A 57,671-nucleotide genomic window follows, 5' to 3' on the forward strand; every position below is an offset into this window, starting at 1 on the left:
GATCGCAGCTATGGCCACCTTGGCCTTGAATCCCGCTGCGTGATTCCTCCTCGTCCTTCTCATACTCTCGCTCCTTTGTTTGCCGTTAATTACTCGGCCTGGGTTGAGCAAGATTACCACTTAAAGGACTGTCCGAATTTGCGAGGCCACATCTAATTAAAGCACGCCCAGAAATATTGCGGATGATATTTGCTTATTTTGCATAGGTGAAGCTTGTTCGCCAACAGAAATATGGGTTATGTTTTATGATCCAGCAACAACAAAAGCTGACTGTTTTATTGCTACCAACCCCATAAATTCAGCATTGATAGCTGTGATATCCGCTTCCTTTAGATAAACTACTGACAGCACTACCTTCTTCTGCTACAAAAAGAAATGAATAATGCTCATTGATCGCATCTGAGAACCATGATCATCATTCATCTGCACTGGTTTCTGTAAATCCAACACGGCTAGTACTTTTTGGCCATGCGCTAAATGGAAATGGGCGCAAGTCAGCATTAAATGACAAAAAACTAATTACTTGATGAATATAAGCACTTAAGCTTTGACTGAATCCAAGTAATAATGGATTTGTTTTTCCAGTTACCAGTAGAGTAACAAACTGAAAGAAAACGATACAGATAACTAAGGAATTAGATAAACCATAGATAAAAATAAAGAAAATAACATAAAGACCACGCTGCCAAAAATCTTTCTTTTGCAATCTTTGCTTGATTTCTTCATCCATTTCATTTTCCCACAATATAGTGCAGATTACTTACCAGCGCTCCAAACATAAACAATATATAAGCAGCGATTCCCCCACACGGCTCGTACTAAGATACGGAAAGCTACTAGAAGGAAATTAATACAATTTTATTTCAAATTAGACACGAACGGATTTCCAGTAATTGGATCTCCAATAAACATGGTCAAGCCGTGATATTGTGACACCTTTCTTTTGAGATGCATGTAAGAATTTATTATTCTCCAGATAAATTCCTACGTGATTTGAAGATTTACCAGTTCTGAAAAACACCAGGTCTCCAGCCCTTAAATCATTTCTTCTAACTTCTTGCCCAATTTTTGCTTGCATCCCCGTCGTCCTTGGTAAATTCTTACCGAGCTTTGACTTAAACGTCAAATGCACAAAACCCGAGCAATCTATCCCACGTTGACTCAGTCCACCATATTGATAACGTACGCCCTGCCATTCATTATAGTGAGAATAGAGTATTTTTTTAAGGTAACTGGGATCTAGGGACTTATTGACAACAGAACGATAATCATGCTTGGGAAAAGGTCGTTCTTGAATTGATCCACAGCTAACTAAAAAACTAATACCAACAAAAACAATAAATCGAGAAACAGATCTTTTCATGGATAGTGTACTTTTCACTTTATCCTAAATCAAATACCAGGAAATCAAGCAAGCTAAATACGGTTACGTTGCGACCCCATACTAGATACTTTTGATAGAACACATCTAGCCATATCTTTTAATGAAATAACCTCATTAACTCCACCTGCGGCAATAGCTTCTTTTGGCATCCCAAAAACAACGCAGCTCCCCTCATCTTGAGCAAAATTATATGCCCCCGCTCTGTGCATCTCCAACATTCCTACAGCACCATCTTTCCCCATGCCTGTTAGAATCACACCAATGGCATTTTTGCCTGCACAATTTGCTGCTGAACGAAATAGTACATCAACTGAGGGTCGATGTCGACTCACTGGTTCACCCTGATTTAACTCAGTCAGATAATTTGCACCACTACGTTTAAGCAATAAGTGCGAATGTCCTGGTGCGATAAAAGCATGGCCTGGCAGCACCCTTTCCCCCCCCTGAGCCTCAGCAACTGATATCTTACATAGACCATTCATACGATTAGCAAATGACCTGGTAAATCCTTCTGGCATATGCTGGGTAATAAGTATACCTGGTGAATCATGCGGCATGCGAATCAGAAATTCTTTAATTGCTTCTGTGCCGCCAGTAGAGGCACCTACTATAATTAACTTTTCTGTCGATGAAATACGATTTGATACAGTTGGCAGAACAGCATCTGCAGTAACACTTTTTGTAATTGGCAAAGGTGTATGCCGTCTGGGCCTAGCTGACTTCGCGATACGGATTTTGTCTGCAATTTCGTTACCATATTCCTTTAATCCCGACGCTATATCCATTTTGGGCTTAGACACGAAATCGACCGCACCTAATTCAAGTGCACGAAAAGTTACGTCCGAACCTTTCTCGGTCAGCGTTGAAACCATAACAACAGGCATAGGCCTTAATCGCATTAATTTCTCTAGAAAATCAATTCCATCCATTTTAGGCATTTCGACATCCAAAGTCAGCACATCTGGATTCATTGCACGTATCATTTCGCGTGCCGCCAGAGGATCAGCTGCGGCCCCAACGACTTCCATATCCGGCTGGCTATTAATAATTTCGCTCAATAACTTACGAATAAGTGCTGAATCATCAACGACTAGAACTGAAATTTTTTTCATAATATGAACTCAAGGAAATTCAAGAAGCAAATTCAGCTAAGAAAATAATTCTATTTCTCCACCATTTTCAACCTTGCGCAAGCGTTGACTATAATCTTTCTCACGTTGGGAAATAGTCACGTTACGAATATTCCGTAATTTCTTTACCATTACCTTATTGTTTTTTGGAAAGAAATAGACCTTACGAGGAAATATATCAACTAAATCTTGCGCTACAACTCTTATTTTCTCGGTTTGTAAAAACTTCAAAACAAAATCTGCATTCCTCTGGCCGATATTCGCAACCGTCAACCCATCCAAAACATTACCGCCACCGAATACTTTAGCCTCGAGGTTACACCTGCGAGCGCCCAATTTGAGCAGCTGATTGATCAGTATTTCCATTGCATACGTACCATAACGAGCTGAAGCATTTAACGGACTACCCGCGTCCGCACCACCATCTGGAAGCATAAAATGATTCATACCGCCGATACCGCTATAACAATCACGTATACAAGCTGCAACACATGAGCCAAGCACAGTTACCAAGAGCATGTCCTTATCAGTGACATAGTATTCACCTGGTAACAATTTGACTGCTTGATGGTTAAAGCTTTTGTCAAAATATAAATTGCTCGCAATTTGCTCATCAAGGATCTCAGCCATATTATTACCTCTGCCGATTAGTTAATTCATAAACAGTTTTCTCACGCAACTTAAATAAATCAATAGCATGTTGAAAGCTTTCAGAATGACCAGCAAACAACAATCCGTCAGGGGTTAGCAATGGCACAAATTTCTTCAGAATTTTATATTGTGTCTGTTTATCAAAATAGATCATCACATTACGGCAGAATATTGCATCAAATGGACCTCGAATCGGCCAGTTATCATCGAGCAAATTCAATTGCCGAAACGTAATCATATTTTGCAACTCGGGACAAACCTTTGCTGATCCAGCATGAGAGCCTTTGCCTTTTAAAAAAAACTGTTTAAGTTTTTCCTTAGGTAGCTTTTCTAACTTTTCCATTGAATAAATACCCATTTGGGCTTTCGCCAAAACGTTTGTATCCAAATCCGTCGCCAGAATATGCACGGGAGGAGTATATGATTTAAACGCCTGTACCATTGCCATCGCCATTGAGTATGGCTCTTCGCCAGTAGATGAGGCACTACACCAAAGTTGAATTTTGTTGTGATTTTTTCGCTTCTCTACGTGCCTCTCGAGAATGGGAAAATGATGCTGCTCACGGAAAAAAGCCGTAAGATTCGTTGTCAAAGCATTAGTAAACGCTTCCCACTCTTCCGAGTTTCCACGTTCCAAATAGTCCAAGTATTCATCAAAACTATCAAAGCCCGTCGCACGCAATCTTCTGGCAAGTCGGCTATACACCATGTTCTGCTTACCTGTAGAAAGAGAGATACCCGCATGCTTATATATCAGCTTTCTAACTCGGTCAAAATCACTCTGAGTAAAATTATATTCGCGCGCTTTATTTTCAGGGCTATCTTCGATATCTGTAATCAATCCCATAATTTCCATCCACAAACAAGATAAAGTGCCATTTTGCGATAATCGTTTACAGTATCAATATATCTTCTTCCAATTCCTTCACTTCTTCGTATATCGAACTAATATACTTTTCCTTAATCCCTCGAGATCATAGATACCAAACTGACACATCTACTATGTTCGTTGACAAGCCTGGTACTTGTATCGGTAGAATATAAATAGATTTTTTTCAATTAATAGAATTGGGATCATCCTTAATCTCAAGCGAACAGAAAATCACCTTAAATAACAAAGTTATTGATTAGTCCGATACACTACCTCATCATTCATTCCCAAGCCGACAATGTATTCAGCATCAGTCTCTAAACCCAATCCAGGGTGGAGGCGCAGCTGATCCGCTTCCAAACTAATCACATTACATGTTCTGCTACATTTTAGATACTCAGTAAACTGGCTATAATCAGCTTCTCCCAAACTTCAAGTTTTCCACTGTTCATACCTGCTCTGACATAAAATGCCGATAAGCCGCGCATCACAAATAAGTAATAAATCTCCTACACGAGCTCTTCCTGTGATGCCATTACTAAAACTGCGGTATCAAGAATAAGCGCAACTTTTCCATCACCCATAATAGTCGCACCCGAAGCTCCCTGAACTCTGCGGTAATTACTCTCTAGGCTCTTGATAACAACCTGATGCTGTCCAACCAGGTCATCCACAAATAATGCTGCTTTATGTCCTTCAGCCTCAAGAATGACAAGAATTCCTTTATGAATCTCTGTTACGCTAGGACGCAAATTGAAGAACTCATGCAATGCAATCACTGGGAGATACTCACCTCTTACTTGCACCACGCGCCCTTTCCCACTCACTGTTTTAATATCAGTGGCCATCGGTTGCAATGACTCGGTTATATAATTTAATGGCACAATAAACATTTGATCTCCAACAACCACAGATAAGCCATCAAGTATGGCCAGCGTTAGTGGCAAACGAATGGATATGCGCGTACCAGATCCAAACGTCGATTCAATATCAATACGCCCCCCCATGCTCTGTATATTGCGTTTCACTACATCCATGCCGACACCTCGACCAGACACATCTGTAACTTGGTCTGCTGTTGAGAAACCAGCTTCAAATATCAACAACCATACTTCTTGATCAGTCATTGCATCATGTACAGGTAAGCCACGTTCTTTTGCTTTGGCAAGAATTTTCCCTCTATTTAGTCCTGCGCCATCATCACTAACCTCGATAACAATACTCCCTCCCTGGTGAAAAGCTCGCAGGGTTATGGTGCCCTGTGCTGGCTTGCCAGCAGCTATACGTTTTTCAGCTATTTCTACACCGTGATCCAGGCTATTTCTGACTAAGTGTGTTAAAGGATCAGCAATTTTCTCAATTAACCCTTTATCGAGTTCTGTACTCTCACCAACAGTCCTCAACTCCACACGCTTATTCAGTTTCGCTGCCAAATCACGAACAACTCGCGGATATCGGCTAAATACAAAGCTGATTGGCATCATACGGATTGACATCACAGACTCTTGCAAATCTCGTGTATTTCGCTCTAATTGACTCATTCCGCTGTACAATTTCTCGAACAGTACCGGATCATACTGAGAAGCTGTCTGAGCAAGCATTGCTTGAGTAATGACCAGCTCTCCGACTAAATTAATCATTTGATCAACTTTCTCTATGCTGACTCTGATAGATGAAGTTTCACTAGCCGCCGCTATATTAGCTTTTCCGGAAGATTTATTTGTAGCTTGAGATTCATTTTTGTTACTACCTGTATTCGGCAACTGTACCCGGTCCGAACTGATTTCTGAACCTTCTAAATCCTTCGGTGCAGCGGGCGCCCCGTGGAAAAATCCATAACCTGGAGCAGGTGGCATCCTATGCTTTAGCGCATCTTCTTCCGCTAAAAATTCTGTATTACTAACTGATCCATTAAGGGTCTCAATTTCTGTTGCCTTAACTCGAGTACTATCAAATGCAATTGCTTTAATTTTAAGGCTTGTGGGGTCAACCACAAATACCAAAGTCTCCCAAACATCTTCTTCGCTACTGCTTGTAGTCAATACTAATTTATAGCACTCCTCTGCATCTACAGGCGTAAGATTTTCCAGATCACCCAACCCCTGCAAATTAGCGAGTAAATTCTCAATTGCGGCACTACTCAAATCAGCACTGGAAAATTCGATACTATAACTAAGTCGTGTGACAGCATTTCCTTGAGAAACTTCCTCCGCCATTGACTCTGCATCAGTCTCCTCCGGCACTGATTTGGCTGCAGCGTCATAAACAATTGCTTTTATATCCTCCACCGATACAGTCTCCTGCCCGTTTTCACCTAATTTCTTAAGTTCCTCACACACCGCTTCAGCAGCAACAGGATCAGCTTGTCCCTCTCCACGATGTCCTGCTAATTGTGCTTTGATAACGTCTCCAGCCTTTAGAAAAGCATCGACCATCTCGCTACGTACTTTAAGCTCGCCCTTGCGCAATCTATCAAGCAGTGTTTCCAACATATGCGTCATCTCCGTCATATCTGTAAAACCAAATGTACCCGCTCCACCTTTAATAGAATGAGCAGCACGAAATATAGCGTTTAAGTCTTCCAAATCCGGCGAATTTACATCAAGCCTAAGTAAGCATGCCTCCATATCCGCAAGTAACTCTGAAGATTCTTCAAAAAATATTTCATAAAATTGTTCGAGATCTGTACTCATAGGAAGCCCTATTTCAAGTTGAATTGTTTGGCTTGCGGTATAAAGAAAGAAACTAAGTAATGAAGAAACAACAAAACGCTTACTCTTTGGGATTAAGAATTATTTAAACTTATTAATCCGCTTAAAAAATATTAACTTCTAACTAATAACTTTACCGATAACTTCCAATAATCGTTTGGGATCAAACGGTTTCACAAGCCAGCCAGTTGCCCCTGCCGCTCTACCTTTTGCTTTCATTTCATTGCCAGATTCTGTGGTCAGTATCAAGATAGGAATATTTTTATATTGAGCCAATTTTCGTAGCAACTCAAGTAGCTTTAATCCATCCATACGTGGCATATTGATGTCAGTTAATATTAGATTAACTTGATGATGATTTGCCTTATCGAATGCATCTTGACCATCAACTGCTTCAATGACCTCATAACCTGCACCTTTAAGCGTAAAAGCCACCATCTGCCGAATTGAAGCAGAATCATCCACTGCAAGTATTGTCTTGGCCATTTGCTTAGTTCCTTTACTGATAATATTAATTTGCTTGAAAAAATTGCCTGCCAAGCATTTTGCTAAAAAAGCTCAATATCGCCCATTTTCATTCCTTGCTGCACTACTGGCTTCTTTTTACCCATATTTTTCACCCCATTAACTGCCTTATTAATTTCAGAAGGCATTGATTTAAAGTATCTTTTACGATCTCTTCCTTGCGAGCCACCTTGCCGATCAATACGCCGCAACTCATCGCTTAGAATTTCCACTTGACGCGCGGTATGTTCGAGTAATTGTGCAACTAAATCACCGAATTGTAAGGAGGTGATTACCGCATCTAACTCTTGTTCGATTCGATTAGCAATTACCATTTGTTTTTCCAACAATCCACTAATAGGATGTCTTCCTTCAGGAGGAGCCATTCTTTCAATCGCTAGAACCATCTCATGATGAGATCCTGTTAATTTACTTATATATCTGAAGTTACATACTAAATTATTGACTGCGTCACTAACTAATCTTTCAGCTTGTTTTAAATCTCCCCTAATGCCCATAAGATACTCATTGGCAGCGTTATTGCATATAACCCCATCCTTATCTTCCAGCACCAATTTATCTTCAACTTTATTATCAAGCTTGTCACTAGCTGATTGCAGCTCAGTCATCATCCTTTCCCCGCCACTTGTTTTTTCAGAGCTACTAACGCAATCGCCCGAGACATTAGTCTATTTTTTACCATGCGGATACATAAAATTTACCACTAACTATCGCAAATTCATTAAGTTAACAACATGAGCATGAATATCTTTTTCGCGTCAATATTTTTCTTTAATATAAAGCATTAGCGTCATAACATTTAACAACTTTAATTCCAAGATCACTCCAAGAATCTGGTAGATATATGAAATAAGTGTCATGGAATCGACAGTCATGAATAAACCGAATATCTCAGTAAAGTGCTTTGGAAATTACCAACAACTTCAACAAAATCCCTAGTAACATATATTAATTACATATCAATGCTAAACTTAGAAATATATTTAACTACATGAAAAATACAATTCAATTGGCAACTTCACCGATCCGATTAGTCCATCCAATTGCTTGCATTTCAATATCCGCCAATTCACTCAAACTCAGAAAACCAAGTTCAACCAACATCAATTGAATCACAGCAACCTCCCCTCTCTCATTAGCCTCTATTAACTTCAACTCCTGTCCCAATCGTCCTTCCCGGTTTAATAATGCTTGACTCATATCATCAGGAATTCCCAACTTGTCGACAATCTGTTGCATCTCAATACCAAGTAGCACATTGAGCAAAGATAATATTCCTACCATAAATGCTCTCTCTTGATGATTTTTATCATGAGGACGTTCCGCTGTTGCAATCAATTCCATTAATTTGCCACGTGCAGCAGCAGTTTGCATTAATGCATTAGACATACTCTCATTAGAATGATCTGCTGTATAAAGCAGCAATTGCACCCATCTTTGCAACTGTTTTCGTCCCATTATCATAATCGCATGTTTGATTGAGTTGATTTTCTGTGGCAATCCACTTGCCACAGAATTCACCATGCGCATCAAGTTATAACTGAGTCCAGGCTGATGCTTAAACTCCTTCTCTATTTCTTCAATGTCACCATCACCCATTACTAACGTCAGTAATTTTAATAGTGACAATTTTCCTGGGTCAGCTCGCTTAACTGACAACACCTCAGGTTTTGCAAAATAGAACCCCTGAAACATCTGAAATCCAAGTTGCATGCAATTTCTTTCTTGTTCGCGAGTTTCCACTTTTAGCGCCAAAAGCAATACTGGCCAACGATTCAACTCAGTTACCAGCTTAGAAAGCTCATTTTTCTCAAGCTCAAGTACATTTACCTTGATTACGCTGACCAATGGTAGCAATTGCTCGACTTTCTCATTCATTGCGACCACATTATCTAGTGCAAATTGATATCCTTTCTGTTTTAACTCGCTACATCGCCGCATAAAATCTGCCGTCACAGCTGCGGTCTCTTTTAATTCGAGTACAACATGTTTGCTAGGCAACAGACTAATAATGTCGCTCATAACTAATTCTGGATCCGCATTGATAAAACCTCGTTGCTTGCCTAATACATTCTGAATACCCAATTGACAGTATGCATTGATGATGACATTTGCGGATGCAGATAAGTCATTAGCAATGCTGGCTTTTTCATCAGCCTCTTCTTGCCTAAAAAGTAATTCAAAGGCTACCAAATTTTGATTACGATCTAGAATAGGCTGTCGCCCAAGAAAAAAACCTTCCATTTACTCCCCCACATTAACCAAACGATATAAAGAAACGTTTAAACACATCGGTTCTATTGTTTGTTCCACTAGCTTTATTCATCACTAATAAACGTATTTCACTGGGATTGATATATTAAATTATGATTTGTTCCTCATATACTTCCCAAGTACTCAGTTAGGTCAAGGTAGGAATTGCACGATTTTTCCCAGTTCGTTTTGCCTGATAAAGTGCTTTATCAGCACGGCTTATAACTGAATTTTGATGCTCTCCAAATGAACGCAGTGCAACGCCAGCACTAAAAGTTACTGGCATTGATTGATTATCGATTTGTAAAGAGAAATTTCTTTCCAAATTATTTTGTAACCGCTGAATGATAGTTAATGCATCTTCAAGCTCAACTTCGGGCAATAAAATTACAAATTCCTCTCCGCCAAAACGTGCAACGATATCGGAAGGTCGCAATGTTTCCTTGGCAACAGTGACTAAGTTTATTAGGACACTATCTCCATATTGATGACCAAAATTGTCATTAATTTTCTTAAAATTATCTAGATCAATCAGAACCACTCCCAACGATTGTGCATTTCTGTCGGCACGCGCTGCCTCACGTTTAAAAATTTCATCAAGACCACGACGATTGAATGCGCCCGTCATTTGATCTGTCTGCACAAGTCCCCGCAGTTGTTCCAATTCACCTTTCAATAATTCAATCTTCCGCTCTGCCTGTTTTACCTGCTCCTGCGCAGCAAAAACCTCATCACTAAATTTTAACCCTCGAGTCTCAGATAACACGATATCCAGAATTCGAATGATCTCATCAGCATTACGTGTTTTACGGATTTGGTCAGCGTAACGTTCTACTTGCTTATAATAATCTTCAGAATCAATCATAGGTTTGTGCTCACTTCTAATAGCATTTGTCGATTTAACCAATCTCAACATTCTTTTCTTTTTATGATTAATAGCCTCTTGCATTGCTATCCTCCTCAATTTACAACATCAGATGCAGACAAGCCAGCAGGGGATAATTCGTTGGATTGCGAAGGAGAACCCATCCTGGTATGGACTGCCATGTCTGCAAAGTTAACAGAACTCATCCAGAACGGATTCAAAGAATAAAAAGGGAAATTGGCACTATTTATCCATAAGAATAGCTTATGTGCTAGTTAACCCAGATTTCCCATTAGGGATTTGCCAATGACGAGAAACCAATAGCACAAGCAATCTTAATCAAAATAATTGGGAATAAAGAATTTCAAGCACACGTGGTGGTAATTTATAGAAAATCCATTATATTCAATAGGTTTTCCTAATGGGGAATGGGGAATGGGGAATGGGGAATGGGGAATGGGGAATGGGGAATGGGGAATGGGGAATTAACAATAAGCTAAACAGTTCATTCTGCCTCGAGAATTAGATTCTTACCGCCTTTTTTTGCACGATACAAAGCTTCATCCGCACGCTTAAAGATACTTTCTTGTGATTCTTCTGGCCGGAGCTGGGCAACACCTGCACTAAATGTAATTAGCAAGCGATTATTTTCATGCAGAAAAAATTTCTTAGTTAAATTCCGTCGTATTCTAGATACTATCTGAACCGCTTCCTCCAAGTTAGTATTAGGAAGCAAAATCACAAATTCTTCACCACCATATCGTGACACGATATCTTCTGGACGCGTCGTATCTTTAACAGACTCCACCAAGTATTTCAAGGCATCATCACCAACTTTATGGCCGTGCGTATCATTGAGTTGTTTAAAATTATCGATATCCAGCAGTGCATAACATAATGGATGCTCATGACGTATCGAACGAGAGGCTTCTCGCTCAAAGGCAGTATCCAAGCCACGCCGATTAAGTATCCCGGTCAAATGATCTTCATGAACCTTTTCACCCATCTCAACCAACTTGGTTTCAAGCTGGTCGATTTTATTCTGTGCAAAACTGACCTCTGCACGAGCAGCAAGAAAATCACGACGATAATTTAATGCACTTGTCTGCATCTGCCTAGTTTCTTTCATAATCAATCCAAGCAACTGATTAAGTTCTTTTATATCATCAGCATTACTAATTCTTTGCGAATATTGCTCCAGCTTAACCTGATACTCTCCAGTTGTATCACTCAACTCTTCGATATTTGTAATCAGAGACGTCACCATGAGCTTCAACGTCGTCTTGGCCTCATTCAGGTTATGCCTGATTATTTCCTGCCTTTGCGCTATCTCCTCTATATAATGCTCAGCTTGTTCTATGACCTGAAGATCTAAGGGTCTGGATATAGTATCACGCAGTTTATTAAGCCGCATTCCAACCCATGGATCCTCGACCAACAACTCCCCAGTACTATCCATGAGCATATTGAGTAATTTAAGCAAGCCTGTCTTCAACTTAAATCCATTTTCCCCATATGCATCGAATTTTCTGCAGAAATTCCGAAAATCAACCGCAAATCTTTCCACGTCTGATTTATTTTGAATCTTACGCACTTGGTTTGCCAGTATTTTTACTTCTTCATTTAGAACAATATCTTCAATTTGTCGAGCGACTACATGCTCTAATATTTGAGACATTAACTCCAATAGTTGATCTGCAAAATGACCAAAGGAAAGATTCTGTTCTAAAACGACTTGCGATGCTCGAGAGTCTTGTGGTAATAAATCAACTTGCAACAAAGAGTTCTTTACTTGTACATCCTCGACTGACTCTTGATTAGTGGACGCTAACATTCCCCAAGAATCGATCAATGCCTTCAGCTTGATGTGCAATTGATTTGAATCTTTTGAAAACTTAGTAAGCACTCGATTAACACCTTCTCTTTTTTTCGCAATTGTTAGCCTACCTTGCTTGTTTTCCAAATGTTTCAACAATGCTTCGATCGTGCCTCCCCAAACTGCTGTGGAATCAATTGATTCATTAGCTTGACTCAATTCTTGATTTGTTGATATCGGAATTAAAGGACCGGTGCTAGTTCCTGAATTTCCAGAAATCTGAAGATATAGTTTGTGGTAATTTTCTGGAGTTGGCGGAATTCTTAGCGAGGCGAGCTGCCGCAGCGTTTCGCGAGCAATAGTAATTGGATTAGAATCTTTAAATTGTTTCATATTAATTGGTTAAAATTAAACATAATGAATCAGTAATCCTGGGATTAAAAAACATCGACTCATTCGAAAAAAAATTAAACTAATTGCAGCAACATCTTTAACAATGAAATCAATCAACCAATTTATTCTTTATTGCATAGCGAATTATCTCTGAATTGTTTGTCAATTTGAGTTTCTCCAATAATCGTGCACGATAAACACTCACTGTTTTAGGACTCAGAAACATCTCAGACGATATTTCAGACAAAGTTTTACCGGCTGCAATAAAACACAATGTTTGATACTCTCGATCGGATAAAGTAGCATGAAGAGGTTTATCGATATCAGAGTTAATAATATTTGCAAGTTCTTGTGCGACAAGTGGGCTAACATACTTATCTCCCGCTGCGACTTGCCGAATCGCCACTACCAGCTGCGCAGGTGCGCTTTGTTTATTTAGATAACCCGATGCACCCGCTTTTAATGCACGGATAGCAAACTCGTGTTCATTGTGCATACTAAGCATTAACACTGACAAATTTGGCCTATCTTTCTTTATCTGCTTCAAAATCTCAATACCATTTCTATCGGGTAGAGAGATATCCAACAACATGACATTGAAGTCTTGCTGCCGCGCAATTTTGATTGCTTGAAAACCCGTTTCTGCCTCCCCAGTCACCTTAATATCGTCAGTTTCACTGAGTATCTGTTTCAGACCTTGACGAACAATTGCATGATCATCGGCAATCATTACACAAATCATGTATACCTCCAACTATTTAAAGCCGAGAAATTTGCTTTCTCTTCTTAATGGGCTCTGATTGCGAAAACTCTCTAAACTTATCATTCAAATCATATGCTTGCTCAGAATCATATTCTGGATCCCCGGTCGGTATCAAAATAGTCACCTTAGTTCCTTTTTCTGATTCTCCAGAAATATGAAAATTTCCCTTTAATTGCAGGCATCGTTCACGCATTCCCCGTATTCCAAAAGAATCTTGCTTCTCCATATCAATTTCAGTAATCCCACATCCATTATCGATCACATCAAGTAAAATCAAGCCTTCCAATTCGACAAGCTTTACCTGAATGCGTGATGCATTAGCATGTTTGGAAATATTTGTCAGCGTCTCCTGGAATACCCGAAAAATCGCTATGGCCAAATCCGAATCTAAAGATATTTCATCATTGTCGCATGATACTCTGCAAACAATACCGGTACGGTCACTAAATTCTTTTGCTTGCCATTGCACAGCGGCAACGATCCCACAGTCAAGAATTCCGGGGCGCAAATCTAGCGAAATTCGTCTAGTACTATCGATTACACGATCCACTAGTGATTCAATAGATTTCGCTTTCTGTTGATAAAATTCGAGCTTTCTTGCTGTCTTATCCATACAAGGAAGTAACTCACATTTAATGGCAGTTAATGTCCCACCGATGTCATCGTGAATTTCGCGTGCAATTCGGGCTCGCTCCTGTTCTTTAACTTTCTGCAAATATGAGGATAGCTCGGCCAGTTGTTCACGCGAACGTGCAATTTCGCGCTCAGCCAGTTTATTGCGAGTAATGTTTATCATAATGCCATCCCACAGCATCGCTCCATCAAGCAATCTTCTGGGCGTTGCACGTAAACTAACCCATTTAATATCACTATCTCCTTTTACTTGAATACAACCCTCCCAGTTCCAGGTTGAAAGTTGCTCGGCAGATGTCATCATAAGTTGACGATAAGATTCTTTGTCTTCAGCTAGAATTAATTCCGGGAAAAGTTCTGGGCTGCTCATTAGCTTCTGGGGTGATAGCCCCAGTAGTGTTTCGCTTGCATCACTGACATATGGAAAACCAGCTTGATTATTCTTACCCAACTGAAACTGAAACACGACTCCGGGAAGATTAGATGTAATTGCTTGAAAAAGCGCTTCACTTTTTTGCAGCGCAGCTTGAGCAGTAATAAAGCGCTGATAATTATTTACTTCACGCAAACTACGTCTGATTACCGGCACCAATCTAGCAAGATCGGCCTTCATCATAAAATCATATGCACCTAAAGCCATGATATTTTCAGCCGCTTCTTCACCGATATCACTGGAAACAATGATTAAAGGTATATCAACCCCTTGATTTTTCATCAATTTGATTACGTCGCACGCATTAAGTCGCGGTGAAGCATAATCAGATAGAATCACATTCCAATCCTGGAGCCTCAGAGCCGCTTGCAAATCGTCAGCCGTAGCAACGCACAAATAGTCTGCTTGAAAACCACTGTGTGATAGTATTTTCAGAACCGTCTCAGCATCCTTTGCAGAATACTCAATCAACAATATTTTTAATTTCTCTTGATCGACCATCTCAGTCCCTCAGCGATTGAAGCCGATATAAACTTAAGAATTAGATTACAAAATTAACCATCTGAATTAATTCCATATTCTACAGAGTGATTTCATCTTTAGAAAGTGATTTATATCACGAATAACTGTTGCTAACCAACCAAATAGCTAAAACACAAGAAAGTAAAATTCTAAACTTTCCAAAATCATTTCCGATAACTGCAATCAACGGTGCTTGCCTTTCTTCTTGGATTGCGAGGAAGTCACCACCGTAATTTAAATTAAAGACTTATCCGCCCAAGGTTTTTATGCCTTTCAGGATTGCGGAAAAACCAACTGGCAATAATGCCAAATGTAAATTAGGAGAACCCAAATGTCTCAAGTTATAAATTCAAATATCGCTTCGCTGACTGCACAACGTAACCTTAACTCATCAGCGTCATCACTCAATACATCACTAGAACGTTTATCTTCTGGATTGAGAATAAACAGCGCTAAAGATGATGCTGCGGGCCTGGCTATTTCAGAAAGAATGACTTCACAAATCCGTGGCTTAAACCAAGCTGTACGTAACGCAAACGATGGTATTTCGCTGTCACAAACTGCTGAAGGTGCGCTGAGTGAAATCGGTAACAACCTGCAACGTATACGTGAGTTGGCTGTACAATCTTCCAATGCCACCAACAGCGCCAGTGATCGTACTGCACTACAAGCCGAAGCCTCACAATTGATTTCTGAAATATCTCGCGTTGCCAGCCAAACCCAGTTTAACGGCACGAATTTACTGGATGGTTCTTTTCAGAATCAGAGCTTCCAAGTTGGCGCAAATGCTGGCCAAAGCATCGATATTACAAAAATCAATGATGCGCGTGCTTCTGCACTCGGCAGCCATACCTTAGCCTCTGGCGGCACAGCAATGAATGCCGTTGCTGTCGGCGATATCGCCAGCTTGACCAACGCTGTACTCGCAGAAACCGATCTCACCCTCACCACTGCAGATGGCGGAACAACGAGCGCAATTGCTTATGCTGCGGGTACAGCAGGATCGCTGACCACTACCGGTGGAGCCAGAGAAGTTGCTACTGCAATCAACAGTGCAGCAAGTGGTATCGGAATAACCGCCACCGCAAGTAACAGTACGACCCTAAGTAGCCTGAGTGCGGCTGGTACGGTTTCATTCAGCATCAATGGGCAGGCGATTTCGACAGCGGTTACGGATCAGAATGACCTGAGCAGCGTAGTTTCTGCCATCAACGGTGTTCAGGCCACTAGCGGTGTCACAGCTAGCTTCACCAGCGCCAGTTCGAAATCGAGCATTACCCTCAGCACGACGGATGGGCGCAATATTGTTCTGAGCGGCTTCGCAAACAGCACCGCCGGTAACGATACAGTCAGCTTCGGTGGCTCGACTCTGACGGAAGGCGCTGCTGCTACCATCTCTGCTGTGAAAACTGGTACCGTCTCGCTTTCCAGCGCCAAAGGCGCGATCTCGACAGCCAACGCTAATGCTTCTGCATTTTCAATTGCTGGCGTAAATAACAGCACCTTTTCTTCGATAGCGGCGCTAAGCCTATCGTCTGTGACGGGCTCACAAGCTGCGCTCACCTCAGTGGATGCAGCATTGGCCCAAATCAATTCATCCCGCGCCGACTTAGGTTCATATCAGAATCGTTTCAGCTCAACCGTCGCGAATCTGCAAAGCACTTCTGAGAATCTTTCAGCTTCTCGTAGCCGGATTCAGGATGCCGACTTCGCCGCTGAAACAGCCAACATGACACGTGGTCAGATTTTGCAACAAGCAGGTGTAGCAATTCTTGCACAAGCAAATTCTTTACCCAATAATGTTCTATCACTGTTACGTTAAGCAATCCGTAACAAATGATACAACACATTAAATAAAGCTGATAGTACGCGGGATTATCAAGAAAAACTCCCGCGTACGTTTCAACTTTAAGGAGCTATCTCATGAACATCAATCAATTAAACGGACCGGATGTAATTTTACACCCTGTAGCACCAATGTCGGTTACTCAGAAGAAAATCATGTCTGATACTGACGTTGCTCCATCACCTGTTTCAACTGGACGACCTACAGTAAATAATAAATCAGAGACAGTAGAACAAATCAAACAAGCTGTTCAAGAAATTCAGGAAGCAGCAGATATTCTGGGACATAACTTGCGTTTTTCAATTGATGAAGAAACTGGCAAATCAATCATTAAGGTATTGGATGCCCATACTGATGAGGTTATTCGACAGTTTCCCACAGAAGAGGCCATTGAAATAGCTCGCACCTTAGACAAGATGCAAGGATTGCTACTTAACGATAAGGCATAATTAAAATTCTAATAGAATCAGAATAACAGGACTCAAAAATGCTTTCATCTCCAGGAATTGGATCAGGTTTAGATGTCACCGGTATTGTCAGCCAATTAATGGCATTGGAACGCCGCCCCCTGACATCTCTCGATACCAAAGAGGCTAAACAGCAAACTCAGCTAACTGCATTCGGTAGCCTAAAGGGTGCGTTGTCCTCATTCCAAAGCAGTCTTTCTGCGTTGGCCAATCCGGAAAAATATACCGCTAAAACAGCCACTCTTGCTGATACAACTTTGGCCAATGTGAGCGCTACTTCCACTACTGCAACAGGCAGCTACTCCATGGAAATCCAAACGCTCGCACAATCGCATAAATTAAAATCTGCTAACTTTGCAACTACCGGCACCACAATCGGCAGCGGCACTATAACCATACAGTTCGGCACATACAGTGGCGGCGCATTTACACTTAATCCAGATAAAGCTGCGCAATCAATTTCCATTTCTCCTGACAATTCATCATTGGCTGGCATTCGTGACACTATCAATCTAGCTAACGCAGGAGTAACCGCCAGCATTGTGAATGATGGCACTGGCAATCGTTTAGTGATTGCTTCAACGGATACAGGTTTGAGCAACGCCCTAAAAATAACTACAAATGATACTGATACAAACAATACTGATAATGTAGGCTTATCTCAGCTTAATTACGATGCGTCCACTGGTGGCACGACTAATCTTACTGAAACTGTGGCAGCCAGCAATGCCACATTAGTCATTGACGGCATTCTAATTAACAAAGCATCCAACAAAATTACAGATGCTATTGAAGGTGTCACGTTAGATCTATTGAAAACAAATACTGGCACAACAACAACCTTAAATTTATCTCGAGACACAGCAAGTGCTCAAAGTGCAGTGTCGTCATTTGTTAAAGCTTTTAATGATCTTAATAAAACCATCGTCGATCTCTCAAAATATGATGCCACTACTAAGCGCGCATCTATTCTAACGGGAGATTCAACCGTTCGTTCAATCCAGACACAATTACGCAACACAATCTCCGATCCACTGACTACTGCAGGCGGCGGCCTGAGCATACTAACTGAGGTAGGCGTTTCTTTTCAAGCGAATGGTACTCTTAAATTTGATTCAACTGCTCTATCCCAAGTACTGAATGATCCGACAAAAGACATTTCAACACTGTTTGCCTCCGTTGGAAAAACCAGTGACAGCTTAGTATCATTTATCAGTGCTAAGCCTGATACAAACAATGGCAAGCACTCATTGGACATCAGTCAAATTGCGACACAAGGTACTGCGGCAGGTAGCGCTCCTGCTGCGCTAACTATTAATACTGGAGTCAACGACACACTAAATTTCACTATTAATGGAGTAAGCGCCAGTGTAACTCTTGCAACAGGCACTTACACGGCGACTTCACTGGCAGCTGAGATCCAGTCAAGAATCAATGGTGCGCCAGAAATTTCTGCAGCCGGCATAACAGTAGCGCTAAGCGAGTCTGCAGGAAAATTAACTATCACTTCCGATCAATTCGGTGCTGCATCAACTGTATCAATCACCGGCGGGAATGGTAAACAGGATTTATTTGGCACACCTGTTGAAACCAGTGGTGTAGATGTGGCTGGGGCGATTAATGGCGTCACCGCCACAGGTTCTGGTCAAATCCTAACCGGTGCTGCCGACAGCAGTGGACTCACTCTCAAAATATCCGGTGGCAACACAGGTGCTAGAGGAACTGTCGATTTTGCGCATGGCTTTGCGGCAAAGCTAGGTAAATTAGTAGATGATATGTTGAAATCTAATCTAATTGATAATCGTATTGATGGCATTAATTCATCAATCAAAGATATCGAATCACAGAGAGAAGCATTAAATCAGAGACTCGAGGGAGTAGAGAAGCGTATACGTGCACAGTTTTCTGCATTGGATGCGACAATCGTCAGCATGACCCAAACCAGCAATTTCTTACAACAACAATTGTCCAGATTGCCTGGTGCAAGTAGCTAAAAATAAGCTCCAAGCAGTAAGCTTTTTATAATATAAAAGAGAGTACAAAATGTTTATTACCACGAATAATGCAATATCCGCCTACCAGCGTATTGGTGTTGAAACTGGCGTTGAGTCAGCTGATCCGCACAAACTTATTTTAATGCTATTCGAAGGAGCACAAGAAGCACTGGCAAGAACCAGAATACATATGCAAAATAACGAGATCGCAGAAAAAGGACAAATGATTTCAAAAGCCATCATGATTATTGACCACGGCTTGAAAGCTAGTTTGGATATGAATGCGGGCGGCGATTTGGCCATTAAACTCCAAGCACTTTATGATTATATGACGCACCGATTATTAATGGCTAATATTCAGAATAACATTGAGATACTGAATGAAATAAATAAACTTTTATCTGAACTATATAGTGCCTGGAAAGAAATCGGAGAATCCAATGGAACTCTAACTACAATAAAAGCAATTGCTATCTAAACAAAGATTTCTGTGACAAGAAAAGGGATATGTAAAAGAATGGATAATGCGCATACGATAATAACCTACAATGCTATTTTAGCAACAACTGGTAAAATGCTGACTGCTGCACAAAATAGCGAATGGGATCAATTGGTATCATTAGAACAAGAATGTAGAAAGCTAACCGATAGCCTCAAAAAAAATGACACGGAGCCCTTACTAGATCAAGAATTACAGCAAAAAAAGGTAAAAATTATTCACCAAATATTGGATAACGATGCTCAAATTCGAGCAATCATTGAACCCTGGATGGCAAGACTACAGGATATGCTCAGCGCTAATAAGCGCACACGCAATCTTCAACAAACATATCAACCTGTTAACAATGTATAAATATCCAAATAAAGTATCAGAATATGTTACTTCTGCTGGATAAATACAAACAACTTAAATATAAGCTGTCGTGAATCCAATCATTATCAAAACCGATTTAATCACGCCTTTAACACAGATAAAATCTGTTTCACCGATAGCGCCTGTAACAGCAATTCTTGATTCACAAAATTCTTCTAGTAAATTTGAGCAAGGACAAAAATATCAAGCATTTGTAGAAGCACGTTTATCTAATGGAAGTTCCAGTGTTTTGGTTAACGATAAACTACTCCAGATAGACCTACCAGCAAAGTTTCAACCCGGCAATAAACTAGAATTAGTTTTCATTTCTCACCAACCAAATCTAAAATTCCTTATCCTCGACAGGGCAACGATAGAATCAAAGGAAAATCTCGCTTCAATAAGCACCACTGGACGATTTATCGATCTCCTAATGCATGATACTTCAAAACATGCCTCAACAAATACCGCTCAATCACTAACAAGCTCTTCTCCTATTCTGAATGGAACTCTAACAAATAGCACTGAATTACCCGGTTTATTGCAAAAAACAATTACCCAAAGTGGGTTATTCTATGAATCACATCAGGCTCAATGGATTAATGGAGAAAATACACTGGAGAATTTACAACAAGAACCACAGGGTAAGTTAATGTTAGCAGTGCCTGAGTTATCTGTGACTAAGACAGCGATTTTAGCTTCGCCAAGTCCTGAAATGCCAGTGCATGTTCAGACTATGCCATTAGTACAACAACAACTCAATACACTGGAAACCGGACATCTATTCTGGCGAGGTGAAGTTTGGCATGGCCAATCGATGGAATGGGATATTCATGAACAATCTGAAGATGCAAACAAGGCCAATGAATCCGGTCATGCAGCACAGTGGCGTACGCAACTTCATTTATCGTTGCCCCAACTGGGAGATATTACCGCCAACATCTTATTTAATTCTCAAGGAATTAATATTAAAGTGAAAACATCACAAGTTGATACGTCTAGTTTATTAAAAGACAATCGATCATTACTCACGACAGATATGCAATCCGCAGGATTAACCATTCAAGCGGTAGAAGTTCAGCACAATGACAATGAATGAATCCTACCCCACCGCTGTAGCACTTGCGTATCGAGAGGGACAAATCGCGCCCAAAGTAATTGCTAAAGGTCGGGGTCTCATTGCTCAGGAAATTATAAGGCGTGCCAAAGAAGCGGGGATTTATGTTCATGAATCAAGTGAATTGGTCGCATTATTAATGCAGGTTAATCTCGATGATCGCATTCCGCCACAGCTTTATGTCGCAATCGCCGAATTACTTGCATGGCTCTATCGCTTGGAACAAACAAAAACGCCTTTGACTGCTAACAGTCTTGGCAGCAAGATCACACAACAAACTTTGGAAGGACATTGACAATGCTCACACCCAATGAAGATACTGAAACATACGAAGTATTAGAGCCTACTATGCTAACTCCTGAAGAAAAAAGTGAAAAATTCCGCATTAACTCGGAAATTGATATTCTTTTTATACTTCGCGGAATCATGCAAGCAGATTCACTGATTACACTTTATCCTGACTATGAAAGCGATTTTATACTAACATCGATTCTATCCATAAACTCTGACAAGAAAGAAATGGTGATAGATTATGGCATTAATGACAAACATTGCCAGAAAGCACTCAATTCTAAAGAATTAGTATTTGTTACCACACAAAATAGAGTAAAAATAGAATTTGTCTGTGATCAAATCAAGAAAATACAATTTAATAATAAAGATGCATTTTTAGTCAATATCCCAGAAATGCTTCTACGTATACAAAGAAGAAACCATTTCCGCATTACTACTCCTATTGTAAAGCCACTTAAATGTGTTATTCCAATACCCGGAAAAAGTTCAACAGCTGCCAAAGCGGAAGTAGCGATCCTTGATATAAGTTGTGGCGGTACTGCTGTCATCGATCAGCACCCAATTATCAATTTTGACCCAGGCATAATTTATAGCAATTGCCAAATCATGCTCCCAGAGATTGGGACTATTAATGTCACTATCCAGGTAAAAAACACCTACGAAATCACTTTACGTAACGGTCAAAATTGTATGCGCGCCGGATGTCAGTTTATTAATCTAGCAGCAAGTATGGAGGCTATGATACAGCGCTATATTATTAAACAAGAACAAATTAGAAAAATGAAATAAATTAAGATTCCTTGCGAGAAGGAACAGCTACAATTCAGTTCGACCTGCCTCTTCCAAAGGCCTGTTCAATAATATGCTCTTCTGTTCAAGTATCGCGAGCCACGGTTACAAAGCATCCGTTGCACTTGTATCACCATTTTTCACAGGAAAACCCCACAATTATTGTATGTTGGTCTAATGGAGCACGCCATATCCTTTTTTCCTCTAGCAATATTCCTCGAATTGAAACAAGACAAGCTTAAACAACAAAACAGCCAATGAGACAAATAGCGTGAAATCGAAACAATCTATCACTTAGCCATGCGCCACCCAATATAGTCAGAGTCTTTCGAGAAATCATCCCAAATGAATAACGGATCAGGCGCTGGATAGGTTGGGAGCCAAAAAGTGGCAAGATCCAATACACCATTTCCAGTGCGACTGGCAGTATGAAAATACCCCATAACAATCCTTCTGCAGTCCCAATGGCAACATTCTTGTCTCTCTGTCCCCACAAAATAATATTTTTTGGTAATTCCATCCATCCGGTAGCTACATTAGCTACACCGCTTATAATCTTCGTGCCTGCCCTGCTAAAATAAACTTTGTTAGTAATTTCTTCCACTGCCTGAACCTGCGACGAGAAAACAAAACACAGCAACATTAAAATAACTAATTTTCTGATTATTCTCATTTTTATATCTCCTAAAAGCTTTAAATAATAACGGTTATCAATTCATTGAAATATTCAGTGCATAATATCGAATATAGTATGATTGAGACTAAGTTAATTAACTTGGAGAAATTCGAAAAATGTCTAATATGCTAGAAATTGTTTTATATTCTGCAATTGCATTAGTCGCAGGGTTATTTGTTGCACAGTTTATCAATGAGAAATTTCGTAAATGACAAAACTGCTCATGTAGCGTAATGCCCCTGAATTCCGACCGATACCTTTTCAAGGGCATCGGTCTGAAGCTGCTTGCTGAATCTGCTACAAATTCCAATTGAACATCTTATCTTTACACATCTTTAATCCTTGTCACATTCAATTACCCGATTACTGAAAAACGTTAATTGCCACGAAATCTCAAATGAGTCAATCTGAGATGCGCTCGGAATCGATAAATCCTGGCACGCACAACTAGGTAAAACAATTTCTAAAATAAAGAAAATCTAACAAAACTTATACGAATACATCGATATATCGATCTATAACTACTCAAAAGGATCTGAAAATGACAAAACTAATATTGATAATCACACTGATACTTTCATTGCTTCTATATGGATATTATGTAGTAACCGACAATGAAGTAGTATTGGCACCCATACTGCTTGGCCTCCTTGTTTCATTTACTTGTGCAATGCTATTGCTAGCAAAGAAATAACTGTAAACATCCAGTCTTGATGAAATATATGCAAACCAGAACTCAATCACTTATAGAATCATTCGCCAATGTTACCATCGGCTATTTTGTAGCTTTATCCGCGCAAATGATCGTGTTTCCGCTCTATGAAATAGAAGTCAGCCTAAGCCAAAATATTCAAATTGGATTGATCTTTACAGCTGTTTCGATAGCACGCAGCTATCTCTTGAGACGATTTTTTAATCATTACCATCACCAACCCGCAGGATAGGATAGTCACCCGCTAATTAGTCTCAGAATTGTGTTTTACATGTTCAGCACGCAAAGCTTTTTTATCAATCTTTCCAACGCTGGTTTTAGCAATAAAGTCAATCCGTTTGAATTGCGTCAGCAACGCATGCTTCGAAATCAATCCGCGCGCGGCACATAAGCGCACATAATCTTGCGCAACTGATTCACTGAACAAGGCTGTATCTACAACCAGTAAAGCCAATGGACGCTCTCCCCAACGTTTATCCGGCGTGCCGATTACGGCAACCTCCTTTACGCCTGCAACCGACACAAGCGCATTTTCCACCTCCAATGAAGACACCCACTCACCTGCAATTTTAATAACGTCTTTCATACGATCGGTAATGCGCAAATATCCATCCGAATCGATTACGCCTATATCCTGCGTGTGCAGATAATCACCTCGCCAGAGCGCTGCACTCGCTTCAGGATTATCGTGATATCCCTGCGTCAACCAAGGTGCCCGCGCAACCACTTCACCACTGCTTTGCCCATCGTGTGCTAGCGGCTGCATCGCATCATCAACAATTTGCAAATCCACTAGCGGTATGGCCCGTCCAGCACTGCATAACACTGTCAACGATTCTTCCGTCACGGTATCCTCTGCACTGCTGCAGTTGCCGCTCATCTGCGCCAGCGTAAGGATCGGTGCTGTTTCGGACAAACCGTAACCAGAGAAGCAATCAACCCCCATTTCCAGCGCTTGTCTGGCCAACGCCTGAGGCAGTGCTGATCCACCCACCACAACCTTCCATCCACGCAAATCGGTTGCTGATGCTTGTGCTGCCGTCAACACCATTTTCAATAATGTGGGCACGCAATGCGAACAGGTAACTCGCTCCTCACGGATTAATTTCAGCAGCATTTCGGGAACATAGCGCCCCGGATACACCTGTTTCACACCAAGCAAGGTTGCAATATAAGGAATACCCCAGGCATGCACATGAAACATCGGCGTCAATGGCATATAAACATCATCCGCATGAAATCGTTGATGTACCGCCGGCGCGGCTAACGCCATGCCGGCCGCAAGAGTATGTAATACCAATTGCCGGTGCGTGAAATAAACTCCCTTGGGCACACCGGTAGTGCCGGTGGTATAGAACGTCGTCGCCCGCGTATTTTCATCAAAATCTTCAAAATCAAAATTACTTGACTGATCTGCCAGCCAAGTTTCATATTCACCGTCAACATGCACGGTAGCCGGCAAAACCACCGCCTCATCCATCATCAGAATAATCTTGTGTATTCCTGACAGTTCCGCGCGTATACCTTCGATAATCGGAACGAAATCCACATGCAGCAGCAATACTGATGCACCGGAATGATTCAAAGTATAAGCAATCTGCGTCGGTGTCAGGCGCGTATTCATCGTCATTAGGATTGCGCCATACATCGGAATTGCAAAATAACATTCAAGATACCGATGGCTATCGTGATCCATGACTGCAATCACATCCCCCTGCAGAATATTATCAGCCGCCAACGCCGCACCAAATTGCTGAATTCGTGCGTACACTTGACGGTAACTCAAACGCAAATAATCACGATAAACAATTTCTTGCTCAGGCGCATTCGCTAAAGGCGTATGCCAAAGCTGTTTCAGTAGTAATGGATACAATATTTTTTTCCTTTATCTGAATAAACAGTCCGAACAAATAAGTGCTCAAGCAGAAATTTTCTGTCCAAATGATTGCCTAAGAATCATACAACTGACTGACATCAGCAGCAATTAGATTAGTCTCTTAATTTCAGATTTTGATTCAGTAATAAATTGTAAAAGATATTCTTATTGAAACTTTGCAACTCAAACTATAGCTTGCAAGAAATCTACGATTTATGACAAAAGATTCTATTTGTTGAGTCGTTATATAACATTGAATTTTAAGCATAACCGAACCAGATCTAGATACGTCACATGAGGAGAGTTATGAAATCATTTCTACTACTATTACCGTATTTTCTTTTGAGTGGCTGCGCTGGATTACCGCCTGCAATCGGAAATGCGCCAGCAATAAACGTTTCCTATAATCAACTCAGCCATGACATCAATAACTACAAGGATGAACCTGTACGCTGGGGAGGTGTGATTATTAACGTGGAAAATGAAAAGAATGCAAGTCTGATGCAAGTTCTATATTACCCTCTCGATTTCGGTGGCCGCCCGCAGCCGCACAAAGCAGGCGAAGGTCGCTTTGTGGTCAAAACCACTGAGTTCCTCGATCCGGAAGTCTATGCCAAAGATAAGGAAATTACCGTTGTCGGGGTAATTGCTGGTGATATTGAACAGACTGTCGGGAAAAGAATTATTCAAGTACCGCTGCTATCTGCAACGGCAATTCACCTTTGGCCAATCAATCCCTCTTACTATATTAACCGTGGTTATGGTTATCCCTATTTTGGCTATCCAGCCTATCCGGGCTACAATCCTTTCTTCGGAGGAGGATTTTATGGGCCTTATTACCGCTGGTAAGCCGCAATATTATTTGCCATAACTGAGAAATTTCCTGTGCAGTATAAATATTCGCTTTGCTAAAAAAAATTTAGCGCACTGGTCTCTTTTTTCTCAAGGATAAACCCATTTTCCAAAAGGCTCTCATAAAAATGCAGTTGGTTCTTTCCGTTTTGTTTTGCATGATAAAGCGCTTGATCTGCACGTCCGATGATTTCGGAAGCCAAATAGTTCAATTCGTTAATCAAGGTCGCGCCCATACTGATTGTCACACTATCGATTTGCGGAAAGCGATATTCTTGAATCTTATTACGAAAACGTTCCAATACTTTATAGGCCTCTTCCTTATCGGAAACACGGAAAATCACTACAAATTCCTCTCCACCAAAGCGAAACAATAAATCTCTTGCGCGAAAATTTTGCTTCATCACATAGGATAACAGCAGCAAAACCTCATCTCCCATGATATGACCAAACTGGTCATTAATCGACTTAAAATCATCAATATCAATGATGGCAAGGCAGAATTTTCCTGTTTCCACCTTTAGCCTTCTCCGGTTTAATTCACTACCATCATGATCCTGATTAATATCTGAGCTTAATGTAAGTGCATTTATTTTCTTGATATTCGCTTCAAATGTTTGACGGTTCAATAAACCGGTTAGCTTGTCTTTTTGACTTTCATCCAACAAACTACAAAAATTATGCGTAATACTCAGCAAGCTGGAAATGATCAGCATTTCTCCTTCAGTCAATGAATGAGAGAGTTCAAAAGTCAACATCCCCTCAACTTTATTGAGGGACAGTATGGGGTAAACAACCAGATACCGGTCTTCTTGGTAATGAATATATGGTTTCTTCGTTGTCTCTATCCACAATTGAGCAGATTTGATTTCCTCAGGGATCATGATTTCGGACGTATAAATTTCCTGTGACTCTGAGAATTGTCTTTTATCATCATCTTGAATCAAATTAGCTGAATAAGTCGACAACCAGCACGTGGTATTGAACTGATCAAGCTTATACATTGAAATCTGATGAATACTTAAAAGTTCAGCCAATGTTTTCAATAAGCTGAATTCGAACAACTCAACATCTCGAATGGTAGTCAAAGATACTAATTTATTCAGCAGAGAAGGCGGTGCAGCGTCTTTTTTATTAAGCATGCGTAAGATTTGGATGACAAGGCAATATCATAATTATATCCATATTACTTAGATGGGTAAAACCTCAAAATTAATAAAAAGAGCTTAAAATCGCTCTTAAACAAAAACTATCAGGCTCATTCAGAAATTTGCAATTGAAATTTCTGCAGTTTGAAGACACCCGCAAAACTCCAGAAGGATTAGTAGTAGAATACCATCAGACCTGCATATCTGGGCTCATTAGCAAAAAACTTTACAATCAGTTAAGCAGAAAGAAATTGATGAAAGGAAAAAAACCATGCATGTAACCATCGTTTATACTTCAGTCAAACCGGAAAAAGTAGAGGCATTCAAGAAAGCTTGTCGACTCAATCACGAAAATTCCATTCTTGAACCAGGTAATGTACGTTTTGATATTCTGCAGTCTGCGGATGATCCAACAAAGTTTGTATTTTACGAAGCCTATAAAACTCAACAGGATGCGCTCGCCCATAAGGAGACTACACATTACCTGTCATGGCGGGATACCGTCGCGGATTGGATGGCAGAGCCACGTCAGGGCGTTCCCTATCAAGGCTTGTATCCGGTCGTAAACAGCTAATGTTTAATTTCTCCATCGCTCGGCTGCCGCGTATCGAATTTGGCGCGGGTGTTATCAAAAAATTGCCGGATATTATTGCGAGTTATGGTTCGCGCATCTTACTTGTAACAGGGGCAAGCTCGTTCACTAACACCAACCACTGGGAAACTCTGATCAATCAACTCCAACAACACGCAATCAGCTGGCAGCACTGCGTGGTTGCTAAAGAACCATCCCCCACGCTGATCGATGATCTGATCAAAACATATGCTAATCAATCACTTGACGTCGTTGTTGGCATCGGCGGCGGCAGTGCTTTGGATGCCGCAAAAGCCGTTGCCGGACTAATAAAAATTCAACGCTCGGTCATGGATTACCTGGAAGGCGCCGGCCCGGAATTACCGTACCAAGGCCCAGCCATCCCATTCATTGCCATACCCACCACTGCCGGAACCGGCAGTGAAGCCACCAAAAATGCTGTGCTGAGCGTGCAAGGCGAAAACGGTTTTAAAAAATCATTCCGGCATGACAAACTGGTCGCTGAATATGCCATTATCGATCCTGATTTACTCGCCAGTTGCCGGCCCGAAGTAATCGCCGCAAATGGCATGGATGCGTTAACGCAACTGCTGGAATCGTATGTATCGATCAAATCCAATGCTTTCACCGATGCTTTGGCGATCAATGGCCTGCAAGCCGCCCGGGATGGATTGATTCCACTCTATCGTCAGAAGGGAGAACTGCAAGAACATCGCGAGAAAATGGCCTATGCCGCGTTGCTCTCTGGCATCACGCTGGCGCAAGTAGGCCTCGGTGCAGTCCATGGCCTAGCTTCCCCCCTAGGCGCTTTTTATCCAATCCCGCACGGCGTCGTCTGCGGCACCCTAGTCGCATCCGCCACGCGAATCAATATTCAAAGTATGCTGGCACGCGAACCCAGCAACAAGGCCCTGGCAAAGTACCTGCATGTCGCCGAAATTCTCTGCCAGAAACGCTTCATCGATCCTCAAGCTGCGTATAACGCATTAATCGATTTGCTGGCGCAATGGACCAACGAACTTGCCTTGGCGCGGCTATCGCATTACGGTTTACAAGAAACTGCATTAGATAAAGTCATCGCTAATTGCCGCGGCAGCAGCATGAAGACCAATCCGATTGTGTTGAAAGATGAAGAAATCAGGGAGATATTGCTGGAACGATTGTAATAAAGCACCTCGCCGCAAGTGGCGGGGAATATAACCCGAAGAGATTTAAGCTATCCCAATCTCGCCGACTCAAACCCCAATAGATTTCAGCTCAGCTTTGATACACAAAAGAACGACGGAGAATAGACATGACCTCAAACCATCAAAAAAACGCAGAACTATATCGCATTGTAATGAAAGATCACATCTGCCCTTATGGTCTCAAATCAAAGGATTTGTTGGAGCGCGAGGGCTTTAACGTTGAAGACCACCACCTTGAGACACGCGAAGAAACAGATGCCTTCCAGGAAAAACACCATGTCGAAACGACGCCTCAAACCTGGATTGATGGTAAACGTATTGGCGGATACGAAGCTCTACGTGTATATTTCGGCGCAAAAATCAAAGGTGGCGATGACACTAGCTATAAACCGGTCATCGCCATATTCGCTGTCTCCTTTCTGATGGCGCTGGCCGTGAGTTGGGAAACTTACGGGACTGTATTTACCGTTCGCGCCTTTGAATGGTTTATTTCTGTGGCTATGTGCTTACTTGCAGTACAAAAGCTGCAAGATATAGAAAGCTTTTCGACCATGTTCCTAAATTATGATCTGCTGGCCAGAAAGTGGGTGCTCTACGGCTACCTCTATCCGTTTGGAGAAGCGCTGGCGGGTATCCTGATGATCTCGGGTGCGCTCGTTTGGCTATCTTCGCCTATCGCGCTCTTTATCGGCACCGTGGGCGCAATTTCGGTGCTTAAGGCTGTGTACATCGACAAGCGCGAATTGAAATGCGCCTGCGTCGGCGGCAGTAGCAAGGTGCCATTAGGCTTCGTATCCTTGACCGAAAATTTGATGATGATGGCAATGGGGATTTGGATGTGGATCAAATGAACGCACACCTTTGACCCTGCGGGTAATTCTATTAAAAGCTAGTATTAGTCAGTGTAAGCATCTGATCGTAGACTGCAAACAAGATTTGGCTTGTAATGCCGTCGCAGACGCTTTTCAATCTTCGTAACATAATTGTTGAATTTGGCGATTGTTACGAACAATTGTAGATTACTCGCGATGTAGATTACTCGCGATGTAGATTACTCGCGAAAGAGTCAATACAGTATCATATTACAAGAGATTACGGAGATAACATATGACAAAGAAAACAGAAACACTCAAGGCATGTGCCGTAGGGATAAACCATGTGGCACTAGAGGTTGGAAACATTGATGAAGCGTTGGAATTTTATAATGGTTTCTTGAATTTTGAAATTCACGATAAAAGTGATACACAAGCCTTTATTTATTTCGGCGATCAATTTATTAATTTCACCCGGTACAGCGATAGAAAGCCTGATGAAAAAAGGCACTTTGGAATTGCTGTTGATGATAAAGAATTGGCGCGACGATCACTGGAAGAAATGGGTGTTAAGCTTTTAAGTGGTTCTTTTCTTGATTTTCTTGACCCATGGGGAAATCGAGTAGAAATTACTACCTATATTAATATTCAATACACAAAGGCAGACCATATTCTGCGCGGTATGGGACTGAGTCATCTCAGAAAAACCGAGCAAGCGTTGGCCGAGCTGCGTGCAAAAGGTATGGCACCAGAAAATGAAATTGACTGAAAGCTTTTATGAATTAATTAATAGCTACACTTTCAGCGTGTAACCAACTACCGTCTGGTTGATTTTCACCTCACGGCCTTGGGACGCAGGCTAAAAAACTAATATCTACGTTGGCATCCGCGACAGTTCAAAAAAATTGATAACCTATCAAGAAGAAAAAATCTCTCCCAAAAAATTTGTGATCGAACGATATGCGCGATTTGCCGCCACTTCCTTATAGACCGTGCCAAAGCCGGGATTATTGGCTTTCGGGTTGGTGAAGGCGTGCATCGTGCCGCCATACACATGCACCTGCCAATCCGCTTGGGCTTGGGTCATTTCGGTTTCAAACGCGAGCACTTGCTCCGGCGGCACCATCGGATCATCGTGGCCGTGCAGACAGAGCACCTTTGCAGTAATGTTTGCATTGGCGACATTACCGGGCGCGAAAATGCCGTGGACGCTGATCACGCCTTGCACATCTGCACCTGAGCGCGCCAGTTCCAGCACGCACATGCCACCAAAACAATAACCCATCGCGGCAATTCTTGAAGTATCGACTTGCGGCAGTTGCTGCACGGCTTGCAGTGCAGCAGTAATTCTGCGCCGCAGCAGGGCGCGATCCTGGGCAAACGGTGCCATCAACGCGCCGTTCTTTTCTACGTCGCCATCGGCACCGAATATACCTTTGCCGTACATATCCAACGCAAAACCCACATAGCCCATGTCAGCGATTCTTTCCGCTCCTTTACACGCCATTTCGCGCCGCCCGCTCCAGTCATGCGCAACTAATACAACGGGTTGCGGCTTATCGGTTTCGTGGTAGGCCAGATACCCTTCCAGACTTGTATTTCCATCTTGATAATCGATCATTTTTGTAATCATATTGTCACCTTTACTTGAAAGCAGTGATAATCTCACTATGTCGTGTTAATGTATATCCGTGAAAATTGACCTAGAGGACTCGATCATGACTCATACATTCAAATCATTATTAACCGGTATTTCCGCGCTCGTTCTGTGCGCAGCGTCTACCCATATATTAGCGCAGGATTTTCCCTCACAAAAAGTTTTACCATTGGAATTATCAACCCAGGCGGCGATGGCGGCAATCAAAAAATGTCACTACGATGGATTCAAGGTCAGCGTGGCCATTGTGGATCAATCTGGTTTGCTCAAGGTGCAATTGAAGGCCGATGGTGCTGGGCCGCATACGCTCGATAGCAGTCGCCGCAAGGCCTATACTGCCAATAGCTTGCGCGATTCGACGCATAAATTTGCCGTCCTGGTGACGCAAAAACCGGAATTGCAAAGCTTGTCGCGGATGAACGAAAACATTCTGTTATTGGGCGGCGGTTTTCCGATCAAAATCGGCGGTGAGGTAGTGGGCGGCATCGGTGTCGGCGGCGCGCCAGGAATTGAATATGATGAAGTCTGCGCCAGCGCGGCACTGAAAGTTTTGAAAGCGGACGATACGTTTGAGAAGCAGTAATTATTCTTCCCGCATCAGGGCAGCATATGCGATGAACATTTCTTCCAGAAACAGGCGCGGATTGAGCGGATGACGTGACAGTTGTTGTTTGGTGTTGAGTTCCCGCGTGAAAGTCACGCACTCTAGCAAATTGATCCGCTCGCTTAACGCTTGAATGGCCTGCAATTGGTTCAAATAGTAGCGGATCTTTCCCGTGGTGCGATAACTGACTAGGTCATAGCACCATTTTTGCAGCCAATCGACGACAGCAGGCAGATTCATTTGCTGCAACGTTCCCGCCAACGACAATGGATCCAGTTGTTTGGGACTGGCAATGTGCTGGATGAATTGTTCATACTGCGCCGCGTATTCGCCTTTATCCAGCAACAATGCGGATAAGGGGGAATAACTTGCGCCCGCGAGTCGGCCTTCGGGATCATCGACCGCCTGCTGTTTCAACCATGCGACAGCGGTTTTGATATCTGGAATTGGCATCGCAATCTGCTGACAACGACTGCGTATGGTCGGCAGCAAATGTTGCGCTTGATGCGTAATCAAGAGAAACAAGACATTTTCTGGCGGCTCTTCAAGTTTTTTCAGCAATGCATTGGCTGAGGCGTTATTCATCGCTTCCGCCGGATAGATCAGAATAATCTTGTAACCGCTTTGATGACCCGTCAGATAGACAAAATCGGATAGTTTGCGGATTTGCTCAATGCTGATTTGCTGGCTGACGCTTTTTTTGCTTGCCACGCTACCGGATTTTTCTTCACCCGCCTCTTTCTCGCTGCCCTCCCTCGAAATCAGAGCGAGAGCTTCCGGCATTACTGGATAAAAATTAGGATGACTGTTTTGCTCAAACCAACCACAACTCAAACATTCCCCACAAGCTTTGTGATCAGACATTGGTACGTTACAGAGCAATGATTTTGCCAGTTGGCGCGCAAAATCATATTTGCCGATACCTGGCTTACCCTTGAGTAACAACGCATTCCCCCAGAATTGTCGACTGTGCGTCAATTTCTGCCAAATGTCCTGTTGCCAGCTATAAATATCACCCATAATTCAACAGAGGCTGCAACGTCTGTTCAACCGCAGCCTTGACTCCCGCTAAAGATTGGCTGCTGTCGATGATTTTGATACGGTCAGGAAACTGCTTTGCTCTATCCAGATACGCTATGCGCACGCGCTGAAAAAAGTCAGCTTGTTCTTGCTCAAAACGATCCCTATTCTTGATTTGACTAATGCGCTCTTGCCCCACTTCCACCGGTACGTCGAAAAAAAGCGTCAAGTCGGGTTGCAATCCGCCTTGCACCCACTGCTCCAAAATAGCCAGTTTATCGCTATCCAATCCCCTGCCACCGCTCTGATAAGCAAAGCTGGCATCGGTAAAACGATCCGATATCACCCATTGATCTTGCGCAAGCGCGGGCAGAATCACCTTATCCAAATGCTCACGCCGCGCAGCGAACATCAGCAACGCTTCGGTTTCCGCATGCATGGTCATAGTCTTGTCCAGCAACAACGCGCGTAGCTGTTCACCCAAAGCCGTCCCGCCCGGCTCTCGCGTCATTACGACTGGCCTTCCCACGCGTTGCAATAGCTCGACAATCCACGCCAGCTGGGTCGATTTACCCGCGCCGTCTATGCCTTCCAGCGTAATGAATTTGCCTTGCTTCATGCGATTCCGGTTTTCAAGTTTTGATAAGGTAAGCTACCATGCACGATCATATAATTGTCAACCCATTTTATCATGCACATTGATACCGCCGGTTTGCTGGATACTGCTCGATTCATCGCATCCCCTAACTGTGACGACCGTTCGGGGGATACGAAAATCAGCTTATTGGTGATCCACAACATCAGTCTCCCGCCCAACCAATTTGGCGGCAATGGCGTGATTGAATTGTTTACCAACCAACTCGACCCGCAAGCACATCCTTACTATCAATCATTACAGGGATCGAAAGTATCGGCGCATTTTTTCATCCGCCGTGATGGTGCAATCATTCAATTTGTCCCCTGTATTAAACGTGCCTGGCATGCGGGTGTATCCTGTTGGCAAGGAAAGGAGCGATGCAACGACTTTTCGTTAGGCATAGAACTCGAAGGCAGTGACACCATACCGTTTACTGAGAACCAATATTCGTTATTGACTGCACTGACGCAGTGCCTATGCAATCAATATCCCATCCAGCATATTGCCGGACATTCCGATATTGCACCCGGACGCAAAACCGATCCGGGGCCTTGTTTCAATTGGAACAAATATGCGTTAGAGCTAGGCGACAAGAAAGTTTTCACTGCAGCCCAGCATTTATTATGATGCGGAAAGCACATTGCATCATGTACATTTTCCTGGATTAGCTGCGTATCACCCGATAGTCTGCAGTTAATCGACATTCACCTCCCGGCACGACTTCCACCACATCATTCGCGGCATTCGTGGTTTCAACGCACAACAAGCGCTGATAATCGTCGTCTTCCAGATCGGCCATTTCCTTGGAAATTTTTTCCCAGGGATTCCAGACCACTGCGGTTTTACTGCCTTGCGAAGTAATCTGAATACGTCGATTGAGCGCACTATCGGCGATTGTTAAAGTATTTCCCACATCCAAATAGATGCGATCGACTTCGGATTCGATGGTCACAGCACCCGATTGTTGCTTTTGTGCATTGCCGCCGCCCGCCTTGTCGATATATTCACACCTCTCCAAACCAAGCACTTTCGTCCGTGCAATATCACCCACTTTAAAATAAGTATGAAACGCTTGCGTAATGGAGAATTTTTCTTTGCCGGTATTACGCGTGATCAGAGACAGATTCAAGCTTTCGCCAATTATAATTTCTTGCTGCAAACTGAACGATTGCGGCCAGATCTCTCGCGTGTCCGGTGTATCCATTAAGCCTAGCGTGACTTTGACATCACCATTTGCCATGGCCTCGGTTGCAACGACATTCCACGCACGATTACGCACAAAACCATGTCCCGGTCGGCCCTTGCCTTCCGGATCGGCACCAAACCACGGCCAGCAAATCGGCGCACCGCCTTTGATTGCTTTGCCGTCCTGATAATACGCTTTTTCACTCAGAAACATGACATCTTCCGGTTCACCGGCTGCCTGATACGACAAAACTTGTCCGGCATGAATCGAAACCAGTGCTTTGGCTTTGGCGCTATTCACCTTAATCATCGGCAATCTGCCTTTACCAGCTATAAATTCAAGTTTCCCTGTCAGTTTGTATTTAGCGTTGAGTTGCTCAATAGTCATGATTTTCCTTATTCAATTGTTGGTTACTCAGTTTATTTATGCTTTGATGGGTATTATCCGGCTGGCCGCAAGTTTAGCACGGCTGCGAGCTTCGTCCGTATTAGCGCCATTCGCCAGCGCAACGCCCATGCGTCGGCGCTTGAATGATTCGGGTTTGCCGAACAAGCGTAAATCGCTGTGCGGGACGCTGAGCGCTTCAACCACACCGGAGAATGCAATACCTTGCGCTTCCAGTTGGCCATAAATCACTGCGCTGGCACCTGGTGCCAGCAAAGTAGCATCCACTGGCAATCCCAAAATGGCACGCGCATGTAAATCAAACTCACTTTGTTTCTGGCTGCACATGGTTACCATACCGGTATCATGCGGACGTGGACTAACTTCACTGAACCAGACATCATCACCCTTGATAAACAGTTCCACACCGAAAACACCCAAGCCACCCAGATCATCAGTGATTCTTTTAGCAATATCACGTGCGCACTCCAAGGCCATGGGTGACATTCCCTGTGGTTGCCAGCTTTCGACATAATCACCATGCACCTGCACATGACCAATCGCTTCACAGAAATGCGTTTTAACATTACCATCAACATCCAGTGCGCGTACCGTCAGTTGCGTAATTTCGTAATCAAAATGGATCACTCCTTCGACAATTACCCGCCCCTGATTCACCCGGCTACCGCTCGCAGCGTAATTCCATGCTGTTTCAATTTCATCTGCATTCTCAATGCGCGATTGTCCTTTACCCGAAGAGGACATCACCGGCTTTACGATGCAGGGATAACCAATCTTGGCATTAATTGCTACGCACAGTTCATCCAAACTATCGGCAAACGCATACGATGAAGTTGGCAAACCCAGTTTTTCTGCTGCCAGACAACGAATTCCCTCACGATTCATCGTAAGTTTAGCGGCACGCGCAGTAGGAATCACGGTAGCCATTCCCGCTTGCTCGATTTCTATCAGCATATCGGTTGCAATAGCTTCAATTTCCGGCACAATGATATCGGGGCGTTCTTGCTCAATCAGTGCGCGTAACGCCTGACCATCCACCATATTAATCACATGCGAACGATGCGCCACCTGATGCCCAGGCGCATCGGCATAGCGGTCTACTGCAATTGTTTCCACCCCCAATCGCTGCAACGCGATAATGACTTCTTTACCCAGCTCGCCACTGCCTAGCAGCATGACTTTGGTCGCTGATGCACTCAGCGGCGTGCCAATAGCGGATCGTTTATTCATCATATTTTCCCTCGGTTGCTGTTCTTTTCAAATTCTGTTGTTGTAACGCCCATTGCACGTGCTCACGCACCAAAACTGAAGCATCGTCGAGCCGCGCTTGCAGCGCTTGGACAATTTCCGCCGAATACGGCGCATTTCCCAAACCGACCGCGATATTGCGTAACCACTGCGCATGACCGATACGGCGAATCGCACTGCCGGCCAATTTAGCTTCAAATGTCTGTTGATCCCAGCTGAACAACTCGATCAACGATATATCATCCAATCCATTGCGCACATGAAAGTCATTCTCGTTTGTAATTTGGGCAAATTTATTCCACGGGCATACCAACTGGCAATCATCGCAGCCATAAATACGATTGCCAATCAGCGGGCGTAACAGTTCGGGAATGCTGTCTTTTAATTCTATGGTCAGGTAGGAAATGCAGCGCCGCGCATCAACCTCATATGGCGCAACGATGGCTTGTGTCGGACAAATATCGATACATCGAGTGCAACTGCCGCAATAATGTCCCGTTTCCTCGTCGACAGGTAACGGCAGGTCGATATACATTTCACCGAGGAAAAACATCGAACCCGCTTGGCGCGACAACAATAAAGTATGCTTCCCGCGCCAACCCAGACCGGCTTTCTGCGCCCACGCCACTTCCATAACCGGCGCGCTATCGGAAAAAACCCGGTAATTGAACGGCCCAGCTTCCGTTGTCATTTTATCCGCCAATTTTTGTAACCGGGAGCGCAGAACCTTATGATAGTCTCGTCCCAGTGCATAGCGCGAAATAAATGCTCGTTCTCCCGAGTAAATTACATCCCAGCTATTTTTGACTGCAGGCGGCGCATAATTGATGCACACAGAAATAATTCGCAGTGTATCCGGTTCAAGTTCGGCAGGGCGGGAACGCTTGGTGCCATGTTTCGCCATATAATCCATTTCACCGTGATATCCTTTATCCAGCCATGCGAACAAACCGGACTCGACCGCAGTGATATCCGCTTTGGCATCGGCGATACGGACGTCATGAAAGCCTAACTCCCTGCCCCATGTTTTAATGGCAGCGGCCAAGGCTGCATAATCAGATATATTATTTGTTGGAGTATTCTCTTGCATAGCATTCATTCGACAGATGCTGATTCAGCACAAAACCTTACGCACTATCTTGCCGATGAGGAAGCAACTCTAAAATTCGGTGAAAGATTAGCAACTTGCTTGCATTTTGGTTTGACAATTCATCTGCTTGGCAATCTAGGCGCCGGTAAAACCACATTAACTCGGGGTATTTTACACGGCCTTGGATACTCGCATGTCGTCAAAAGTCCTACATATAATTTAGTTGAAATCTACAAAATCTCTGGGTTATACTTGTATCACTTTGATTTTTATCGATTCAATGATTATTCTGAATGGGAAGAAGCTGGTTTCCGCGATTATTTTAATTCAGATTCGATTTGTTTGGTGGAATGGCCTGAAAAAGCAGGGGATTTATTGCCAAGAGCTGATCTGCAGTGCTTTCTTAACATGCGTGATCCGGGCAGAAATATTGAAATCCGGAGCGGTACAGAGACAGGAAAACAATGCCTGAGACGTTGGAATACAGAAAAAAACACCTGATTGCATATTTGAGCGACTGCAGCAATGCTACCGTGAAACATGGTGTTCTGACGTCTTTGATATTAATCTTTTTTTATTGCTGGATGTTGTCGAGCCAATCCGTTCTGGCTGCGAATGCCACCGTGCAATCCGTTCGCGTTGGATTGACCCCTGACTACACACGTATCACGCTTGAATCCGATCTGCCACTTGACTATGAACTAAGTATGCTGGACAACCCGCACCGCGTGGTTATTGATCTAAACAATACCAAGCTTAATCCAGTACTGCATACCTTGCCTCAGCAGGTGGATGCCATCGACCCATTTGTGCAAAATATTCGTATCGGTCAGTTTACACCGCACGTCATCCGGCTAGTATTCGATTTAAAAGCGCATGTCGTTCCGCGCACATTTGTTGTACCACCCAAAGAAAATTTTGCTTATCGATTGATATTGGATATTTATCATCCGCACAAAGCAGCCAAGGTGGATTTTAACAATCGCGCCCATCCTGCTGCCAGCGCTGATCTTGAAACAGATGTTCTGGATAAATTGGTTTCCTCCCTGATACATGGCAATAACAAACGAAAACCCAACCCAACTCAATTGATTCCTCCATCACCACCTAGACTCCAACTTCAACAAGCAAACCAGGCCAAACAACCCGGCAGTTTTCAAGCAGCACAAAGCCGAAAACCCCATTCGACGCCACCCAAAAGTATGGTGCCTCGGATTATCATTGTAGCGATTGATCCTGGTCACGGCGGCAAGGATCCTGGAGCGGTCGGGAAACAGGGCACCTATGAAAAAGATATCACATTGGCAATTGCCAGAAAACTTAAGGGAAAAATTGATAAAGAGCCCAATATGCGGGCTGTTTTAACACGTGATGGCGATCATTACATTTCGCTTCCGCAACGACGAATAATTGCACGACGCGCTAATGCCGACTTGTTCGTGTCAATACACGCAGACGCTAATCCAAAATCACATGCCCATGGCTCTTCGGTATTCACTTTATCTGAACATGGCGCCACTTCGACTACGGCCAGCTGGCTCGCCGACAAGGAAAACAGCGTCGACGGCGATTTGATGGGAGGAATTGACATCACGTCAAAATCAAAAGATATCAAAGAATTGTTACTGGACTTGTCACTCAATGCCGCCATCAATGACAGCGTTAAATTGGCTGAGTATGTTCTTAAACAACTAAGCAACATCAATCACTTACACAAAAGAAATGTAGAGCAGGCTGGTTTTGCAGTACTTAAATCACCGGATATTCCTTCAATTTTGGTGGAAACCGCTTTCCTCAGCAATCCCAAAGAAGAAGTAAAATTGCGCAGTGGAGATTATCAAAGCAAGATGGCAGACGCGATGTTTTTAGGAATAAAGAATTATTTTTCAGATAATCCGGCATTAGCTCGCGCTACGATAGCGCAAACAAAATAAATCTGCTGAATGTTTGTCGGAAGCATGACAAATCTGATTAAACCGCTTTGGATTGTTATAAGCATATACAATAAAACCTTTTTTCAAGTAGATCGCAATAAGCACGACCCAACTAAGATGCAAAAATCTGCTTGTATTAGATAACCGGATCGGTTTTAAACCTACTTGGTAATTCCATGAATAAAACCAAGTCCAAATTAATATCTGTTCATCACTCTCGAAAACCATGAGTCATTTGTATCAACTCTGCACTAAAGAGGGTTTGCCTCACATTATCCTGACAGGTAACTATACCTTGGCCGCATTGGAATCCTTGTTAACATCCTTAGAAGACGAGCTATCCCGTGCGGCTGAAAATCAAAATCTTTGTTGGGACTTAACGGGCATTGAACAAATCGATACTGCTGGAACTGTCATGCTCTGGCGTGTATGGAAGACAAAACGCCCAGAGCATCTGCAACTACGTCCCGAACATGAAAAGATGTTTGAACGCTTAGAACGGCTGCCCACTCTCCAATTAGAAACTAAGCACCGGGATTTACTATCGCCAGTCACTGCCTTAGGAGAACTAGCGCTAGTTTTATGGCAACATTTCGTAGGTTTGATTGCATTGATTGGTCAATTAATGCTTGATGTGATTTACTTAATCCGGCATCCTGTCTATATTCCTTGGCGTGAAATCTCTGCAAATTTATACAGGACTGGCGCACAGGCGCTGGGTATCACTGCATTGGTGGGATTTCTGATTGGGATCGTATTAAGCTATCTTTCATCCAAACAATTGCAATTATTTGGTGCCGACATCTTTATAGTTAACATATTGGGAATTAGCATCATCCGCGAACTGGGGCCAATGCTGGCAGCAATACTGGTAGCAGGTCGCTCAGGTTCAGCAATGACTGCGCAACTGGGCGTTATGCGTGTAACTCAGGAACTGGATGCTTTGACTGTCATGGGCATCTCTCATAGTCAACGATTGATATTGCCCAAAGTGCTGGGTCTTGGCATTGCTATGCCACTCCTAGTCCTGTGGACCAGTGCAGTGGCATTATTAGGCGGCATGGTCGCAGCCGAAATACAACTAGGCTTACACTATCATTATTTCATTACTGCACTGCCGGATTCTGTGCCAATAGGGAATTTGTGGCTGGGATTAGGAAAAGGGATTGTAAGTGGAATGGTGATAGCATTGATTGCATGTCATTTTGGCCTAAGAATCAAACCCAACACTGAAAGTTTGGGTGAAGGCACTACCGCTTCTGTGGTGACTGCCATCACCGTGGTCATCATTATAGATGCAATTTTTGCAATACTATTCTCTGACGTGGGAATTGGTTAGACTAATGAACAAGCCGGAATGTATTATTGAAATCAAATCACTAAACACTCGTTACGGCAATCATATTGTCCATCGCGATGTCAATTTAAATGTGTATCGCGGCGAGGTTCTGACATTGATCGGTGGCTCAGGCAGTGGAAAAACGACATTACTACGTCATATGCTGGGGCTTGAGCAGCCTTCCCATGGGACAGTGAAAATTTTTGGCAGTTCTCGGAACGATGCCAATTTCAATCTGCAAAAAAAAAATATACGGGGTCATTCCGGCGTACTTTTTCAGCAAGGAGCATTATTTAGCGCATTAACTGTGTTCGATAATGTTGCGCTGCCCTTACGTGAATTGCATACGCTCAGTGAAGACATAATTCGTGATTTAGTATTGATCAAACTCAATATGGTGGCAATAAAACTAGAGCATGCTGATAAGATGCCAGCGGCCTTGTCCGGGGGAATGATCAAGCGCGTCGCCTTAGCTCGTGCTCTGGCATTAGACCCAGAAGTTTTATTTCTCGATGAACCTACTGCCGGGCTGGATCCAGAGCTAAGTCAAAGTTTCATAGAATTGATTCTTGCTTTACGCGGTGAAATGAATCTCACTATTGTCATGGTTACCCATGACCTTGATACACTTGTAGCATTATCTGATCGCATTGCTGTTCTTGCTGATCAACAAGTGATCGTAACGGGTACCTTGGATGAAATTGATCGCTTTCAACACCCATTTATTACCAGCTTTTTTAAAAGCATACGACATAAAATTGAACAAAAAAATCACTCGGAGCAAACATGGAAAACCGTGCCCATGCCCTCATAGCCGGCATTTTTGTTATTTTATTGAGTATTTCTGTAGCTTTAGTCGCTATGTGGTTCAGCGGCAACAATACTAAGCGCACAGATTATCTCGTGGTTACCAAGGAATCGGTGAGCGGGCTTAATCCTCAATCTGCCGTACACTATCGCGGCGTTAATATTGGCAAAGTGGAAAAGATTCAATTTGATCTTGATAATCCACACCAAATACTTATCCAAATTGCAGTTAACGAGAATGTTACCCTGAGAAAAAGTGTTTATGCGCAATTAGGCTATCAAGGGGTCACCGGACTCGCTTATATTCAGCTAAATGATGATGGTGTTGATAATGAGATACTTAGCGATGAAAGGATTCCAATGCGTCGATCATTGTTGGATGAGGTCACAGGCTCTGGACAGGATCTACTCAGCAACGTCAATCAGTTAGTCTTAAAGATGCACCAATTGCTGAACGAACAAAATCAAAATCATGTTTCACAAATTTTGCAGAATATCGGCAAAGCAACTAATAATTTTGATAATATTGCTGGGCACTTACAACCAGTGTTAAGTGCTTTTACTGAATTAACCGTAGAATCAGGTACCTTGGTCAAGCGTCTGGATCAACTTCTGGGCGAGCTCAATCTTACGGTATCCAAAGCGAATCAAAAAGAAGGTATCTTTGATAGTTTGTCGCAAAGTACCCAAGAACTCGCCACTACAATTCCTGAGTTGCGACAATTAAGTCATAGCATAATACGTAATTCCAATAACTTAGACAAAGTACTTCACCAATTAGAAGAAAATCCGCAGAGCTTAATATTTGGTCGAACTCCCTCATCGCCTGGTCCGGGCGAGACAGGTTTTGTTCCACCCACAGGAAATAAACCATGAAGCAAATGCCATTGTTGATCCTTTTTATTCTCTTTCTAACGGGTTGCTCTGTATTGCACAAACCTCAATCTGCCATATCGACTTACGCATTGGGTATGCCGCATTTATCACTGACCGAGCAAGTACCCAAGCAATTGCAACTACACCGAAGAAGCCTGCTAATTACTGATGCAACAGCGCCCGCTTGGCTGGATAATACCGCGATCCATTACCGGTTGCTCTATCATAATCCTGCGCAGTCTTATGCCTATGCCAGTAGCCGCTGGATCGCGGCACCTGCAACGCTGCTTACTCAACAAATACGCAACCGTATCGTGACCAGCACGCCTGAGCAAGTCTTGAAAGACAGTGGTACAGCCAAAGCTGATTATGCGCTACAAATTGAATTGGACGAATTTACCCAGCTATTTGATGCAACAGATTCTAGTCATGTCGTTGTTAGCCTTCGTGTTAGCTTAATTGAACGTAATTCCCGCAAGCTATTCGCTCAAAAAGATTTCAGCACTATCGAAAGCACTCCTTCTGCTGATGCCGCAGGCGCAGTATTCGCGCTTAACTCTGCGAGCAAAAAATTAATAAATGAATTAGTGAACTGGCTGATTGTAGAACTGCCCCCCGCTTAACCTTGTTATGATTGCCAAAATTAATTAAAAGTTTGATTAATTTGTCCTTCGCTTATGATAGTATCCGGTAAATTATCATTTAGGATTTTTCCATGCGTTTAATCTGTGCCGTGATTCTGTTAGTTTATTCTTTAAGTGCATGTGGACTCAAAGGTCCGCTTTATCTTCCAAAAACTAATGAAGCTAGTCGCTTGACTCCAGTTGAAATTGAAAGATAATGAGCGGTTTTCCAGAATTTGATTACCATGACGATGAGCTCTTTGTCGAATCAGTACCTTTAAAACAGATTGCCGAGAAATTTGGAACACCGTGTTATGTTTATTCGCAATCAGCGTTAACTAAAGCTTATCAGGAATTCGATGCTGCATTCGCAAATCGTGATCATTTAATTTGTTTTGCAGTAAAAGCCAATTCAAATATTGCCATACTTAATCTGTTCTCCCAACTTGGCAGCGGTTTCGATATCGTGTCCGGCGGAGAATTGCAACGTGTCATTAAAGCAGGCGGAGATCCAGGGAAAACGGTCTTTTCTGGCGTTGGAAAAAATATGCATGAAATGCGTATGGCGCTAGACGTCAATATCTTATGTTTCAACGTAGAATCTGAGGCTGAATTAATTTCATTAAATCAAATCGCCAAAGAAATGAACAAGATAGCACCGGTTAGTTTGCGTATAAATCCGGATGTCGATGCTAAAACACATCCATATATTTCCACCGGCCTCAAAGAAAATAAATTTGGCATTCCGGCCAGCGAAGCTGAAAGGATCTATCAATCTGCGCGCTTATATCAAAATATTCGTTTTATCGGCTTAGATTACCACATTGGCTCGCAGTTGACAGAACTCGAGCCCTTCATCCAAGCCAGTAAAAAAATGCTCAACTTACTGGATACCCTACAGTCAAAAAATTTAGAAATTGAGCACCTAGATTTAGGTGGAGGATTAGGTATTCGCTATACCAATGAAATTTTGCCTTCGATTCGTGATTATGTCTCCACGCTTTGTACCAGCACGCACCAGGTAAAACAGCGCCTTTTAATTGAACCGGGCCGCTCTTTGGTAGGTAATGCAGGCATCCTTCTGACACGCATTGAGTATCTGAAGCATACGCCTACACGTAATTTTGCTATTGTTGATGCAGCAATGAACGATCTTATGCGTCCAGCATTGTATGATGCCTATCATGAAATTTTACCCGTTAACAAGAACTCTGGAGAAATCAAAGATTATCAGGTCGTTGGACCTGTATGTGAAACGGGTGATTTTTTGGGTCATGATCGTCAGATCGGTCTGATGAGTGGTGATTTTTTGGCTATCATGTCAGCCGGCGCGTATGGTATGAGCATGAGCTCGAATTACAATTCGCGGCCGCGCGTCGCTGAAATCATGGTAGATAAAAACACCACCCATATTATCCGGCAACGTGAAACAATTGATCAGCTATTTTCTAACGAGAAAATTCTATCTCACTGAGCAACATGAATCAGGGGACGCATTTAATTGTATTAACACGCTGTATTGCTTTATGATAAATCTGTAATGACAAGCCACTCTCGCATCAATGATGAGCAATATCAAAATTACATCCTGCAGGGTGTCTCACGCACTTTTGCATTAACCATTCCACAATTGCCTGAGACTTTACGCTGCATCATCGGAAATGCATACCTACTTTGTCGTATCACTGACACGATTGAAGATGATAATACTCTGACAATAGAACAAACCCGACAATTATCGGACATGTTTGCTGAAGTGGTATGTGGAAATGCATCAGCGGAGGAGTTCTCACAAATATTGCACCCTCTCCTTTCCGAGCAAACCATTCCTGCAGAACATGACTTAATTAAAAATACACCCGCAGTTATTCGCATCACACACAGTTTTAATCCTGTGCAGCGCAAAGCATTGGAGCGATGCGTTAGAATTATGGCGCATGGTATGGCGGACTATCAGGAAACCGAATCTTTGGAAGGACTCAAAGATTTATCCGCAATGAACCTATATTGTTACTACGTTGCAGGCGTTGTCGGTGAAATGTTAACCGAGCTATTCTGTGATTACTCAGAGGAAATCAACGCGCATAAACCCGCTTTGATGAAACTTGCCGTATCATTTGGACAGGGCTTGCAAATGACAAACATTCTTAAAGACATATGGGATGACCGTGAGCGTGGTGCATGCTGGCTGCCACAAGATATTTTTCTTAAAAATGGATTTGATCTCAGCAAATTGCATCCTGGCATGAGTGATACCAAATTTCAAGCCGGATTAGCAGAACTATTGGGGGTTGCCAAAGGGCATTTACTTAACGCCTTGGTCTACACTAGCCTAATCCCTCCGCACGAAAAAGGTATTCGCCGTTTTTGTTTATGGGCCATTGGCATGGCCATTCTGACTCTCAACAAAATAAATCAACACCGGAATTTTTCTGCAGGAGCGCAAGTAAAGATCAGTCGTCGTAGCGTAAAAGCGACCATTGTAACAACCAGCTTGTTTGCCAGTCACAACTGGATACTCGAGCTATTGTTCAAGTATACTTCCAGAAACCTTCCTAAAGTTAGCTTACACCAAGCTGTGTTATCAGAAATTAACTGAGCAATTGCGATAATATGAAATCATTGGTTACAGGCGCAACTGGATTTCTCGGTTCAGCGGTCATGCGATGTTTGCTAACTGCCGGACATGACGTTCGTGTTCTGGCTAGACCAAACAATGATCGGAGAAATCTTAGAAATTTTGCGGTTGAAATTTCCGAAGGCGATCTACGTGACCCTGAATCCCTGAAACGTGCAGTTCGTGGTTGCGACAGCCTTTTTCATGTCGCTGCTGATTATCGCCTCTGGGTCCCTGACCCCGAAACCATGTATGATATTAACATTAATGGTACGCGTGCACTCATCTTAGCTGCTCATCAGGAAGGCATAAAACGCATGATATATACTAGCAGTGTGGCGACACTCGGCCTCAATACCAATGGAGCACCGGCCGACGAAGAAACTCCATCCGATATTTCTACGATTTCCGGATACTATAAACGCTCCAAATATCTCGCCGAACAAATGGTGAAGCAATTAACCGATGAGCACCACTTACCCTTAACTATCGTCAATCCTTCGGCTCCGATAGGTCCCGGAGACATTCGCCCCACCCCAACTGGGCGCATCATATTAGATACACTCATGGGTCGCATGCCTGCTTACGTCAATACTGGACTGAACGTTGCTCATGTCGATGATATTGCATATGGTCATTTATTAGCGTATCAGCACGGAAAAATAGGGGAACGTTATATATTAGGTGGCGATGACATGACTCTGCTACAAATCTTACAAACTATTGATTCAATCACCGGAAAAAAGAAGAACCGTATCAACATACCTATCAGTGTAATGTTGCCTATAGCATGGTATATGGAAAAAATTGCAAACCTCACGCACTCAGAACCGCGCGCAACGATGGATAGTATTCGTATGGCCAAGAAAACAATGTTTTTCTCCAGTAAAAAAGCACAGCATGAATTAGGCTACCAATACCGCCCGGCATTTGAAGCAATTAGAGACGCAGTTAACTGGTTCAAAGCAAATGGTTACAGCAACAAACTAATCAAAAAACATTTGTCCTAAAAACACCATAAACCCAGGCTGATTTTGTTATTTCTTATTGCATAACTCCATACTTCATATATTCATGAAGACCCTCAACAGAATAATTCATAATTACTGTTAATTATTTTCATTATAGTTTCCCTAAATACCGTCGATTACATCTCGTAGTGTTAATCAATCTGAAGTGCATTATAATTTTTAAACCTTAAAGTAATGATTTCTACGCAATCTTCTTCTGGCTTAATCTAAATTTTCATAGTCATTTGTCGTAAATACAACCAGCAAGATTGACACAAATAAAACTATTCAATTAACCAGTTACAGATTGAGCAACTCGAGTAGTACGAAAAATATAACTATTTTCGGAGAAAAGCATGACGGACAAAAATATGAAGATCCTAGTAGTCGATGATTTTTCTACCATGCGTAGAATCATTCGCAATCTTTTAAAAGAACTTGGATTTGTCAATGTTGACGAAGCTGAAGATGGTGCAAGCGCATTACGTAAACTGCAAGACGGTAACTTTGACTTTATTGTATCCGATTGGAATATGCCCAATATGGATGGGTTAACTATGCTGCAAAATGTGCGCGCGAACTCTGCACTAAAAGATATTCCCGTCCTTATGGTCACCGCTGAAGCCAAAAAAGAAAACATTGTGGCTGCCGCTCAAGCCGGCGCAAGCGGTTATATTGTTAAACCATTCACTGCCGTCGTGCTCGAGGAAAAACTAAATAAAATTTTCCAGAACATGAAAGCCAAAATTGCTGAAAAGGCATGAATTTCTTCTAACAACGAATAGGTAAGTTAACTATGAATACAAAAGGTCAGATGAAAGTAAAAGTTAACGAAATTGATCCAGCTTCAACCCCAAAAAAATCCAGAAAATCGATTCAATTAACTGATGCATCAAAAAATTTCGAAACTAAATTCGACGATAACCAAGAACCCATAATAACTGAAAAGAAAATTCTTGATCAGGTTGGATTGTTAACACGGAACTTACACGATAGCTTACGGGAATTAGGATATGACAAACGTCTCCAAGACATCGCTTCTGAAGTGCCCGATGCTCAAGATAAACTGGCTTATGTCGCCACAAAAACTGAACAAGCTGCTGAGCGCACACTCAGTGCCACTGAAATCGCAATGCCAATTCAAGATAAACTTTCAAATGATGCAATTTATCTATCTGAGCAATGGAAAAAAGCCTTTGAAACCCAGCAAGCGAATCCAGACCCTGAAATATTCAAAACATTGCTTATTGAAACACTTCAATATCTTGACAAGGTACCCAAACAAACTAGCGCAACCAATGCCCAATTACTTGAGATAATGATGGCACAAGACTTCCAAGATCTGACAGGCCAGGTCATCAAGAAAATTACGCATATGGTACAAAGTTTAGAAAAAGATCTAATTGATCTTTTACTTGCCAATGTCCCTGCCAAGAAGATTACAACAGAACACGAAGGACTCATGAATGGACCAGTTATCAACCCTGAGAAAAGAAATGATGTCGTATGCAATCAAAACCAAGCGGATGATTTGTTAGCTAGTCTTGGTTTCTGAGAGAGGTAGCTTCATCTAATTCGTAGTCGTCGCGACTTGATCTGACAGTTATTCGACATCACGAGGTGCCTATCAGATCAAGTTCAGTTTCCCATAAGAAGCAACTTGTGTTTTTAGTGGTTCAATGACTTAGAATGTCTAGTGATCTCTGATCTTCTCTAAACAATTTAATAGTGTATAAATATATTTATTGTTCCTTTTTAACGTAGTGTCAGGGCTTAAGTGCTTGTCCAGTCTGGCGACACCACTTCACTTCACAAATGACTCATTAGCGCCCAAAACGAGATGCCTGCAATTTTATATCGGCACGCGCCCAAGCCTGCTCAAAGCGTGCTGCGATAATGGCCGCATCATCGTTTTTGTTTTGTGCTCGCAATGCCTGTGCTAAGCCGTAAAGCGCCCATCCATTATTGCGATTCCGGCGCAAATCTTCCCAATAAACTGTTTCCGCTTCATTGGGTCGCCCTGATTCCAGAAGGATAGCACCCAACACCAGCCGTGGCGGCAAGTGAAATTCCGACGGCTCGGTGTACACCAAAGCATCTTCTAGGCGAACCGCTTTTTCAAGATATGCAATAGCCTGATCGAACTGCCCTCGCGCAGCGGCAATCTCTCCTGCCAAGACTTCAGGCGCAGCGTTCAGCACAGTCTTAGTGGTATTTTTTGAGAGCAGCGGACTATCCAGCAGCGGATCTTTCATAATCTTGCGCAACGTTTCCAGTTCCTTTTCGGCTTGCTGCAATTGTTGTGTTGCGACAAATGCGAGACCACGTACATAGTGCCAGCTTCCGGTTAAAAACAAATTGGTTGCGGGGGGTGCAGGCTGCGCAAGAATTTCCTGCCAGTGCCCGAATCGTGCAAGCGCCCAAAATGGCGCTACGCGGAATATAGCGGTCAGCGGTATTGTTTTCAACACTTCATCGTCAATCCTGCTAGCTGCTTCCTGCGCAGCGCGAATGGCAAGCTTACTCTGACCGTCTAGTGTCGCTGCAAACCAAAGAAAATGAATGTTGTGCGGATAGTACACCATCGGATACAAACCTTGCGCCTGGCATTGCGAGATATAATCTTCATCCGCCGCGATTGCAAGTTGGTTGCTCTTTATTGAGTCAGCGTAGCGACCGACGCGCTGATAAATATGAGAGGACATGTGTATCAAGTGTCCCGCTGCGGGCATCAACGTCAGCAACGTGTCGGCTGCTTGCTCTGCGCGCTCGGGAGTGCTAGTCGGCTCTATCAAGTGAATATACATATGCAGAGCGCCGGGATGTTTCGGATTGCGTCGCAACACTTCTTCGGTCAACGCAACGATCTCAGCTGTTCCTTCATACGGCTGGCCATCAAGCATCCAATAGCCCCAAGGCCGCAAGTCCATCATGGATTCCACATAAAGCATCGCAACATCCTCATCATGTGGAAAACGCTGAAGCACTTCCCTCATGGCCTGTGCGTAAGCCCTATCATTTGCTTCTCGATGCTCGGTTTGCCCCGAATAACGTTTTTCAAGGGCATTGATAAGCGCTTGTTCCTTCGGCGATGCATTCTTCATCAGCGATTTAGCCTTTTGCACGATCTCTAACGCTTGAGGCTCTTCATTCGGTTCCATCATTGCGTTGATGTTAGGACCGAGTACCAGCGCTTGCCCCCAGTAAACCATTGCAAGATCTGGCTCAATTCGTGCCGCCTCGCGAAATGCCCGGCGTGCCTCGGCATGATTGAATGCATAGGCAAGATTGAGCCCCTGGTTGATGTATTGTTGCGCTAGCGGGTTACGCGTGCTAACCGGAAACGTATGCGAACCCAGATTAAGCAACCTGGGGGCAAGCTGACCACCCGGGCCTGGCTTATGTGCCAACTCGGATGCCGCGTAATGCTGATGCCCTCCTTTCGATTCTGCTGCAACAAAATTTTTTGGCGTTCCAGTTTCAGCAAATGACTCGCAGACGCTTGCCAAAACCAACATCGAAATGAAAAACGTGGAATGAACAGCAGCAGCATAAAATTGCATGGTATATCCCTCCTGAATAAATTGGCACCGTTAAATGACTATGGTCACTTACCTTTCGCCTACCAAAATGTAGAATTCATAAAATCAGTTTTCTGTGCATTATTAACAGATGGAAACAGTCGACCTTACGAACCATCGTAATTCACTTATTCTACTCGGCAGTAGTAGGATCAATCACAGTTTTGATTCGAGAAATGCGATTGGCTGGAAACTCGCCTTGTTCAGCATGCGCTCTGACGGCAGCTTCGTCAGGCGCAATGTAGATGCAATAAACCTTATCATCCGTTACATAGCTTTCCAGCCATTGAATCCGTGGCCCCATATTACTCAATACACCGCATGATTTCTGAGAAATGGCTTGTAAATCATGGGGTGTTAATGCACCTGCTCCAGGAATTTCACGTTCTATTATATATTTTGGCATAGTGCCTCCAATAAAATTATTTAAAAATATGACCAGTCGTATTTAATTCAGATAAAAAAATTAAGGCATAAAATAATCTCCTAGTAAATTTTGACAACATTGCTTAGCTGGAGCAGATGATTTTTCTATTTTCATTCGCAATAAAGCACCCTGCCAGGCATTTATCAGCAAGTCAGCCATTTCTTCAGCCGATTTATCCGATCTTACCGCCCCTTGCCGTTGCGCTTTCGCTAACCCATACTGCAATAAATCCCGATAGCGTTTGACCGCCGATTGAAGGGATTTCTGGCAAACCTCACTGGTATCGCCCAGTTCGCCCATCAAATTGCCTAAAAGACATCCCCCCTTAAACTCGTTTCTCTCAAGCTCTGCAATAAGCTCATCAAAATAACACCGAATTGCACCGAGTGCATCCATACCAGAGCAATCCAAATGTCCGGCTAATTGTGCAATAAATGGACCGATATAGTGCTGGATAACATTAGCCCCAAAATCTTCTTTACTGTCAAAATAATTATAAAAAGAACCCTTGGGGACGTTCACCGCATCGAGAATTTCCTGCAATCCGGTACCGTGATAACCTTGCCCCATAAACAGTGCAACACCTTCATTTAGCAAGCTCTCTCGATTAAACTCTTTTTTATTTGATTTTGACATCGCCAAATAATACGACCGGTTGTCTTATTTGTCAATTACTAAAACACAACTGATAGCTTCTTAGCGGGATATGCTCATCGCCATAGCAAAATTTTGACGGCAGATATTACATCTGACACTCTCATCCAAGCACTCTAGACCGCTGCAAGTTTAAATACGAATCTGAAAAAAAGCACCTACTTCACAAAGCAAAACGAACTAACTTAATCGTCATCGCTTGTGCTAATACAAGAGGATTAATATTTGATGAAAATCACATACAGTTAAACAAACTTGGCAAGCAGCTTGAGAATAATCCCACCAAATTCTTCCGCATTGACAACAATTTTATTAATTTTCTCGTTTTGATCACCCGAACTCCTAACAATTTCCATCAGCTCCGCAAGCTTCTTGACTTCAGCTGAATCTGGGAAAAGACTCTTAACTTCCTCATCTGATAATCGAGTAATTGCTGAAATCTTTCCAGCAAGTTTACTATCCGTTCTATTTCCTGCTCCATCAATAACTTGATCCAACTCTTGCTGAAATTTATCCCAGTCGATTGTCATTTTCACCCCTCATTTACGTAGTTTATCAAGAATGCTCTTGATCTTTTCGCGGTATCTCTCCGTATCTTGCACACGATCTTCAACACTACGTGCAGCAACGACCAGCTCGGATACCGCCTGATCAGTTTGGTTGACAAATTTATCGATATCCGTATTTGTCATTCCGATCATATCGAGATAACGCTTTCTGTTCTCTTCTATTTTTGATGTGGATTGCAAGAAAGCAGTCAATGAATTATTAATCGCTCTTGCTTGGTCATACTCCGCTTTAAGCTTGCTTCGTATCTCCGCTTCAAGTTCGTCCAGCGGCTGGATCAACTCCACACGCTTCTGGTTAATCTTCACTTGGAGTTTAGGTCCAGCCAGCGTAATAAAGTTTAAGCGATCTTTTGCATTTTGTGATTGGACGACCTGCCTCCACATTGCATCGATTTTGGGGTCACTGAAAAACTCTTGGGCAAATATCGGTATCCATACCTCTTCCAAAAAATTATCTACGCGCAATCTTTTGTCACGAAAAAACTCCTGCAGAAGCCTAACATGCGCCACCTCCAGAGAAGAAATTCGTGCACCCAACTGCGCTGAAAGCTCCGGAGCCTCAGATGGTATTGATACACATCCCGTCAATGACATCACTACAAAAATAATCGAAAGTATTTTCTGTTTCATGAACACCTCAAAGATGAAGGGGGTTTAAACTTCGGGTAATATTTTGAGACAAAATATTACCTTACTGCAAGAAACTTTTATTCCTTCAGATCCACAGACACTAATTTTATGCGAATCCTATCAGCTGGCATCGCATCTGGGTCAATAAAATTAGGCCTATTGATTTATAATCTCTTTCAAATACTATTTAAACTGTTATCTTTCTAAGGACATTGAATGGTTCATCTATCGAAGCCAACTAGACTCTCTCTTTTCATTATAATATTATTGATTATTTCGTTCCCCGCCTTGACTAGCGAACCTCCTGCCGCTGTAGACTGTTGCCAACAATCTGACGCACAACAGCCAGACTTGATCGAACTACCTGCTGAGGCAATTCAACAACTTAAAATTGATGCAGGATTTGGCTGGGGAATTTTTAGTGGCACCATCTACAATGGCAATGACCGCTATTATGTGACACAACTCATTGTCAGCATGACACCGATCCACGATCATCACCAGATGCATATGCATGAAAATATGTCGCATGAAACGAAGCAACACCAAATCAACCTAGAGCTACCGCCAGTAACGAAAGGCGCTCTCTCCATGGCGCTTACAGATGATGATGTCCATGTGCATGATTTCAAGTGGGAAGTCATCAAAGTCATGGGATATCAAGTACCCTAACTAATCAACAGGATGCAGCTTATGCTAGCATTTCTTCTATTTAAGGTTTATCGGAAAAGTGATTACTACCATTTCCCTCGTGACACAGTGTATTATCGTGCTAAATGTTTAAAGTAATTTTGCACCTTTTTTTGCGCCTCTTTCTAACTTATAAAATAATAAAGGCAAGTCATGGTTAGCGCATCCAACGTCAAGATTTTGATTCTCGATGACGATAGCTTCATGCTCAAACTCCTGACACGCATGCTTGCCAAGCTGGGCTATACTTCCGTCGTTACTTGCGACAACGGTTCCGATGCTCTGAAGAAAATTGATCAAATCGACACCTGCCCAGATTTAATTCTACTCGACTTGAATATGCCCGATATGGATGGTATTGAGTTTGTGCGTTATTTGGTAGATCGGCAATATCACGGCAAACTAATTTTAGTCAGTGGTGAAGACGAACGCATGCTTAAAACCGCTGAGCGACTGGTTCATGCACACAAAATATCCATGCTTGGCTACCTGCTCAAACCCGTAAATCCTGAAAAGCTATCTGAAATACTACAACAATGGGAACCTGATTCTTCAACCGAGCAGCAACCTAACAAAAAAATTTATGTCGCAGCAGATATTCAATCCGCTCTTGCTCAGCATGAATTAGTCAATTACTACCAACCTAAAGTATCGGTAGCAACAGGCGATGTTATAGGCGCAGAAACATTGGTGCGCTGGCATCATCCAAAAGATGGAATCATATTACCCGATCGGTTCATTAGCATCGCAGAAGAAAATAATCTGATTGACGACTTGACACACCAAGTTTTGCAGCAGGCCATAGCCCAGGCCAAGCAATGGCATGAGAAGGGGCTGACACTGCGGATTGGAATTAATGTTTCAATGGATAATCTGGCATCACTGGACTTCCAAGACTTCGTCGTTAATCTGGTGACCGAAAACGGCTTGCCGCCACAAAAGATCGTACTCGAAGTCACAGAAAGCCAATTAATGGGATCCGATACACGAATACCACTGGAAATCCTAACACGCTTGCGCCTCAAAAGATTTCATTTGTCGATTGACGATTTTGGTACCGGACATTCATCAATGGCGCAGTTACGCGATATTCCTTTCAATGAACTTAAAATTGACCAAGGCTTCGTGCATCGCGCGTGTGAAGATGACACATTGCGCGCCATTTACGATGCCAGTTTATCGATGGGCAAACAACTGGGCATGGATATCGTAGCGGAAGGCGTCGAGGATCGTAACGATTGGGAATTTTTGCGGCAAACAGGGTGCGATATGGCACAAGGAAATTTTATTTCCAGGCCGTTGCTGCCTAATGATTTTCCCCGCTGGATGGAAGAATGGCAAAATAAAGTACGCACCGAATTAATCGTCGCGCCAGAGTAGCTTACGATTGTTAATGAGCTGGGGCAAACACTTCATGCACCTGGCTAAACGATGCACCCGGCGTCAGACCACCGCTGATGACATGCAGTCGGCCATTGACTACAGCCGCGCCCAAGCCATGCCGTGCCGTCGGCATCGGCGCCATAGTCACCCAGCGATCTTCTTCCGGCAGGTACATTTCATGCGTATCGAACGTGCCTTCACCGGATTCACCACCCACCACGAAAATGCGTCCGTCGATAACACCAGCGGCAATACCGCTACGTGCGGTCGGTAATTTAGCGCGTGCGTGCCATTGATTCGTGGCGAGGTCATAGGCTTCGACTACATCCATATTTTTGCGGTAATTTAAGCTTGGACGCCCACCAATGGCATAAATTTTGTCGCCTGCAACCACAACCGCCAAATGATCACGTGCTGTCGGCATAGCGGCTGCAGGAGTCCATACGTTGGTTTGCGGGTCGTACACTTCCACGGCGGCGGAATTGTTATCTCCGTCATATCCCCCAATGGCATAGAGATGACCTTGATATACCGCCACGCCTAACGCACCACGCGCGGTCGGCATGGGTGCTAATTCATGCCAGGTCTGATTAACTGGATTAAATTGATACAGCGTTGCAACTGCACGCCATACCGATAAACCACCTTTAGTAAAACCGCCAATCACATACAAATAACCATTTAGAGCGGCAATTCCGGCATGATGACGGCCTTCTGGCAATGGCGTTGTTTCTGTCCAGGCATCGGTAGCTGGATCATAGATTTCTACCATGCGACTGATAGCGAAATCCAGTACATTGCTAAGACTTGGCTGACTGAATCCACCGACCGCATAGATTTTTCCGTCCAATGCGGCTGCCGCAATCTCAGTGCGCTTCTCCAATGTCGGAGCCGCATTATGCCAAACGCCAAGATCAGCAGATTCGGCCTGTAATAACGCCGTTTTAAAAAGAACCAGCAGGACAATCAGAAATCTTAATTTTGACACGGCATTCCTCCTTTTGATTTGGCTGAATGATAACTGCAAAACACATGATTTTGCCTTACACAACCTTTTCCAAATAATCAATTGTCAAGCCAGAAGCTTTCGGTATTCCCAAATGCAATGGATACGCTTCAACTTGACCGGTCAAGCAGTAGCCTCTACGTTGGTAAAATGCGATCAATTCCGGTCGCTGCGATACCACGAACATAATAAATTTGCGCACTTGCATTGTGTGACAAGCAAAGACCTCCACTTGTTCAAGCATATATTTACCAAATCCTTGCTGTTGCAGACTTGGGTGAACCGAGAAAAAACCGATGTAGGCATGCTCGTCTTCTTTCGCGATATAAATACACGACGCCAGCATGAAAGGTTGATTGGCAACAAAAAAACAAGCATCAGGGTGCGCCATAGCAGCTTCTATTTCCAGCCGATCGGTTCTGTCACCTTGAATAATTGCAGCTTCTGTGGTCCAGCCAATCTCCCCGCGATAGGTCTGATTGATCAGATCACTAATCGCTTGCGCTTGGTGATAACCGGCCTTTTCAAGACGACAAGTAGAGAAATCCATCCGATAATATTGAATTCTTTGGAATGTAGCGCCGAGGGAATCTAGTCAACACCCAAGACCGGACTTTTGGTCAAAGCAACCAATACGATATAAGCAAATACAAAAAGGGCTGCAACCCAAGCGGCAATCCTTGTTTTGCGGGTTTTGCCAAAGCGCATCGCTACCATGCCTAGACCAATATACACCAGCAAACCGAATATCTTCGCAGCCAGCCAAGCATGTTCTAGCGGATTCTGCTGGATCGCGATCGCCAGTAGAATGGCACTGACAAGTAACACCGTATCGTTGATATGCGGCAGGATCTTAACCCAGCGTTGGCGCAGGTTTTCAGAATCCTGAATTAGCCAAATACCGCGTAAAAAAAATAACGAGAAACTCAAAATCACGCTACCGACATGAACCATTTTCAATAATGCGTAATCCATTATCAGTAGCCAGGAATTAGCCAACCGTGGCTACCAGCCACGGCACCGGCAATGGTAATCAAGCTAAGTATCAATAAGGTCATATGCTTACGCTGAATTTTAATAAACATTTCCGCTGTGATATTTTTCTGCGCCGATACTGCAGCTTGGCGGCGGGCACGCGGTTCCATAACAAACAACATCACGCTAAACAACAACCAAATTAACACCATGGTATGCATCCACCAATATTGCCAATGCACAAAACGTTGCCAGACATCCAACGCGTACACCATGTAAAAACCACTTAAACCGACGACCAATGTAGTAACCCGCGCCTGTGCGGCAAAACGTTGCCGGAAACGAGTAAAAATTTCTATCGCTTCCGCTGCTGATGACATGCGCGCGAGCATCGGTAACAGCAACAAGGTTACCATCGCTACACCACCAATCCACAGAACTACACCCAGTACATGCAATACTCGGGCAAGTATCAATTCGTCCATGCATTTATTACCAGTTTAGTAGCAAACTTAGAAAACATTAAAAACCACTCTAA

The 57,671-nt window shown here is 42.9% G+C and carries 61 protein-coding genes; 30 read left to right on the forward strand and 31 right to left on the reverse strand.

The window, feature by feature from the left end; translation table 11 throughout:
- Window positions 1–415: 415 nt before the first annotated feature.
- From K2Q13_RS10585 to K2Q13_RS10645, 13 genes are all read right to left on the reverse strand, one after another.
- Window positions 416–730: a DUF4389 domain-containing protein gene (locus K2Q13_RS10585; RefSeq protein ID WP_292921053.1), complete on the reverse strand. Its 315-nt coding sequence runs from the start codon at window positions 728–730 to the stop codon at window positions 416–418.
- 138 nt (window positions 731–868) lie between these two features.
- Entirely contained in the window at window positions 869–1,363 is a 495-nt protein-coding gene (locus K2Q13_RS10590; protein WP_292921055.1) for an NlpC/P60 family protein, read from the reverse strand.
- A gap of 53 nt (window positions 1,364–1,416) precedes the next feature.
- Window positions 1,417–2,496, reverse strand: a complete 1,080-nt coding sequence (locus K2Q13_RS10595; RefSeq protein WP_292921057.1) for a chemotaxis response regulator protein-glutamate methylesterase — start codon at window positions 2,494–2,496, stop codon at window positions 1,417–1,419.
- 36 nt (window positions 2,497–2,532) lie between these two features.
- Window positions 2,533–3,144 (reverse strand): chemoreceptor glutamine deamidase CheD, encoded by a 612-nt coding sequence (gene cheD / locus K2Q13_RS10600; protein WP_292921059.1) that lies wholly within the window; start codon window positions 3,142–3,144, stop codon window positions 2,533–2,535.
- A gap of 4 nt (window positions 3,145–3,148) precedes the next feature.
- Window positions 3,149–4,012, reverse strand: coding sequence for a CheR family methyltransferase (locus K2Q13_RS10605; RefSeq protein WP_292921060.1), 864 nt, complete (start codon window positions 4,010–4,012; stop codon window positions 3,149–3,151).
- Between the two features lie 533 nt (window positions 4,013–4,545).
- Complete coding sequence (gene cheA / locus K2Q13_RS10610) at window positions 4,546–6,729, reverse strand: chemotaxis protein CheA (RefSeq protein WP_292921061.1); 2,184 nt, start codon at window positions 6,727–6,729, stop codon at window positions 4,546–4,548.
- A gap of 138 nt (window positions 6,730–6,867) precedes the next feature.
- Window positions 6,868–7,233, reverse strand: a complete 366-nt coding sequence (locus tag K2Q13_RS10615; RefSeq protein ID WP_292921063.1) for a response regulator — start codon at window positions 7,231–7,233, stop codon at window positions 6,868–6,870.
- A gap of 62 nt (window positions 7,234–7,295) precedes the next feature.
- Window positions 7,296–7,883, reverse strand: coding sequence for a hypothetical protein (locus tag K2Q13_RS10620; protein ID WP_292921064.1), 588 nt, complete (start codon window positions 7,881–7,883; stop codon window positions 7,296–7,298).
- Window positions 7,884–8,277: 394 nt separating this feature from the next.
- Window positions 8,278–9,516 carry an HDOD domain-containing protein gene (locus tag K2Q13_RS10625; protein WP_292921066.1) on the reverse strand — a complete coding sequence of 413 codons (1,239 nt, stop codon included), beginning with the start codon at window positions 9,514–9,516 and terminating at the stop codon, window positions 8,278–8,280.
- Between the two features lie 157 nt (window positions 9,517–9,673).
- Window positions 9,674–10,390 carry a GGDEF domain-containing protein gene (locus tag K2Q13_RS10630; protein ID WP_292921067.1) on the reverse strand — a complete coding sequence of 239 codons (717 nt, stop codon included), beginning with the start codon at window positions 10,388–10,390 and terminating at the stop codon, window positions 9,674–9,676.
- A 505-nt stretch (window positions 10,391–10,895) separates the two neighbouring features.
- Window positions 10,896–12,599, reverse strand: coding sequence for a GGDEF domain-containing protein (locus tag K2Q13_RS10635; protein ID WP_292921069.1), 1,704 nt, complete (start codon window positions 12,597–12,599; stop codon window positions 10,896–10,898).
- A 109-nt stretch (window positions 12,600–12,708) separates the two neighbouring features.
- Window positions 12,709–13,341, reverse strand: coding sequence for a response regulator transcription factor (locus tag K2Q13_RS10640; RefSeq protein WP_292921070.1), 633 nt, complete (start codon window positions 13,339–13,341; stop codon window positions 12,709–12,711).
- A 16-nt stretch (window positions 13,342–13,357) separates the two neighbouring features.
- Window positions 13,358–14,929 carry a histidine kinase gene (locus tag K2Q13_RS10645; protein WP_292921072.1) on the reverse strand — a complete coding sequence of 524 codons (1,572 nt, stop codon included), beginning with the start codon at window positions 14,927–14,929 and terminating at the stop codon, window positions 13,358–13,360.
- 352 nt (window positions 14,930–15,281) lie between these two features.
- On the opposite strand from K2Q13_RS10645, the gene K2Q13_RS10650 reads away from it, so the two are divergent.
- From K2Q13_RS10650 to K2Q13_RS10685, 8 genes are all read left to right on the forward strand, one after another.
- Window positions 15,282–16,772, forward strand: a complete 1,491-nt coding sequence (locus K2Q13_RS10650) for a flagellin (protein ID WP_292921073.1) — start codon at window positions 15,282–15,284, stop codon at window positions 16,770–16,772.
- A gap of 101 nt (window positions 16,773–16,873) precedes the next feature.
- Window positions 16,874–17,245, forward strand: coding sequence for a flagellar protein FlaG (locus tag K2Q13_RS10655; RefSeq protein WP_292921074.1), 372 nt, complete (start codon window positions 16,874–16,876; stop codon window positions 17,243–17,245).
- 38 nt (window positions 17,246–17,283) lie between these two features.
- Window positions 17,284–19,257 (forward strand): flagellar filament capping protein FliD, encoded by a 1,974-nt coding sequence (fliD, locus tag K2Q13_RS10660; protein ID WP_292921075.1) that lies wholly within the window; start codon window positions 17,284–17,286, stop codon window positions 19,255–19,257.
- A 49-nt stretch (window positions 19,258–19,306) separates the two neighbouring features.
- Entirely contained in the window at window positions 19,307–19,735 is a 429-nt protein-coding gene (gene fliS, locus K2Q13_RS10665; RefSeq protein ID WP_292921076.1) for a flagellar export chaperone FliS, read from the forward strand.
- A gap of 39 nt (window positions 19,736–19,774) precedes the next feature.
- The gene (locus K2Q13_RS10670; RefSeq protein ID WP_292921078.1) at window positions 19,775–20,110 is read left to right on the forward strand and encodes a flagellar protein FliT; all 336 of its coding nucleotides are present in this window, start codon (window positions 19,775–19,777) and stop codon (window positions 20,108–20,110) included.
- A 70-nt stretch (window positions 20,111–20,180) separates the two neighbouring features.
- Window positions 20,181–21,209 carry a flagellar hook-length control protein FliK gene (locus tag K2Q13_RS10675; RefSeq protein ID WP_292921079.1) on the forward strand — a complete coding sequence of 343 codons (1,029 nt, stop codon included), beginning with the start codon at window positions 20,181–20,183 and terminating at the stop codon, window positions 21,207–21,209.
- Complete coding sequence (locus tag K2Q13_RS10680) at window positions 21,196–21,522, forward strand: EscU/YscU/HrcU family type III secretion system export apparatus switch protein (protein ID WP_292921080.1); 327 nt, start codon at window positions 21,196–21,198, stop codon at window positions 21,520–21,522. The genes K2Q13_RS10675 and K2Q13_RS10680 overlap by 14 nt, the downstream gene beginning before the upstream one ends.
- 2 nt (window positions 21,523–21,524) lie before the next feature.
- Window positions 21,525–22,310, forward strand: coding sequence for a flagellar brake protein (locus K2Q13_RS10685; RefSeq protein WP_292921081.1), 786 nt, complete (start codon window positions 21,525–21,527; stop codon window positions 22,308–22,310).
- A 238-nt stretch (window positions 22,311–22,548) separates the two neighbouring features.
- On the opposite strand, the gene K2Q13_RS10690 is transcribed toward K2Q13_RS10685, so the two are convergent.
- Window positions 22,549–22,983 carry a hypothetical protein gene (locus K2Q13_RS10690; protein ID WP_292921082.1) on the reverse strand — a complete coding sequence of 145 codons (435 nt, stop codon included), beginning with the start codon at window positions 22,981–22,983 and terminating at the stop codon, window positions 22,549–22,551.
- Window positions 22,984–23,708: 725 nt separating this feature from the next.
- Here K2Q13_RS10690 and K2Q13_RS10695 point away from each other — a divergent pair.
- Complete coding sequence (locus tag K2Q13_RS10695; RefSeq protein ID WP_292921083.1) at window positions 23,709–23,930, forward strand: hypothetical protein; 222 nt, start codon at window positions 23,709–23,711, stop codon at window positions 23,928–23,930.
- A 12-nt stretch (window positions 23,931–23,942) separates the two neighbouring features.
- On the opposite strand, the gene K2Q13_RS10700 is transcribed toward K2Q13_RS10695, so the two are convergent.
- Entirely contained in the window at window positions 23,943–25,571 is a 1,629-nt protein-coding gene (locus K2Q13_RS10700; protein ID WP_292921084.1) for a long-chain-fatty-acid--CoA ligase, read from the reverse strand.
- Between the two features lie 309 nt (window positions 25,572–25,880).
- Here K2Q13_RS10700 and K2Q13_RS10705 point away from each other — a divergent pair, with 309 nt between their 5' ends.
- Window positions 25,881–26,423, forward strand: a complete 543-nt coding sequence (locus K2Q13_RS10705) for a Slp family lipoprotein (protein WP_292921085.1) — start codon at window positions 25,881–25,883, stop codon at window positions 26,421–26,423.
- A gap of 59 nt (window positions 26,424–26,482) precedes the next feature.
- Here the strand turns inward: K2Q13_RS10705 and K2Q13_RS10710 are convergent, their stop codons facing one another.
- Window positions 26,483–27,568 carry a GGDEF domain-containing protein gene (locus tag K2Q13_RS10710; RefSeq protein WP_292921086.1) on the reverse strand — a complete coding sequence of 362 codons (1,086 nt, stop codon included), beginning with the start codon at window positions 27,566–27,568 and terminating at the stop codon, window positions 26,483–26,485.
- A 277-nt stretch (window positions 27,569–27,845) separates the two neighbouring features.
- On the opposite strand from K2Q13_RS10710, the gene K2Q13_RS10715 reads away from it, so the two are divergent.
- The 4 genes from K2Q13_RS10715 (at window position 27,846) to K2Q13_RS10730 (ending at window position 30,934) form a co-directional block, all read left to right on the forward strand.
- Window positions 27,846–28,148, forward strand: coding sequence for an antibiotic biosynthesis monooxygenase (locus tag K2Q13_RS10715; protein ID WP_292921087.1), 303 nt, complete (start codon window positions 27,846–27,848; stop codon window positions 28,146–28,148).
- Window positions 28,148–29,332, forward strand: coding sequence for an iron-containing alcohol dehydrogenase (locus tag K2Q13_RS10720; RefSeq protein ID WP_292921089.1), 1,185 nt, complete (start codon window positions 28,148–28,150; stop codon window positions 29,330–29,332). The genes K2Q13_RS10715 and K2Q13_RS10720 overlap by 1 nt, the downstream gene beginning before the upstream one ends.
- A gap of 128 nt (window positions 29,333–29,460) precedes the next feature.
- Window positions 29,461–30,204: a glutaredoxin gene (locus K2Q13_RS10725; RefSeq protein ID WP_292921090.1), complete on the forward strand. Its 744-nt coding sequence runs from the start codon at window positions 29,461–29,463 to the stop codon at window positions 30,202–30,204.
- A gap of 256 nt (window positions 30,205–30,460) precedes the next feature.
- Complete coding sequence (locus K2Q13_RS10730; RefSeq protein ID WP_292921091.1) at window positions 30,461–30,934, forward strand: VOC family protein; 474 nt, start codon at window positions 30,461–30,463, stop codon at window positions 30,932–30,934.
- A 147-nt stretch (window positions 30,935–31,081) separates the two neighbouring features.
- On the opposite strand, the gene K2Q13_RS10735 is transcribed toward K2Q13_RS10730, so the two are convergent.
- Window positions 31,082–31,834 (reverse strand): dienelactone hydrolase family protein, encoded by a 753-nt coding sequence (locus K2Q13_RS10735; protein WP_292921092.1) that lies wholly within the window; start codon window positions 31,832–31,834, stop codon window positions 31,082–31,084.
- Between the two features lie 49 nt (window positions 31,835–31,883).
- Here K2Q13_RS10735 and K2Q13_RS10740 point away from each other — a divergent pair, with 49 nt between their 5' ends.
- Complete coding sequence (locus K2Q13_RS10740) at window positions 31,884–32,405, forward strand: heme-binding protein (RefSeq protein WP_292921093.1); 522 nt, start codon at window positions 31,884–31,886, stop codon at window positions 32,403–32,405.
- Here K2Q13_RS10740 and holB read toward each other — a convergent pair whose 3' ends face one another.
- Together holB and tmk are read right to left on the reverse strand one after the other, a co-directional pair.
- Window positions 32,406–33,446, reverse strand: coding sequence for a DNA polymerase III subunit delta' (holB, locus tag K2Q13_RS10745; protein ID WP_292921094.1), 1,041 nt, complete (start codon window positions 33,444–33,446; stop codon window positions 32,406–32,408).
- Entirely contained in the window at window positions 33,439–34,065 is a 627-nt protein-coding gene (gene tmk, locus K2Q13_RS10750; protein WP_292921095.1) for a dTMP kinase, read from the reverse strand. The genes holB and tmk overlap by 8 nt, the downstream gene beginning before the upstream one ends.
- 72 nt (window positions 34,066–34,137) lie before the next feature.
- On the opposite strand from tmk, the gene ampD reads away from it, so the two are divergent.
- Complete coding sequence (ampD, locus tag K2Q13_RS10755; protein WP_292921096.1) at window positions 34,138–34,710, forward strand: 1,6-anhydro-N-acetylmuramyl-L-alanine amidase AmpD; 573 nt, start codon at window positions 34,138–34,140, stop codon at window positions 34,708–34,710.
- 37 nt (window positions 34,711–34,747) lie between these two features.
- Here the strand turns inward: ampD and K2Q13_RS10760 are convergent, their stop codons facing one another.
- Genes K2Q13_RS10760 through queG form a run of 3 tightly spaced genes read right to left on the reverse strand, consistent with a single transcriptional unit; the run spans window position 34,748 to window position 38,012 of the window.
- Complete coding sequence (locus K2Q13_RS10760) at window positions 34,748–35,656, reverse strand: D-hexose-6-phosphate mutarotase (protein WP_292921097.1); 909 nt, start codon at window positions 35,654–35,656, stop codon at window positions 34,748–34,750.
- Window positions 35,657–35,692: 36 nt separating this feature from the next.
- Window positions 35,693–36,907: a formate-dependent phosphoribosylglycinamide formyltransferase gene (purT, locus tag K2Q13_RS10765; protein ID WP_292921099.1), complete on the reverse strand. Its 1,215-nt coding sequence runs from the start codon at window positions 36,905–36,907 to the stop codon at window positions 35,693–35,695.
- Entirely contained in the window at window positions 36,897–38,012 is a 1,116-nt protein-coding gene (gene queG / locus K2Q13_RS10770) for a tRNA epoxyqueuosine(34) reductase QueG (RefSeq protein ID WP_292921146.1), read from the reverse strand. Before queG ends, purT begins: the two co-directional genes overlap by 11 nt.
- Here queG and tsaE point away from each other — a divergent pair.
- The 12 genes from tsaE (at window position 38,007) to cheZ (ending at window position 48,773) form a co-directional block, all read left to right on the forward strand.
- A complete protein-coding gene (tsaE, locus tag K2Q13_RS10775) occupies window positions 38,007–38,513 on the forward strand; it encodes a tRNA (adenosine(37)-N6)-threonylcarbamoyltransferase complex ATPase subunit type 1 TsaE (protein WP_292921100.1) in 507 nt (168 codons plus the stop codon). The two genes, queG and tsaE, sit on opposite strands and share 6 nt — an antisense overlap.
- Window positions 38,477–39,946 carry an N-acetylmuramoyl-L-alanine amidase gene (locus K2Q13_RS10780; RefSeq protein ID WP_292921102.1) on the forward strand — a complete coding sequence of 490 codons (1,470 nt, stop codon included), beginning with the start codon at window positions 38,477–38,479 and terminating at the stop codon, window positions 39,944–39,946. Before tsaE ends, K2Q13_RS10780 begins: the two co-directional genes overlap by 37 nt.
- Window positions 39,947–40,172: 226 nt before the next feature.
- Window positions 40,173–41,285 carry an ABC transporter permease gene (locus K2Q13_RS10785; RefSeq protein WP_292921103.1) on the forward strand — a complete coding sequence of 371 codons (1,113 nt, stop codon included), beginning with the start codon at window positions 40,173–40,175 and terminating at the stop codon, window positions 41,283–41,285.
- A gap of 4 nt (window positions 41,286–41,289) precedes the next feature.
- A complete protein-coding gene (locus K2Q13_RS10790) occupies window positions 41,290–42,099 on the forward strand; it encodes an ATP-binding cassette domain-containing protein (RefSeq protein WP_292921104.1) in 810 nt (269 codons plus the stop codon).
- Window positions 42,072–42,968: an MlaD family protein gene (locus K2Q13_RS10795; RefSeq protein WP_292921105.1), complete on the forward strand. Its 897-nt coding sequence runs from the start codon at window positions 42,072–42,074 to the stop codon at window positions 42,966–42,968. The genes K2Q13_RS10790 and K2Q13_RS10795 overlap by 28 nt, the downstream gene beginning before the upstream one ends.
- Entirely contained in the window at window positions 42,965–43,591 is a 627-nt protein-coding gene (locus tag K2Q13_RS10800) for an ABC-type transport auxiliary lipoprotein family protein (protein ID WP_292921106.1), read from the forward strand. The genes K2Q13_RS10795 and K2Q13_RS10800 overlap by 4 nt, the downstream gene beginning before the upstream one ends.
- A gap of 92 nt (window positions 43,592–43,683) precedes the next feature.
- Window positions 43,684–43,809, forward strand: a complete 126-nt coding sequence (locus K2Q13_RS10805) for a lipoprotein (protein ID WP_292921107.1) — start codon at window positions 43,684–43,686, stop codon at window positions 43,807–43,809.
- On the forward strand, window positions 43,809–45,065 hold the full coding sequence (lysA, locus tag K2Q13_RS10810) for a diaminopimelate decarboxylase (protein ID WP_292921108.1): 1,257 nt from the start codon (window positions 43,809–43,811) through the stop codon (window positions 45,063–45,065). The genes K2Q13_RS10805 and lysA overlap by 1 nt, the downstream gene beginning before the upstream one ends.
- A gap of 66 nt (window positions 45,066–45,131) precedes the next feature.
- Window positions 45,132–46,190, forward strand: a complete 1,059-nt coding sequence (locus K2Q13_RS10815) for a phytoene/squalene synthase family protein (RefSeq protein WP_292921109.1) — start codon at window positions 45,132–45,134, stop codon at window positions 46,188–46,190.
- A gap of 14 nt (window positions 46,191–46,204) precedes the next feature.
- Window positions 46,205–47,218, forward strand: a complete 1,014-nt coding sequence (gene hpnA / locus K2Q13_RS10820) for a hopanoid-associated sugar epimerase (protein WP_292921110.1) — start codon at window positions 46,205–46,207, stop codon at window positions 47,216–47,218.
- Between the two features lie 356 nt (window positions 47,219–47,574).
- Window positions 47,575–47,982, forward strand: coding sequence for a chemotaxis response regulator CheY (cheY, locus tag K2Q13_RS10825; RefSeq protein WP_292921111.1), 408 nt, complete (start codon window positions 47,575–47,577; stop codon window positions 47,980–47,982).
- Between the two features lie 32 nt (window positions 47,983–48,014).
- Window positions 48,015–48,773, forward strand: a complete 759-nt coding sequence (gene cheZ, locus K2Q13_RS10830) for a protein phosphatase CheZ (protein ID WP_292921112.1) — start codon at window positions 48,015–48,017, stop codon at window positions 48,771–48,773.
- Window positions 48,774–49,041: 268 nt separating this feature from the next.
- On the opposite strand, the gene K2Q13_RS10835 is transcribed toward cheZ, so the two are convergent.
- The 5 genes from K2Q13_RS10835 to K2Q13_RS10855 form a co-directional block, all read right to left on the reverse strand.
- On the reverse strand, window positions 49,042–50,781 hold the full coding sequence (locus K2Q13_RS10835) for a hypothetical protein (RefSeq protein WP_292921113.1): 1,740 nt from the start codon (window positions 50,779–50,781) through the stop codon (window positions 49,042–49,044).
- A 151-nt stretch (window positions 50,782–50,932) separates the two neighbouring features.
- On the reverse strand, window positions 50,933–51,205 hold the full coding sequence (locus K2Q13_RS10840) for a DUF4242 domain-containing protein (RefSeq protein WP_292921114.1): 273 nt from the start codon (window positions 51,203–51,205) through the stop codon (window positions 50,933–50,935).
- 60 nt (window positions 51,206–51,265) lie between these two features.
- Window positions 51,266–51,862: a TetR/AcrR family transcriptional regulator gene (locus tag K2Q13_RS10845; protein ID WP_292921115.1), complete on the reverse strand. Its 597-nt coding sequence runs from the start codon at window positions 51,860–51,862 to the stop codon at window positions 51,266–51,268.
- Between the two features lie 263 nt (window positions 51,863–52,125).
- Window positions 52,126–52,410: a hypothetical protein gene (locus tag K2Q13_RS10850; protein WP_292921116.1), complete on the reverse strand. Its 285-nt coding sequence runs from the start codon at window positions 52,408–52,410 to the stop codon at window positions 52,126–52,128.
- Between the two features lie 9 nt (window positions 52,411–52,419).
- Window positions 52,420–53,079: a hypothetical protein gene (locus K2Q13_RS10855; RefSeq protein WP_292921117.1), complete on the reverse strand. Its 660-nt coding sequence runs from the start codon at window positions 53,077–53,079 to the stop codon at window positions 52,420–52,422.
- Between the two features lie 288 nt (window positions 53,080–53,367).
- Here K2Q13_RS10855 and K2Q13_RS10860 point away from each other — a divergent pair, with 288 nt between their 5' ends.
- The gene (locus K2Q13_RS10860; RefSeq protein ID WP_292921118.1) at window positions 53,368–53,751 is read left to right on the forward strand and encodes a hypothetical protein; all 384 of its coding nucleotides are present in this window, start codon (window positions 53,368–53,370) and stop codon (window positions 53,749–53,751) included.
- Window positions 53,752–53,922: 171 nt separating this feature from the next.
- Window positions 53,923–55,149, forward strand: a complete 1,227-nt coding sequence (locus K2Q13_RS10865) for an EAL domain-containing protein (protein WP_292921119.1) — start codon at window positions 53,923–53,925, stop codon at window positions 55,147–55,149.
- A gap of 10 nt (window positions 55,150–55,159) precedes the next feature.
- On the opposite strand, the gene K2Q13_RS10870 is transcribed toward K2Q13_RS10865, so the two are convergent.
- Genes K2Q13_RS10870 through K2Q13_RS10885 form a run of 4 tightly spaced genes read right to left on the reverse strand, consistent with a single transcriptional unit; the run spans window position 55,160 to window position 57,618 of the window.
- Entirely contained in the window at window positions 55,160–56,140 is a 981-nt protein-coding gene (locus K2Q13_RS10870) for a kelch repeat-containing protein (protein WP_292921121.1), read from the reverse strand.
- A 55-nt stretch (window positions 56,141–56,195) separates the two neighbouring features.
- A complete protein-coding gene (locus tag K2Q13_RS10875; RefSeq protein WP_292921122.1) occupies window positions 56,196–56,708 on the reverse strand; it encodes a GNAT family N-acetyltransferase in 513 nt (170 codons plus the stop codon).
- Window positions 56,709–56,749: 41 nt separating this feature from the next.
- Complete coding sequence (locus tag K2Q13_RS10880; protein ID WP_292921123.1) at window positions 56,750–57,133, reverse strand: SirB2 family protein; 384 nt, start codon at window positions 57,131–57,133, stop codon at window positions 56,750–56,752.
- A 2-nt stretch (window positions 57,134–57,135) separates the two neighbouring features.
- On the reverse strand, window positions 57,136–57,618 hold the full coding sequence (locus K2Q13_RS10885; protein WP_292921124.1) for a hypothetical protein: 483 nt from the start codon (window positions 57,616–57,618) through the stop codon (window positions 57,136–57,138).
- Between the last annotated feature and the right edge of the window lie 53 nt (window positions 57,619–57,671).

Source organism: Nitrosomonas sp., from assembly GCF_019752095.1.
In the GTDB taxonomy this organism is placed as follows: domain Bacteria; phylum Pseudomonadota; class Gammaproteobacteria; order Burkholderiales; family Nitrosomonadaceae; genus Nitrosomonas.

Excerpts from the sequence above, each read along its gene's own strand:
- K2Q13_RS10585 (WP_292921053.1), bottom strand. The coding sequence starts at position 730 with ATGGATGAAGAAATCAAGCAAAGATTGCAAAAGAAAGATTTTTGGCAG.
- K2Q13_RS10590 (WP_292921055.1), bottom strand. The coding sequence starts at position 1,363 with ATGAAAAGATCTGTTTCTCGATTTATTGTTTTTGTTGGTATTAGTTTT.
- K2Q13_RS10595 (WP_292921057.1), bottom strand. The coding sequence starts at position 2,496 with ATGAAAAAAATTTCAGTTCTAGTCGTTGATGATTCAGCACTTATTCGT.
- cheD (WP_292921059.1), bottom strand. The coding sequence starts at position 3,144 with ATGGCTGAGATCCTTGATGAGCAAATTGCGAGCAATTTATATTTTGAC.
- K2Q13_RS10605 (WP_292921060.1), bottom strand. The coding sequence starts at position 4,012 with ATGGGATTGATTACAGATATCGAAGATAGCCCTGAAAATAAAGCGCGC.
- cheA (WP_292921061.1), bottom strand. The coding sequence starts at position 6,729 with ATGAGTACAGATCTCGAACAATTTTATGAAATATTTTTTGAAGAATCT.
- K2Q13_RS10615 (WP_292921063.1), bottom strand. The coding sequence starts at position 7,233 with ATGGCCAAGACAATACTTGCAGTGGATGATTCTGCTTCAATTCGGCAG.
- K2Q13_RS10620 (WP_292921064.1), bottom strand. The coding sequence starts at position 7,883 with ATGATGACTGAGCTGCAATCAGCTAGTGACAAGCTTGATAATAAAGTT.
- K2Q13_RS10625 (WP_292921066.1), bottom strand. The coding sequence starts at position 9,516 with ATGGAAGGTTTTTTTCTTGGGCGACAGCCTATTCTAGATCGTAATCAA.
- K2Q13_RS10630 (WP_292921067.1), bottom strand. The coding sequence starts at position 10,390 with ATGATTGATTCTGAAGATTATTATAAGCAAGTAGAACGTTACGCTGAC.
- K2Q13_RS10635 (WP_292921069.1), bottom strand. The coding sequence starts at position 12,599 with ATGAAACAATTTAAAGATTCTAATCCAATTACTATTGCTCGCGAAACG.
- K2Q13_RS10640 (WP_292921070.1), bottom strand. The coding sequence starts at position 13,341 with ATGATTTGTGTAATGATTGCCGATGATCATGCAATTGTTCGTCAAGGT.
- K2Q13_RS10645 (WP_292921072.1), bottom strand. The coding sequence starts at position 14,929 with ATGGTCGATCAAGAGAAATTAAAAATATTGTTGATTGAGTATTCTGCA.
- K2Q13_RS10650 (WP_292921073.1), top strand. The coding sequence starts at position 15,282 with ATGTCTCAAGTTATAAATTCAAATATCGCTTCGCTGACTGCACAACGT.
- K2Q13_RS10655 (WP_292921074.1), top strand. The coding sequence starts at position 16,874 with ATGAACATCAATCAATTAAACGGACCGGATGTAATTTTACACCCTGTA.
- fliD (WP_292921075.1), top strand. The coding sequence starts at position 17,284 with ATGCTTTCATCTCCAGGAATTGGATCAGGTTTAGATGTCACCGGTATT.
- fliS (WP_292921076.1), top strand. The coding sequence starts at position 19,307 with ATGTTTATTACCACGAATAATGCAATATCCGCCTACCAGCGTATTGGT.
- K2Q13_RS10670 (WP_292921078.1), top strand. The coding sequence starts at position 19,775 with ATGGATAATGCGCATACGATAATAACCTACAATGCTATTTTAGCAACA.
- K2Q13_RS10680 (WP_292921080.1), top strand. The coding sequence starts at position 21,196 with ATGACAATGAATGAATCCTACCCCACCGCTGTAGCACTTGCGTATCGA.
- K2Q13_RS10685 (WP_292921081.1), top strand. The coding sequence starts at position 21,525 with ATGCTCACACCCAATGAAGATACTGAAACATACGAAGTATTAGAGCCT.
- K2Q13_RS10690 (WP_292921082.1), bottom strand. The coding sequence starts at position 22,983 with ATGAGAATAATCAGAAAATTAGTTATTTTAATGTTGCTGTGTTTTGTT.
- K2Q13_RS10695 (WP_292921083.1), top strand. The coding sequence starts at position 23,709 with ATGCAAACCAGAACTCAATCACTTATAGAATCATTCGCCAATGTTACC.
- K2Q13_RS10705 (WP_292921085.1), top strand. The coding sequence starts at position 25,881 with ATGAAATCATTTCTACTACTATTACCGTATTTTCTTTTGAGTGGCTGC.
- K2Q13_RS10710 (WP_292921086.1), bottom strand. The coding sequence starts at position 27,568 with ATGCTTAATAAAAAAGACGCTGCACCGCCTTCTCTGCTGAATAAATTA.
- K2Q13_RS10715 (WP_292921087.1), top strand. The coding sequence starts at position 27,846 with ATGCATGTAACCATCGTTTATACTTCAGTCAAACCGGAAAAAGTAGAG.
- K2Q13_RS10720 (WP_292921089.1), top strand. The coding sequence starts at position 28,148 with ATGTTTAATTTCTCCATCGCTCGGCTGCCGCGTATCGAATTTGGCGCG.
- K2Q13_RS10725 (WP_292921090.1), top strand. The coding sequence starts at position 29,461 with ATGACCTCAAACCATCAAAAAAACGCAGAACTATATCGCATTGTAATG.
- K2Q13_RS10730 (WP_292921091.1), top strand. The coding sequence starts at position 30,461 with ATGACAAAGAAAACAGAAACACTCAAGGCATGTGCCGTAGGGATAAAC.
- K2Q13_RS10740 (WP_292921093.1), top strand. The coding sequence starts at position 31,884 with ATGACTCATACATTCAAATCATTATTAACCGGTATTTCCGCGCTCGTT.
- holB (WP_292921094.1), bottom strand. The coding sequence starts at position 33,446 with ATGGGTGATATTTATAGCTGGCAACAGGACATTTGGCAGAAATTGACG.
- tmk (WP_292921095.1), bottom strand. The coding sequence starts at position 34,065 with ATGAAGCAAGGCAAATTCATTACGCTGGAAGGCATAGACGGCGCGGGT.
- ampD (WP_292921096.1), top strand. The coding sequence starts at position 34,138 with ATGCACATTGATACCGCCGGTTTGCTGGATACTGCTCGATTCATCGCA.
- K2Q13_RS10760 (WP_292921097.1), bottom strand. The coding sequence starts at position 35,656 with ATGACTATTGAGCAACTCAACGCTAAATACAAACTGACAGGGAAACTT.
- purT (WP_292921099.1), bottom strand. The coding sequence starts at position 36,907 with ATGATGAATAAACGATCCGCTATTGGCACGCCGCTGAGTGCATCAGCG.
- queG (WP_292921146.1), bottom strand. The coding sequence starts at position 38,012 with ATGCAAGAGAATACTCCAACAAATAATATATCTGATTATGCAGCCTTG.
- K2Q13_RS10780 (WP_292921102.1), top strand. The coding sequence starts at position 38,477 with ATGCCTGAGACGTTGGAATACAGAAAAAAACACCTGATTGCATATTTG.
- K2Q13_RS10785 (WP_292921103.1), top strand. The coding sequence starts at position 40,173 with ATGAGTCATTTGTATCAACTCTGCACTAAAGAGGGTTTGCCTCACATT.
- K2Q13_RS10790 (WP_292921104.1), top strand. The coding sequence starts at position 41,290 with ATGAACAAGCCGGAATGTATTATTGAAATCAAATCACTAAACACTCGT.
- K2Q13_RS10795 (WP_292921105.1), top strand. The coding sequence starts at position 42,072 with ATGGAAAACCGTGCCCATGCCCTCATAGCCGGCATTTTTGTTATTTTA.
- K2Q13_RS10800 (WP_292921106.1), top strand. The coding sequence starts at position 42,965 with ATGAAGCAAATGCCATTGTTGATCCTTTTTATTCTCTTTCTAACGGGT.
- K2Q13_RS10805 (WP_292921107.1), top strand. The coding sequence starts at position 43,684 with ATGCGTTTAATCTGTGCCGTGATTCTGTTAGTTTATTCTTTAAGTGCA.
- lysA (WP_292921108.1), top strand. The coding sequence starts at position 43,809 with ATGAGCGGTTTTCCAGAATTTGATTACCATGACGATGAGCTCTTTGTC.
- K2Q13_RS10815 (WP_292921109.1), top strand. The coding sequence starts at position 45,132 with ATGACAAGCCACTCTCGCATCAATGATGAGCAATATCAAAATTACATC.
- hpnA (WP_292921110.1), top strand. The coding sequence starts at position 46,205 with ATGAAATCATTGGTTACAGGCGCAACTGGATTTCTCGGTTCAGCGGTC.
- cheY (WP_292921111.1), top strand. The coding sequence starts at position 47,575 with ATGACGGACAAAAATATGAAGATCCTAGTAGTCGATGATTTTTCTACC.
- cheZ (WP_292921112.1), top strand. The coding sequence starts at position 48,015 with ATGAATACAAAAGGTCAGATGAAAGTAAAAGTTAACGAAATTGATCCA.
- K2Q13_RS10835 (WP_292921113.1), bottom strand. The coding sequence starts at position 50,781 with ATGCAATTTTATGCTGCTGCTGTTCATTCCACGTTTTTCATTTCGATG.
- K2Q13_RS10840 (WP_292921114.1), bottom strand. The coding sequence starts at position 51,205 with ATGCCAAAATATATAATAGAACGTGAAATTCCTGGAGCAGGTGCATTA.
- K2Q13_RS10845 (WP_292921115.1), bottom strand. The coding sequence starts at position 51,862 with ATGTCAAAATCAAATAAAAAAGAGTTTAATCGAGAGAGCTTGCTAAAT.
- K2Q13_RS10850 (WP_292921116.1), bottom strand. The coding sequence starts at position 52,410 with ATGACAATCGACTGGGATAAATTTCAGCAAGAGTTGGATCAAGTTATT.
- K2Q13_RS10855 (WP_292921117.1), bottom strand. The coding sequence starts at position 53,079 with ATGAAACAGAAAATACTTTCGATTATTTTTGTAGTGATGTCATTGACG.
- K2Q13_RS10865 (WP_292921119.1), top strand. The coding sequence starts at position 53,923 with ATGGTTAGCGCATCCAACGTCAAGATTTTGATTCTCGATGACGATAGC.
- K2Q13_RS10875 (WP_292921122.1), bottom strand. The coding sequence starts at position 56,708 with ATGGATTTCTCTACTTGTCGTCTTGAAAAGGCCGGTTATCACCAAGCG.
- K2Q13_RS10880 (WP_292921123.1), bottom strand. The coding sequence starts at position 57,133 with ATGGATTACGCATTATTGAAAATGGTTCATGTCGGTAGCGTGATTTTG.
- K2Q13_RS10885 (WP_292921124.1), bottom strand. The coding sequence starts at position 57,618 with ATGGACGAATTGATACTTGCCCGAGTATTGCATGTACTGGGTGTAGTT.